The organism is Hydrogenophaga sp., assembly GCF_031426985.1.
Classification (GTDB): domain Bacteria; phylum Pseudomonadota; class Gammaproteobacteria; order Burkholderiales; family Burkholderiaceae_C; genus Hydrogenophaga.
Genome location: NZ_JASJOY010000055.1, coordinates 1 through 46,541, shown reverse-complemented (window position 1 = coordinate 46,541; position 46,541 = coordinate 1). Strand labels below are relative to the sequence as shown.

Here is a 46,541-nt window from a genome sequence, read left to right as displayed (position 1 = left end):
CCCCCACGCCACCCAAGGAGTCTTCCGATGAACTTCATCGAACGGGCCGTCGTCGGCCTGTGCCGTGTGCTGCTGTGGATCAGCACGGCCGTCATCTTCGTGATCCTGGTGGCCAACACCGTGCTGCGCTACGCCACCGGCAGCAGCCTGCAGTGGGCCAACGAAGTGCCCGAACTGCTGTTCCCCTGGCTGGTCATGTCGGGCGTGGTGCTGGCGGCGGCGCACGGGGCGCACATCACCACCAGCTTCCTGATGGACGCGGTACCGGCCACGCTGCGCCGCTGGACCGCCATCGGCACCTGGCTGGTGGTCGCGGCGCTGTACGCCACGCTGGCGGGGTCCACCTACCAGATGCTGGAGATCGTGCACGACGAGAAGTCGCCCATCCTGCAGGTGCCCGGTTCGCTGACCTACGGCTGCGTCATGGGTGGGCTGCTGATGCTGGGCCTGCTGGCCTTGAAGTCGGCCTGGAACGCCTGGATCACCCCGCCGGTTGAGCACGACCCGAACGCTGAGCAAGCCGTGCCGGAAGCGCACTGGTAAGCCCACGCAAGAACCGCCAAGGAGCCCACCATGAGTGCCCTCATTCTTCTGGTTTTTCTCGGGTCGGCCGTGCTGGCCGTGCCCATCGCCCACGCCCTGCTGATGGCCGCCATGGCGGCGGCCGCCACCTCCGACCGCGTGCCGCTCGATCTGCTGGTGCAGCAGATGGTGGCGCAGGTGCAGAGCTTCCCGCTGATCGCCATCCCCTTCTTCATGCTCACCGGCTCGCTGATGATGGGCGGCCGCCTGGGCGCGGCACTGGTCGGTGTGCTGAGCACGCTGATCGGCCGCTTTCACGGCGGCCCGGCGCAGGTGGGCGTGCTCTCGTCCACGCTGTTCGGCGGCGTCTCGGGTTCGGCGGTGGCCGACGCCTCGGCCATCGGCTCGCTGCTGATCCCCTGGCACAAGCGCCTGGGGTATCCGCCGGCCTTCTCTGCCGCCACGCTGGCCGCGGCCGCGACCATCGACATCCTGATCCCGCCATCGATCCCGATGATCCTGTTCGCGCTGACGGCCAACGCCTCCATCGCGGCGCTGTTCGTCGCCGGCATCCTGCCGGGCATCCTGATGTGCGGCGGCTTCATGTTCATGTGCTGGTACGTGGGACGGCGCCGCAACTTCCCGCGCGACACCACGCCCATCGACTGGAGCGTGTTCCGCACCCACCTGCTGTACGCCTCGCCCGCGCTGCTGCTGCCGGTGCTGATCGTGGTGTTCCTGCGCTTCGGCATCGCCACGCCCACCGAGGTGGCCGTGCTGTCCACGCTGTACGCGGCGGTGGTATCCGTTGTGGTGTACCGCGACCTGTCGCTCAAGCGTCTGAACGACGCCGTGGTGTCTGCCGGCCTGGCCACCGGGGTGGTGCTGCTGGTGATCATGGCCTCGGCCGCCATCGGCTGGCTGCTGACCTACGACCAGATGCCCAGCGGCGTGGCCCAGTGGATCACCCAGAACGTGAGCCAGGACTGGATCGTGATCCTGATCATGAACCTGCTGATGCTGTTCATCGGCATGTTCATCGACCTGCCGGCCGCCGTGCTGCTGCTGACCCCCGTGTTCCTGCCGCTGGCCCAGAGCATCGGCATGGACCCGGTGCAGCTGGGCATCATGATGGTGGTGAACCTGGCCGTCGGCCTCTACACCCCGCCGGTGGGCACCACGCTGTTCATCACCTCGGCCCTGGCCAAGGTCAAGGTGGGCCAGACGGTGCGCGAACTCGGCCCGTTCTACCTCGTCGCCTTCCTCGTGCTCGCACTGGTCTCTTACGTGCCGGCCTCCATCCTGCGCTGACCCCGGCGCAACCCCTTCCGCTTTCACACAGGAGATTTCCATGACTTCCGCCGCAGACAAACTGCCGGCGCTGGCCCGGTGCGCCCATCGCATCCGCCGCTACGCGCTGCGCATGGGTGAGGTTCAGGGCCAGGGCTACATCGGCCAGGCCCTGGGCTGGGCCGACGTGCTGGCCGTGGCCTATGGCCACGCGCTGAACCTGCAACCGCAGAACCCCGAATGGGAAGGCCGCGACCGCTTCCTGCTCTCGCACGGCCACTACGCCATCGCCCACTACGCGGCGCTGATTGAGGCCGGCGTGATTCCGCAAGAAGAACTGGAAACCTACGGCAGCGACGACAGCCGCCTGCCCATGAGCGGCATGGCCAACTACACGCCGGGCATGGAGATCTCCGGTGGTTCGCTGGGACAGGGCCTGGTCATCGGTGTCGGCATGGCGCTGGCTCTGAAGCAGAAGAAAAATCCCGCCTTCGTCTACAACTCCATGAGCGACGGCGAACTCGACGAGGGCTCGACCTGGGAAGCCGCCATGTCGGCCGCGCACCACCAGCTCGACAACCTGATCTGCCTGGTCGACATCAACAACCAGCAGGCCGACGGCCCCAGCAGCAAGATCCTCGGCTTCGAGCCCCTGGCCGACAAGTGGCTGGCCTTTGGCTGGCATGTGCAGCGCATCGACGGCAACGACCTGGCCGCCGTGCTGGCCGCCTTCGACACGGCGCGCAACCTGAAAGAAGCCAAGCCGCGCGTGATCCTGTTCAACACCCTGATGGGCAAGGGCGTGCCCTTCCTCGAAACACGCGACAAAAACCACTTCATCCGCGTCGATCCGCCCGAGTGGCAGCAGGCCCTCGCCATCCTCGACCAGACCGCCCCCGAAGGAGCCTCCGCATGAACACCGTTGCCGAGAAAAAACCGCGCCTGACCACCTCCGCCATGATCGCGTCCATCGCGGGCGAAGGGCAGCGCGTGAAGGCCGCCCCGTTTGGCAAGGCCCTGGTGGAACTGGCCGCGAACCGCCCCGAAATCGTGGGCATGACCGCCGACCTGGCCAAGTACACCGACCTGCACCTGTTCGCCCAGGCCTACCCCGAGCGCTTCTACCAGATGGGCATGGCCGAGCAGCTGCTCATGGGCGCGGCCGGCGGCATGGCCAAGGAAGGCCTGATCCCGTTCGCCACCACCTACGCCGTGTTCGGCACGCGCCGCGCCTACGACTTCATCCACCAGGTGATCGCCGAAGAGAACCTGAACGTGAAGATGTGCTGCGCCCTGCCCGGCCTGACCACCGGCTACGGCCCCAGCCACCAGGCCACCGAAGACGTGGCCATGATGCGCGGCATCCCCGGCCTGACCATCATCGACCCCTGCGACGCGCTCGACATCGAACAGGCCGTGCCGCAGATGGCCGCGCACAACGGCCCGGTCTACATGCGTCTGCTGCGCGGCAACGTGCCGCTGGTGCTGGACGAATACGACTACCAGTTCGAACTCGGCAAGGCCAAGCGCCTGGTGGACGGCGACGAGGTGCTGATCATCTCCAGCGGTTTCATGACCATGCGCGCGCTGGAAGTGGCCAAGGCGCTGCAGGCCGACAACATCGGCGTGGCCGTGCTGCACTGCCCGACCATCAAGCCGCTGGACGAAGCCACCATCCTGGCCGAGGTGCTGCGCAAACCGCGCCTGGTGGTGGTGGCCGAGAACCACTCTGTCGTTGGCGGCCTGGGCGAAGCCGTGGCCAGTTGCCTGCTGCAGAACGGCGTGACGCCCGCGCGCTTCCGCCTGGCGGGACTGCCCGACGCCTACCTCGACGCCGGCGCCCTGCCCACGCTGCACGACCGCTACGGCATCAGCACCGAAGCCTTGTCGGGCCGCGTCAAGGCCTGGCTCGGCTGAAGCCGTTCACATGGGCCACAGCGCGCGGCGCGCGCTGTGGTCACGGTTGGCCCCCGTCAGCCGAACACGAGGCACACCGGACTGCCACTGCCCCATGAGCGACCGGTGTCCGTGAGGCGGCCGTCAGCGCCGACGGCGAAACGCACGATGCGGTCGCTGTCCTCGTTCAGCACGTAGCACCAGCGACCGCAGGGGGAGGTGGTGAAGAAGCGCGGGGTCTTGCCTTCACTGGGCGCGCTCTGGCGCAACGCGAGACGCCCGTTGTCTGCATCGATGTGAAACACCGCGATGCTGTCTTCGCCGCGGTTGGATGCGTAGAGCGTGCGCCCCGACCGGTCCACCTCGACTTCGGACGCGCGGCTGTTGCCGGTGAAGGTGTCGGCCAGCGCGCTCAGCACCTGGAAGGCTTGCAGCGCGCCCGTGGTCGCATCGAAGGTGTACGCGGTGACGGTGGAGTCCAGCTCGTTGATCACATAGGCCCAGGGCCGGCTCGGATGGAAGGCCAGGTGGCGCGGACCGGCGCCCTCGCGGGCCTGCGCGAACGGCTGGGCGGCCGAGGTCAGGCGCCCATCTGCGAAGCGGAACACAAAGACCCGGTCCACGCCCTTGTCGGGCACCAGCACCCATTGGCCGCTGGGGTCGAAGGGGTTGAAGTGCGGCTTGGCAAAAGGCTGCTCTGTGCGGTGCGGGCCGGGTGGTCCTTCCAGTTGGATCAACTGAGACAAGGGTTCCAGCGCCCCATCGGCCGCCACCGGCAGCACGGCCAGCGAACTGCTGACATGGTTGCTGATGACCAGGTGCCGCGCATCCGGCGACAAGGCCAGGTGCACCGGGTTGCGCCCGCCGCAGTCCTGCCGGTTCAAGAAGCTCAGGTGGCCGGTGGCCGGATCGATGCGCAAGGCGCTGACCTGCTGCTGGTCGCCGTGCACGGTGTAGAGCACCGGCAGCGTCGGGTGCTTGAGCAGGAACGACGGGTTGACCAGATCACCGACCGTCTGCACCAGGCTCAGGTCGCCGGTGGCGTCGTCGACTTTCCAGACGGTGATGCCGTCGCCGCGTGCGTTGCGCTCGCGCGTGGTGCGCGATCCGACGTAAGCGAACATGGCTCAGGCCTCCTGGGCCGGGGCCACCGAAGCGCCTTCGATGCCGTGGCGCTGCAGCGCCTGGGCCACGAAACCGCTGGCTTTCATCTCTTCGACAAACGACCTCAGGTACGCCACCGCCTCGGCGCTGCGGCCCTTGGGCAGGCCCATGGCCTGCTGGATCACCATGAAGCGGCCGGGCAGCAGGCGGTGGCCGGGGAAACGCTTCTGGTCGGCTTCGAGCTGCTGCTTGACGCCGGCCGCCACATCGGCCGTCGTCTCAACGAAAACGTCCACCACGGTGGGCGAGGTCGGCGCGCGTTCGATGGTCGCGGCCTTGAGTTCGCGCGTGAGGTGCAGGTCGTAGGCGCTGCCCTTGCCGACCACCACGCGGGTGCCGGCGCGGTCCACCTCTTCGTTGGCCTGCAGCGGTGAGGCGTCGCGCACCAGGTAGCTGCCTTCGATCAGCACATAGGGCGCGGTGAAGGCGATGCCCTGGCCGCGCACCGGGTCCACGGCGAAGAAGCCGAAGTCGGCCTGCTCGGCGGTCACGGCCTCGACCGACTTGCCCGCCGCATCGAACACGACCAGATCCAGCGGCAGGCCCAGGCGCTGCGCCAGCTCGTGCGCCAGGTCCACCGACACACCGAACGGCTCGCCGGTGTCGGGGCGGCGGTTCGCGAGGATGGGGTTGCCCAGGTTGATGGAGGCGCGCAGGCGACCGGTGGGGGCAAAGGCGGCGCGCAGGGTGTCGGAGGTGTTCATGTACTTCAGGGAAGGTGTCAGGCCCGTCCCAGCAGGTCGCTGATCTTGGCCAGGTTGGCGAGGGTGGCGCCCAGGTGCTCGCGCATGGTCGCCGCCGCGTCGGCGTGGCGGCCTTGTTCGAGCAGGTCGAGCAGGTGCAGGTGCTGGCGGCAGTGCTCGGGGTAGCGCTGGCGGTCCTGCATGGAGCGGTAAGACAGCAGGCGCCGCACGCGGTTGACGCGGCGGATGGTGTCGATGAAAAACGCGTTGCCCGAGGCGGCCACCAGCGATTCATGGAAGTGCACGCCCCGGTCGTGCAACTGGTCGGCGGTGTCGGTCTCGATGCCGCCTTCGAGCAGGTGCACCTCGGCGGCGCGACAGCGCGCCAGCACCTGCGGGTCCAGCTGGTAACCCGGTTCCAGCAGGGCCGCCGGTTCCAGCGCCAGGCGCAACCGGTAGGACTGCAGCAGGCTGTCGGGCGTGGTGAGCATGGTCGAAAACGCCCAGCCGTAGCCGGGCTTCTTCTCGATCCAGCCCTCCTTGGCGATGCGGCCCAGCAGCGCCTGCAGCTGGGCAGGCGTCAGGCCGTAGCGGGTCTTGAGCAGGACTTCGGTCACCTCCTCGGGCAGCTCGCCTTTGAGGCGGTCTTCGGCCACCTGGAAATACAGGCGCGTGGCAGCGTCCTGACCCTCCAGCCCGAGGCGGCGGTTGACCTCCTCAGCCGGTGCCTGCAGGCCCTCGCCCACGAAGAAGCCCCGGTTGCGCTCGCGCTGCAGCAGGCCTTGTTCGTGCAGGTGGATCAGCACCTCGTTGATGGGAGAACGCGATACGCGCAGCCGGTCGGCGAGCATCTGCGCGGGCAGGTGGGCACCGGGCGGCAGCTTGTCCTGGCGGATCAGCGCCAGCACCTGGGCAACGATGGTTTTGTCAGCACTCATGGTGCCGTGATCGTAAGGCGCGCGCAGGCTGGTCATGGGTGTCAGACGGTGGCCACCGCCGCGTGCGCGGCCAGCTGGTCGCGCAGGATGGTGGGGATCACGCCGCCCTGGCTCAGCAGGCGCACCTCCAGCTGGGTTTCCACCGCGGCGGTGAGCGTGAGCGACTGGGCCGAACCGTCGGCGCGGTGGATGACCACCGCCACCGGGGCACGCGGCCGCAGCGCCGCTGGGTCGGCCAGCACCTCAATGCGGTCGCCCGCCTGCAGATTCAGCGTGGATGGGTGCTGGCCCGCCGCGAACTGCAGCGGCAGGATGCCCATGCCGATGAGGTTGGAGCGGTGGATGCGCTCGAAGCTCGCGGCCAGCACGGCGCGGATGCCCAGCAGGCGCTGGCCCTTGGCGGCCCAGTCGCGCGAGGAGCCGGTGCCGTAGCGCTCACCGGCCACCAGCACGACGGACTCGCCCGCGTCGCGGTAGCGCTGCGCCACGTCCCAGATGGGGGCGACGCTGCCGCTGGGCACGTGCAGGGTGTGGGCCACTGGGGCGCCGGGCGCCAGCTGGTTGACCAGGGTCTTGCTGTGGAAGGCGGCGCGCACCATGACCTCCCAGTTGCCGCGGCGCGAGGCGAACACGTTGAGGTCGTTGCGGTCGTCGCCGCGCGCCACCAGGAAGTCCGCCACCAGACTCTGCTTCGGGATGGCGCTGGCCGGCGAGATGTGGTCGGTGGTGATGTCGTCGCCCACCACCAGCAGCGGGTAAGCGGTGTAGCGGCCCAGTTGCGAGCCTTCGCTGAGCGAGGCAAACGGCGGGCGGCGCAGCGCGTTGGACGCGGCGCTCCAGGGGAACAGCGGCGTGTCGGGCGCCTCCAGCGCGTGCCACAACGGGTTGGCGCTGGCGATGTCAAACGCACGGCGGAAGTCCAGCGGGTCCAGCGCCAGCTTGAGCGCGGCGTCGATGGCTTCGCGGGTGGGCATCAGCTCGCGCAGGAACACCGGCTGGCCGTCGGCGCCCGTGCCCAGCGCTTCATCGCGCAGGTTGCGCGCGGCGTCACCGGCCAGCGCGAAGGCCACCACCAGCAGAGGCGACATGATGAAGGCGGCCTCGATGTCCGGGTGCACACGGCCGGGGAAGTTGCGGTTGCCCGAGAGGATGGCCACGGCCTTCACCGCGCCCAGGTGCTGCGCCTGCGCCACCGCGTCGGGCAGCGGGCCAGAATTGCCGATGCAGGTGGTGCAGCCGAAGCCCACGATGTCGAAGCCCACGGCCGCCAGCGCGGCGTCCAGCCCGCAACGGCGCAGGTAGTCGGCGGCGGCGGGCGATCCGGGGGCGAGCGAGGTCTTGACCCAGGCGGGCACCTTGAGACCCCGTGCGTGCGCGGCCTGGGCCAGCAGGCCGGCCGCGATCAGCAGGCCGGGGTCGGAGGTGTTGGTGCAGCTGGTGATGGCGGCCAGCGCCACAGGAAAGGTGGGCAACTCGCTCGGTTCGGTGGGTTGGAATCCCAGCTTGGCCAGCGCTTCGCCGGTCAACGTGTGGTCGAGCAGGTCCTGCGGGCGGCGCGGGCCGGCCACCATCACACCGATCTGGTCCAGCGCGATGCTGATCGTCTTCGTGTAACGCGGCTCGGCCTCGGGCGCGAACCACAGGCCGTTGTGGCGGCAGTAGGCCTCGACCAGCTCGATCTGGGCCTGGCTGCGGCCGGTGGCACGCAGGTAGTCCAGCGTCTTGTCATCGACCGGGAAGAAGCCGGTGGTGGCGCCGTATTCGGGCGCCATGTTGGCGACCACGCAGCGCTCGCCGGCCGTCAGTGTCGAGACACCCGGGCCATAGAACTCGACGAACTCGCCCGCCACGCCGAGCGCGCGCAGGCGCTGCGTCACGGTCAGCGCCAGGTCGGTGGCCTGGGCCGCGCCCATCAGCCGGCCGGTCAGCTTCACGCCGATCACGTCGGGCACGCGCAGCATGGTCGGCATGCCGAACATCACCGTCTGCGCTTCGAGCCCGCCCACGCCCCAGCCCAGCACGCCGATGCCGTTGACCATGGGCGTGTGGCTGTCGGTGCCCAGCATCATGTCGGGCACGGCCCAGGTCTCGCCATCGCGCTGCACCGTGGTCACCACCGTGGCCAGTTGCTCCAGGTTGATGGTGTGCATGATCCCGGTCCCCGGCGGGTGGATGCGCACCCGGTCCAGCGACTTCGAGGCCCAGCGCAGGAAGCGGTAGCGCTCGGCGTTGCGGCGGATTTCGTGCTGCAGGTTTTCAACGCTGGCCTGTGGGCGGCCAAAGGCCTCCACCGCCAGCGAGTGGTCCACCGACACGTCCACCGGCAGCACCGGGTTGAGCACGCGCGGGTCCACGCCGGCCTCGGCCAGCGCGTCGCGCATGGCCGCAATGTCCACCAGCGCGGGCGTGCTGGTGGTGTCGTGCATCAGCACCCGGCCCGGCTGGTAGGGCACTTCGGCCTCGCTGCGGCCGGTGTCCAGCCAGGCCAGCACCGCGGCCTCGGCCGCTTCACGTTCGGCGCCTTCGGTCTCGCGGGCGATGTTCTCCAGCAGCAGGCGCAGCACCAGCGGCAGGCGGTGCAGTTGCGCGCCGAAGCGCTCGACCAGATCCACGCAGCGGTAGGTCTCGGAACCGACCTTCATTTGGCCGGCGTCGGGGGAGTAGGTGTTTTCCATGATGGTTATTTTGCATTTATCGTCTTTAAAATGCAATCCAGCGTTAACCCTAACCCGCCCCTCAACCGGGACGAACAGCCCATCGGAGCCCCCATGAACCTCTCGCGCCGCCTCACCGTCCTGGCCCTTGCGCTGGGCAGCCTTGCCCCCTTCGCCGCCCAGGCGCAGGACTACCCGTCCCGCAACGTGTCCATCGTCGTGCCCTTCGGTGCCGGGGGTGGCGTGGACATCACCGCCCGCCTGCTGGCCGAGAAGCTGCGCACCACGCTGGGTGCAACGGTCATCGTGGAAAACAAGGCCGGCGGCAGCGGCATGATCGGTGCGCAGGCCGTGGTCAAGGCCGCGCCGGACGGCCACACGCTGCTGCTGGGTTCTGCCGGCGAAACGGCCATCAATGCCTTCGTCTACAAGGGCCGCATGCAGTACAACCCGGCCAAGGACCTGCTGCCGGTCACGCTGGTGGTGCGCATCCCCAACGTGCTGGTGGTGGCCAACAAGCTGCCGGTCAAGAACGTCGAAGAACTGGTCACCTACGCCAAGAAGAACCCGGGCCGCCTGTCGTACTCCACCAGTGGCGTGGGCAACCCGCAGCACCTCAACGGCGAACTGCTGGAAGAGCTGGCCGGTGTGCACATGGTCCACATCCCCTACCGCGGCGCGGCGGGGCAGCTGGTGGACGTGGCGTCCGGCCTGGTGGACATGACCTTCGTGAGCTACACGGCCGCCAAGTCCTTCCTCCAGTCCGGCAAGGTCAAGCCCATCGCCGTGACATCCGCCACCCGCACCCCTTTCGCGCCCGACCTGCCGGCCATCGCCGAGTACAAGCCGCTGGCCAAGTACCAGCTGGAAAACTGGTTCGGCCTGTTCGCCCCCGCCGGCACGCCCGATGTGGTGGTGCAGAAGCTCAACGCCGCCGTGACCGCTGCGCTCAAGGACCCCGAGCTGGCCAGGAAGCTGCGCGAACAGGGCGGAGAGCCCACACCCATGAGCCCCCAGCAGTTCAAGGACTTCATCCAGAAAGAGTCCGTGCAGTTCGAACGCATCGTCACCACCGCCAAGATCGTCGCCGAGTGAGCACGGTCCCTTTTGTCCGTTTGTTTCCAACCACCCCCAGGAGATCCCCATGAAGAACCTGTCCCTCACCCGCCGCACCCTCGCCATCGCAGCCGCCGCCTGCCTCTCCGCCGCGCTGCTGCCGCAGGCCCACGCCCAGGCCACGCTGGATATCAAGATCACCGCGCCCGCCGGTGCCGGCGGCGGCTGGGACGGCGCCTCGCGCGCCCTGCAGCAGGTGATGACCGCCACCGGCGCCGCCAAGTCGGTGCAGGTGGTCAACGTGCCCGGCGCGGGCGGCACCGTGGGCCTGGCCCAGTTCGTCAACGGCGCCAAGGGCGACGGCAACCAGCTGCTGACCATGGGCATCACCATGGTCGGCGCGATCCTGACCAACAAGTCGCCGGTGAACCTGGATGCGGTCACCCCCATCGCCCGCCTGACCGGTGACGCGCTGGTGATCGTGGTGCCGGCCAACTCGCCGCACAAGACGCTCAAGGACCTGGCCGCCGCGCTCAAGGCCGACGCCTCCAAGGTGGTCTGGGCCGGTGGCTCGGCCGGTGGCGCCGACCACATCCTGGCCGGCCTGGTGGCCAAGGCCGCCGGTGGCGACGCGACCAAGCTGAACTACGTGCCCTTCTCGGGCGGCGGCGAAGCCCTGGCCGAGATGCTGGGTGGCCGCGTGACGGCCGGCGTCTCGGGCTACAACGAGTTCGAAAGCATGATCAAGGCTGGCAAGCTGCGCGCCCTGGCGCTGTCCTCGGGCGCGCGCATGGCCGGCGTCGATGTGCCGACCATCAAGGAACAGGGCCTGGACGTGGAGCTGATGAACTGGCGCGGCATCGTCGCCGGCCCCGGCATCAGCGCGGCGCAAAAGGCGGCCCTGTCCGCGGCGGTGGAAAAGGCGGTGAAGTCGCCCGAGTGGGCCGCCGTGCGCAAGCAGCGCGGCTGGGACGATGCCTACCTGAACGCCGACGCCTTCGCGGCCAACCTCAAGAAGGAACAGGTCAGCGTGAAAGACGTGCTGACCACCATCGGCCTGGTGAAGTAACTCCCCCCTGCGCCGCTTCGCGTCTTCCCCCACGGGGGACGCACCCTGTGGCCCGTCCTGAGCTTGTCGAAGGGCGGTTCCACGGGTGCTCTGGACAAGGGCACGCGCTTCGGGTGACATTTTTTCTGCGCTGCAAAGCGGTACTGGACACACGACATGAGCACCGACTCTCATACCTTTGGGCCGAGCTGGCGTGCGCTGGCCGGCATCGCCCTGGCCCTGCTGACGCTGGCGCTGCTGATCTGGCTGGACGCCAACCGCCTGCCGGAGCAGGTGACCGTGGGCGTGGGGCCGGCTGCCGCCATGCGCATGGTGGCCCTGTTCGTCGCGGCGCTGGGCCTGGCCCACGGCGTGGCGGCCTGGGGCCGCCGCGTGCGCGAGGCCGATGAAGGCTTCACGCCGCGTGAGGCCTTGCCGACCACCAACCCCGCTGGGCTGGCCTGGATCCTGGGCGGGCTCGCGGTGCTGGGCGCCTGTGTGCACTTTGGTGGCGGCTTCGTCATCGGCGCCACCGTCCTTTTCGTGGCGACCGCGCGCGCTTTTGGTCAGCCCCTGGGCGCGCGTTCGGTGGGCATCGGCCTGCTCCTGACCACCCTCGTGTTTGTTTTCTTCGCCCGGGTGTTGTCGCTGTCGCTGCCGGCCGGTCCCCTTGAACGCCTTCTGCTCGCCTGACCATGGAAACCTTGAACCTCTTGTGGGCCGGCCTGGCCGTGGCCCTGCAACCCGGCAACCTGCTGTTCGCCGGCATCGGCGTGCTGCTGGGCACGCTGGTCGGCATCCTGCCGGGCATCAGCCCTTCGCTGACGGTGGCGCTGCTGCTGCCGGTCACCTTCAAGCTGGACCCGACCGGCTCCATCATCATGTTCGCCGGCATCTACTTCGGCGCCATGTACGGCAGCTCGACCACCGCCATCCTGCTCAACACGCCGGGTGAAGCGGCGTCGATTGCCACCGCCATTGAAGGCCACAGCATGGCCAAGGCCGGGCGCGGCGGGGCGGCGCTGTCCACGGCGGCCATCGGTTCCTTCGTGGCCGGCAGCATCGCCAGCCTGGGTCTGGCGATGCTGGCACCGGTCATCGTGGAGCTGGCGGTGTCGTTCGGACCATGGGACTACTTCGCGCTCATGGTGCTGGCCTTCATCACGGTGTCGGCCACGTTTGGCGACTCGGTGCTGCGCGGCCTGACCAGCCTGGCGCTGGGCCTGGTGTTCGGGCTGGTGGGCATCGACAAACTCACCGGTCAGGGCCGGCTGGCGTTCGACATTCCCAATCTGCTGGACGGCATCTCGGTCACCACCATGGCGGTGGGCCTGTTCGCCATTGGCGAGACCCTGCACGTCGCCTCGCGTTTTTCGGGCATCGCCGACAAGGTGGAGGCCGTTCGCGGCTCGCTCTGGATGACGCGGGAGGAATGGAAACGCTCGTGGAAGCCATGGCTGCGTGGCATCGGGCTGGGCTTCCCCATCGGCGCGCTACCGGCCGGTGGCGCCGAGGTGCCGACCCTGCTGTCGTACACCATCGAACGCAAGCTGGCCGTCAAGCCCGAGGAGTTCGGCCACGGTGCCATTGAAGGCGTGGCCGGCCCCGAGGCCGCCAACAACGCCGCCGCCACCGGCACCATGGTGCCGCTGCTGGCGCTGGGCCTGCCCACATCGGCCACCGCCGCCATGATGCTGGCCGGCTTCCAGCAGTACGGGCTGGTGCCCGGGCCCTTGCTGTTCATCACCAACGCCGACCTGGTGTGGGGCCTAATTGCCAGCTTCATGGTCGGCAACCTGATGCTGCTGGTGCTCAACCTGCCGCTGGTGGGCCTGTGGGTCAAGCTGCTCTCGGTGCCGCAGCCCTGGCTGTACGCCGGCATCCTGGTGTTCGCCGCCATGGGCACGCTGGCGGCCAACCCCTCGCTGACCGAGCTGGCACTGCTGGTGGGCTTTGGCGTGACCGGCTACCTGATGCGCTGCTGGGATTACCCCGTCGCGCCCATGATCGTGGGACTGATCCTCGGGCCCATGGCCGAGAGCCAGTTCCGCCGCGCACTGCAGATCAGCCTGGGCGATTCGTGGGTGTTCTTCAAGCACCCCGGCTCGGCCACCTTGCTGGTGCTGGCGGTGCTCGCTTTGCTGGCCCCGCTGCTGTTCAAGCAGCTGCGCGCGTTCAAGGGTGAGGACGCCTGAGATGGAGCTGCCCGCGCACCAGATGAGCATGACCGTGCTCATGACGCCCGACACCGCCAATTTCTCGGGCAACGTGCACGGCGGCAACATCCTCAAGCTGCTGGACCAGGTGGCCTACGCCTGCGCCAGCCGCTACGCCGGCTCGTATGTCGTCACCCTGAGCGTCGATCAGGTGATGTTCCGGCAACCCATCCACGTGGGTGAACTGGTGACCTTCATGGCATCGGTCAACCACACCGGCACATCGTCGATGGAGGTGGGCATCAAGGTGATCGCCGAAAACATCCAGACCCAGGCCAAACGCCATGTGAACAGCTGCTTCTTCACCATGGTCGCGGTGGACGAGCAACGGCGGCCCAAGCCCGTGCCAGCGTTGCGCCCGTTTTCGCCGGAAGAGAAACGAAGGTTTCTGGCGGCCGAAGCCCGCAAGGCCATGCGCCGCGAAATGGAGCAGCGCTTCGCGCAGGTGTGAGTCCCCTCGAAACCGTCTCGCCGATGGGGCGCGGCGTCCGGAACGTCAAACCGTCTGCAACGCCGCCCGCGCCGCCGCCACGATCTGCCGCGTCAGTCCGTCGAGCAGGCCCGACGCGGCGCGCGCGGTCTGCCAGTGCAGCGGCACGTCCAGCGGCGCACCGGGCACCAGCTCGACCAGCGCACCCTCGGCCAGCTGTAACGCGACCATGGCCAACGGGAACATGCCCCAGCCCATGCCGGCCAGCGCGGCGGTGACGAAGGCGTGCGACGAGGGCAGCGTGTGGCGCGGCAGTTCCACATGGCGGTGGCACAGGCGGCGCACCCAGCTGGCCTGCAGCTCGTCCTTGGTGTTGAACAGCAGGCTGGGCGCCTGGGCCAGGCTGCCCGCGCCCACGCCGCCGGTGAAGTGCTGCGCCACGAAGGCCGGGCTGGCGGCGGCCACATAGCGCATGGCGCCCAGCGGCTGGCTGTTGCAGCCGGTGGCGGGGCGGGCCGTGCCGGTCACGGCGGCCAGCACGGCACCGGTGCGCAGCCACTCGGCCGTGTGATCCTGGTCGTCCACGCTGACAGCCATGAGCACCGGCGCCTGCGCGGCATAGGCGGCCATGGCGGGCGCGAACCAGGTCGCCAGGCTGTCGGCGTTGACGGCCACCGGCAGGTTCACGCGAGCGCCACCCTCGGGCGCCAGCGCCGGCAGGGCGTCGTTCAATTCCTGCTCCAGCAGCCGCACACGGTCGATGTGCTGGCACATGCGCCGCCCGGTGTCGGTGGGCACGCAGGGCTGGCCGCGCACCACCAGCGCGCAACCCACGCGGTCTTCGAGCAGGCGGATGCGTTGCGAGATCGCCGAGGGCGTGACGTGCAGCGCGCGGGCCGCGCGGTCGAAGCTGCCCTCGCGCACCACGGCGGCCAGGGCATGGAGGGCGGCGTAGTCCAGCATAGATGTAGTTTTGCTTAATCGGATGAAGGAAAGACAGTTTGCCTTCATTGCCTGATGCAGGCAATCTCGGCGCATGTCTTCCCTCTCTCTTGCCCAGATCCTTCCCGTGTTCGTCCAGGGGCTGCTGCTCAGCCTGGGGCTGATCGTCGCCATCGGCGCGCAGAACGCCTTTGTGCTGCGCCAGGGCCTGCGGCGCGAGCACGTGGCCCCGGTGGTGGCGTTCTGCGCGCTGGCCGACGCGGTGCTGATCACCGCCGGCGTGCTGGGCATGGCGCAGGCGCTGGGCCGCCACCCCGCGCTGGCCCAGGCCATGGCGCTGGCGGGCGCGGCCTTTCTGGCCTGGTACGGCTGGCAGGCGCTGCAGCGCGCGCGGCACGCCAGCCAGTTGCGGGCGGCCGACGGCGGCGCGGGCCTGAGCCGCGGCGCCGCGCTGGCGCAGGCGGCGGCCTTCACCCTGCTCAACCCGCACGTGTACCTCGACACGGTGCTGCTGGTCGGCAGCATCGGCGCGCAACAGCCGGCCGGCCTGCAGGGCTGGTTCATCGCCGGTTCCAGCATCGCCAGCCTGGGCTGGTTCACCGCGCTGGGCTTTGGCGCGCGCTGGCTGGCCCCCCTGTTCGCCCGGCCCCGCGCCTGGCAGGTGCTCGACGCCCTGATCGGCCTGACCATGTGGGTGCTGACGGCCATGCTGCTGCGCCTGGCAATGAACGGCGCCTGAGGTCCCACCATGTACCTGCCCCCCTACCACCGGCTGGACGACCGCGACGCGCTGCACGCTCTCATCGATGCCCATGCGCTGGGCACCTGGGTGTGCCGGAGCGCGGACGGCCTGATCGCCAACCACATCCCGTTCGTGCTGGACCGCCACGCGGGGCCGAACGGCACGCTGCTGGGCCACGTGGCGCGGGCCAACCCGGTCTGGCGGCAATGGGACGCCACCGCCGAGTCGGTGGTCAGCTTTCTCGGGCCGCAGGCCTACATCACGCCGGGCTGGTACCCGGGCAAGGCCGAACACGGGCGCGTCGTGCCGACCTGGAACTACGCGGCGGCCCATGTGCACGGCGTGGCGCAGGTGATCGAGGACGGCGACCGCCTGCTCGACCTGCTGACACGGCTGACCGATGCCCAGGAAACCGGGCACCCGAGCCCGTGGCGCGTGGCCGACGCGCCGCCGGACTTCGTGGCCCGCCTGATGCGCGGCATCGTCGGCATTCAGATCCCGATCCGCCACATCGAAGGCCGGCTCAAGGCCAGCCAGGACGAGGCGCCCGCCGACCGGCGGGGCACCGTAGACGGCCTGCACGCCCGCGGCCGCGACGCCGACCACGCGGTGGCCGATCTGGTAGAACAAGCCTTGCGCACCCACCCCTGAACCGCCATGTACCGCCCCACCCACTTTGAAGAAAACCGCCCCGAGGTGCTGCACGCGCTGATGCAGGCGCACCCGCTGGCCCAGCTAGTCACGCACGGCGCCGACGGGCTGGACGCCAACCCCCTGCCCTTTGAGCTGGACGCCAGCGCCGGCCCGCACGGCACCCTGCGCGCCCACGTGGCCCGCGCCAACCCGGTGTGGCAGCAGGCCGGCGACACCGAGGTGCTGGTGATCTTCCAGGCGGCCCAGGGCTACATCTCGCCCAACTGGTACCCCAGCAAGCCCGAACACCACCGCCACGTGCCGACCTGGAACTACGCCGTGGTGCACGCGCACGGCGTGCTGCGCGTGCGCGACGATGAACGCTTCGTGCGCGGGCTGGTGGGCCGCCTGACGCGCGAACACGAACGCCGCGCGCAGCAAGAGCGGCCCTGGCGCATGGGCGATTCGGCGCCCGAGTTCATCAACGGCCTGCTGCAGGTGATCGTCGGCCTCGAAATCGAAATCACCCGCCTGACGGGCAAGTTCAAGCTGGGTCAGAACCGCGAGGCACGCGACCTGGAAGGCGCCGCCACCGGGCTGGACGGGCTGGGGCAGCACGACCTGGCGCTGGCCATGCGCAACGCCGCCCCCAGGCAGGGGAACTGACGGTCCCGAACGCGTCTGTGCCGGCGCCCGCCCATCGGCCCCAGCCCCGACAATCACCGGGTGAAAACCCGCCACTTTGCCCAGCTCGTGGGCCTGTCCGCGCTCTGGGGCGCCTCCTTCCTGTTCCTGCGCATCGCCAGCCCGCTGCTGGGGCCGACGGTGATGGCCACCAGCCGCGTGCTGCTGGCCACGCTGACGCTGGCCGCCCTGATGGGCCTGCTGCGCGAACCCTGGCCCTGGCGCCACTGGCGCGAACTGCTCCGCCTGGGCCTCTTGGCGCTGGCCGCGCCCTTCCTGCTCCACGCCTGGGCCGCGCTGCGCCTGCCCGCCGGCTACAGCGCCCTGCTCAACACCACGGTGGTGCTGTTCGGCACGCTGGCATCGGCCTGGCACGGGCAGGACACGCTGAGCGCGCGCAAGCTGGTCGGCTGCGCCATCGGTTTCGCGGGGGTGGCGCTGATCCTGCAGCTGGGACCGGTGGAGCCGACCGCGGCCAACCTGCTGGCCGCCCTGGCCTGCATCGCGGCGGCGGCCTGCTACGGCGTGTCCACCCCGCTGATGAAGAAGGCCACCGAACACATGCAGCCGCTGGCGATTGCCACCGGCATCAGCGCCGCGGCCTTCGTGATGCTGCTGCCCGCCGGGCTGTGGGGGCTGCCGCAGGCGAACTTCACGCCCATGGCCATGGTCGCCGTGCTGATCATGGGCGTGTTCACCTCGGGCCTGGCCTACTGGCTGAACCTGCGCATCATCCGCCACATCTCGCCGGTGGCGGCCACCAGCCCGGCCTTCCTGATCCCGGTGTTCGGCGTGACCTGGGGCCACCTCTTCCTGGGCGAATCGCTCTCGCCCGGCATCTTTGCCGGCGGCGCGCTGGTGCTGCTGGCGACCGCGCTGGTGACCGGCTTCAACCCCTGGCGCCGCACCGGGGTGGAATCGCCGCCCTGAGGCCGTCGATCGCGCTACAGCGGGCGGCGCCGCGGCCGATACAGGCAGTGAACCCCGGTCATCTGGGCCGGACCCTGGAGCCGCCATGCCTGTTTCACTGCCCACCGGCGCATCGGCCACCGCCATCGGCCTGAGTGGCCTGCGCGCCGCCCAGACGCGGCTGGACACCACCGCTCACAACGTGGCCAACGCGCAGACGCCGGGTTTTCGCCGCCACGCCGTGCAGCAGACGGCCGTGCCGGTAACCGCTGGCGTTCAGACCCAGGTGGTGCGCGAAGACCAGGAACAGACCGGCGACCTGGACCACCTGGCCGAAGACCTGGTGGAGCAGCGCATGGCGCTCTACAGCTTCGCGGCCAACCTCAAGACCATCGAAACCGAAGACAGGATGCTCGGCAGCCTGCTGGACCGGCAGGCCTGATCGGGCCGCTCAGTCGCCGCCGGGAAAGTCGTAGTCGTCGTCCACCGCGCGGCCGGCCATGTAGGGCAGCATGCGCGCCAGGAAGGTCTCGCCCATCCAGCGGCGCACGGCGGCGTCCTGCAGGTGGGGACCGCCGTCCAGCGTCAGCGCGCAGAAGTGGCCGATGCCGTCGTCCAGCGTCAGGCCCGTGGGCAGCGGCGGCGGGCACAGCACGCTGCCGTCGGGCTGGGTGCTGATCTCCAGCTGCCAGGCGTTCATGAAGCGGTGGAAATAGCCCACCGTGCCCTTGCGCCAGACCTCGGCCAGGTACACGTTCCAGGAGCCGTGGCCTTCGACCACAAACCCCCAGTCGAATTCGTACACCGCCTGCGGCGGGTCACCGAACACCCCGATCTGCTGCACGTCCTCGCGCGCCGCAAATTCGGCGAACAGCGGCCCTGGCCCGCTGGGCTGGGCCGCCACGAAGCGCTGGATGTCGTCGGTGTCGAAGCCGAACAGCGGGTCCGGGTCGGCCATCGGGCGCTTGACCCGGTTGATCAGGCGCGAGGTCGCGTCCACGCTCTTTTGCGCCTGGATGCACTGGTCCATGAAGGTCTTGCGCCCCTCGGGCGTGGCCAGCTGCTCCAGCGTGGCGTCAAAGGCGCGGTCGTCTTTGAGATGGCCGTCTTCGCGGAAGCGCAGCACGATGTCCAGCATCGCGTTGCGGGTGATGTGCTCCAGGGTGTAGGCCATCTCGCCGCCCTCGAAGTCGGTCATCGAGCGCTGGATCCAGGCCATGGTTTCCTGGTGCGACAGGCCCTGGGGCGCGCGCGGCATGTCATTGAACAAGGCCCGCAGGGCCTTCACCGTGTCCAGATCGCTGGCCATGGGGCCTCCGTGTTGGGTTCCAAGAGAAGAAACATCGCAGTCATTGTGCCGCGGTGGTGGCACGGTCGCGCGACGGCGCAACGGGCCCTGTGCAGGGCTTCACGGTCTCGGGCATGGTGTCGTTCGGGCACAAAAGGGAACTTGAGTAGTACCTTTTCGTCACTTCGACCGAAATCTTGAGCGCCGGGACGCCCGGGCGGCGGAACTGGCAGAATCGCCGGCCCTGCGCACGCTGCCCGTGCGCCCTCCCCGCGCCCGCCGGGCGCTCCTGTTTCCGCATCCCATGTCCCTCTCTCCCGCCGGCACGCTCGGCATCGACTTCGGCACCTCCAATTCCGCCATGGCCTGGGCCGGCCCGCAGGGCCCGGCGCGGCTGATCCCGCTCGAAGGCACGGCGGTGGCCATGCCCACCGCCGTGTTCTTCAACGCCGAAGACCAGCGCACCCACTTCGGCCGCGACGCCATGACCCAGTACCTGGCCGGCACCGAAGGCCGGCTGATGCGCTCGCTCAAGAGCCTGCTGGGCAGTTCGCTCATTCTGGAAAGCACGGTCGTCAACCACCGGCAGATGCGCTTCCTGGACATCATCGCCACCTTTCTGGCCGAGCTGCGCAGCCGCGCCACCCTGGCCCTGGGCCACGCGCCCGAACGCGTGGTGATGGGCCGGCCGGTGCACTTCGTGGACGAAGACGCCGCGCGCGACGCGCAGGCCCAGCAGTCGCTGCTGGAAGCCGCGCAGGCCGTGGGCTTCAAGGACATCCGCTTCCAGTTCGAACCGATCGCCGCCGCGCTGGACTACGAGCAGCGGCTGGACCGGGAAGCCCTGGTGCTGGTGGTGGACCTGGGCGGCGGCACTTCCGACTTCACCGTGGTGCGGCTGGGGCCGCAGCGCATGGCGCAGGCCGACCGCAGCGCCGACGTGCTGGCCACCACCGGCGTGCACATCGGCGGCACCGACTTCGACCGCCAGCTCAGCCTGGAACGCGTGATGCCGCTGCTGGGCTTTCGCCACACCGGCCCGCAACAGCGCGAAGTGCCCAGCCGCGTGTTCTTCGACCTGTCCACCTGGCACCTGATCCACTGGCAGTACCAGCCGCGCGCCATTGCGCAGGCGCAGGCGCTGCGCACCAACTACAGCGACCCGCTGCTGCACCAGCGGCTGATGCGCGTGCTGCAGGACAAGCAGGGCCACCACATCGCGCACGAGGTGGAGCAGGCCAAGATCCGCGCCTCGGTGCAGGACGCCGACACCGCCGTGGACCTGGACGTGGTCGAGGCCGGCTTGGCCGCCGCCCTGGGCCCGGCCGCGCTGCACGAGCACCTGGACGCGCTGCTGGAGCGCACCGTGGCCTGCGCCGGCGAATGCGTGTTGCGCGCCGGCCTCACGCCCGCGGCGCTGGACGCGATCTACCTGACCGGCGGTTCGTCGGCGCTGCGCCCCTTCCAGCAGGCGCTGCGCGCGGCCTTCCCCACCGTGCCGCTGGTCGAGGGTGACCTCTTCAGTGGCGTGGCTGCGGGCCTGCCCTACAGCAGGACCTGATTCAGGGGCGGTGTTCGAGCGTGCGCAGGCGCCACGCGCAGCCAGTGGCGACCACCGCACAAGCAGCCGACAGCCAGAACACGCTGGCCAGGCCGAAAGCGGACGACAGCAGCCCGCCGCCCAGCCCGCCGATCACACCAGGCAGGCCGTAGCCGATCACGGTGTAGAGCGCCTGGCCACGCCCGCGCAGACGGCCCGGGAAGTGGTGCGAGATCAGCGCGATGCACACCGTGTGGTGCGCCGCGAAGGTGATGGCGTGCAGGCACTGCGCCGCCAGCAGCAGCGGCCAGACCTGCGGCAGCCCGGCGGTGAGCGCCATGCGCAGCGCCATGAGCGCCGCGGCCAGCACCAGCCAGCCGGTCAGGCTGAGTCTCGGCAGCCAGCGGCCCTGGGTGAAGAACCAGCCGATCTCGATCAGCACCGACACCGCCCAGAGCAGACCGATCCGCGTCTTGCTGTAGCCCAGGCTGTCCAGGTAGAGCGAGAAAAAGACGTAGATGAAGATGTGCGCGAGGATGTGGAAGAACACCGCCGCGAAGAACCAGCGCACCGGCGGCTGCCGCAGCAGCGGCCAGATGGCGGGGTGGTCGGTGTCGTGGTGCGCGGCCTCCTTGTGGTCGGGCAACCACCAGACGCTGGCCACCACCGCGATCAGCGTCACCAGGGTCCAGGCCGGGAAGTGGCCCAGGCCGAACTGTTCGAACCACCAGCCGGCCACCATCACCGTGATCAGAAAGCCCAGCGAGCCCCAGAGCCGCACGCGGCCATAACGCTTTGCGTCGAACGCGCCGCCCTGGCTGACCAGGTGCGCCAGCGCCGCCTCGCTCATGGGCATCATGGCGCTGGTGTGGGTGAACATGAGCAGCAGCACCCCGAACAGCGCCACCGGGCCGAGCGGGAACCACAGCGCCAGCGAGAAGATGAGCGCCGCCGTGGCGCCGTAGCGCAGCAGCTTGACGCGCTCGCCCGTGCGATCCGACAGCGTGCCCCAGGCGTAGGGCGCGAACAGGCGCGTGGCCGACTGCACCGAGGTCAGCACACTGATGGCGAACAGGCCGAACCCCAGGTCTTTCAGCCAGAGCGGCAGGTAGGGGTTGAAGAAACCGATGTGCGCGAAGTAGCTCGCGGACAGGGCGGCGAAGGGCAACAGCTGCTTGCGCTGGCTCACAGCCCACCCCGTTCGCCCTGAGCTTGTCGAAGGGCTCGCGAGGGCTTCGACAGGCTCAGCCCGAACGGAAAAACCATCACGCGCGCGATGCGGCAGCGATGTCCGGGGTGTCGACGCGAACGTCACCACACTGCGCACGGTGGCGCAGTGCGTGGTCCATCACCACCAGGGCCAGCAGCGCTTCCATGATGGGCGCGGCGCGGATGCCCACGCAAGGGTCGTGGCGGCCCTTGGTGATCACTTCGGTCGGCGCACCCGCCACGTCGATGGAGTCGCGCGGAATGAGGATGGAGCTGGTGGGCTTGATGGCCACCGACACGTCCAGGTCCTGCCCGGTGCTGATGCCGCCCAGCACGCCGCCGGACTTGTTGCCAACGAAGCCGCCCGGGGTGAGCGAATCGCCGTGGGTGGAACCCTTGTCGGCCACCGAGGCAAAGCCGGCGCCGATCTCCACGCCCTTGACGGCGTTCAGGCCCATCATGGCGTAGGCGATGTCGGCGTCGAGCTTGTCGTACAGCGGCTGGCCCAGGCCGACGGGCATGTTCTGCGCCACCACGCGCAGGCGCGCGCCACACGAATCGCCGCTCTTGCGCAGCGCGTTCATGTAGTCCTCCAGCGCCGACACGTCGGCCACCGGGGCGAAGAACGGGTTGTTGGGCACGTGGTCCCAGCTCTCGAAGCCGACCGGCACTTCGCCGATCTGCGTCATGCAGGCGTGGAAGGTGGTGCCGAACTTTTCCTTGAGCCACTTCTTGGCCACCGCGCCGGCCGCCACCGTGGGCGCGGTCAGGCGGGCCGAGCTGCGGCCACCGCCGCGCGGGTCGCGCACACCGTACTTCTGCCAGTAGGCGTAGTCGGCGTGGCCGGGGCGGAAGCTCTGCAGGATGTTGCCGTAGTCCTTGCTGCGCTGGTCGGTGTTGCGGATCAGCAGGGCGATGGGCGTGCCGGTGGTCTGGCCTTCGTACACGCCGCTGAGGATTTCCACCGCATCGGGTTCGTTGCGCTGGGTCACGAACTTGCTGGTGCCGGGGCGGCGGCGGTCCAGGTCGTGCTGGATGTCGGCTTCGGTCAGCGCCATGCCCGGCGGGCAGCCGTCGATCACGCAGCCGATGGCCGGGCCATGGGATTCACCGAAGTTGGTGACGCAAAACAGGGTGCCGAAGGTGTTGCCGCTCATAGGGGAAGGATTATCGCCGAGGCCCTTTTCCAGTCGGTCCGGCCCCGCTTCAAGTTCGGCGCTCGCCAGCCGATAGACCCGCAGGGATTGCTCCATCCAACCCGCGCCCCGTTCCACGTCCCGCCACCAAGATCACCGCCATGCCCCTGCGCCGCCTGACCGCCTCCGCCCTGCTCTGCCTTGCCGTTCCCGCTGCATGGGCCCAGCCGGTGGCCGGCACCCAGCCTTCCCGGTCGATTGCCGGCCAGTACATCGTCGTGTTCCGCGACAACGTCGCCAACGCGCCCACCCTGGGCCGCCAGCTGGCCACCCAGGCCGGTGGTCAGTTCCTGCACGGCTACAGCCACACCATCAAGGGTTTTGCGCTGCGCCTGCCCGCGCGGGCCGCCAGTGCGGCTGTGGCCGCCCTGCAGAAAAATCCCAACGTGGCCTATGTCGAATCCGACGCCACGGTGTCGATGAACGAGAGCCTCACCAGCCCGCCGCTGGCCCAGAACAGCGCGACCTGGGGCCTGGACCGCATCGACCAGGTCGACCGTCCGCTGAGCAGCCAGTACCTCTACCAGTACCAGGGCGCCGGCGTCTACGCCTTCGTGCTGGACACCGGCATCCTGGCCACCCACCAGGACTTCGGCGGACGGGTGCAGCCCGGCACCGGCTTCATCAGCGACGGCAAGGGCAGCACCGACTGCAACGGCCACGGCACCCATGTGGCCGGCACCATCGGCGGCAGCCAGTGGGGCGTGGCCAAGGGCGTGACCCTGGTGCCGGTGCGGGTGCTCGACTGCGCCGGCAGCGGCAGCTGGAGCGGCGTCATCGCCGGCCTCGACTGGGTCGCATCCCAGACGGCCATGCGCCCGGCCGTGGCCAACCTCTCGCTCGGCGGCGCCAAGTCCAGCTCGGTCAACGCAGCCGTCGCGGCCGCGGTCGGCAAGGGCGTGACCATGGTCGTGGCCGCGGGCAATTCGAACGCCGATGCCTGCAACACTTCGCCCGCCTCCGAACCCTCGGCCATCACGGTGGGCGCGACCACCAGCGCCGACGCCCGGGCCAGTTATTCCAACTTCGGCAGCTGCCTGGACCTCTTCGCGCCCGGCTCGTCCATCACCTCGGCCTGGTACACCGGCACCGCCGCGACGCAGACCATCAGCGGCACCTCGATGGCCTCGCCGCACGTCGCGGGTGTGGCCGCACTGGCCCTGGCCGCCAACCCGGCCAGCACGCCGGACATGGTGACCCGCTTCCTGACCGACAACGCTTCGCTGAACAAGGTCGGCACCGCCGGCACCGGATCGCCCAACCGCCTGGTGTTCTCGCTGGCCGCCGGCGCCCCCCAGGCCCCGGTGATCCGCACCGTGTCGGTGGCGTCGATCGCGGGCAGCACCGCACTCTCGGGCCGCAACAACTGGATCGCCTATGCCCAGGTTGGCATTCGCGACCTGCAGGGCAGCCCGGTGGCCGGCGCCACGGTGACGGGTTCGTTCGCGCCCGGCGGCGGCAGTGCCTGCGTCACCGGCAGCACGGGCAGCTGCAAGCTGGCGAGCAGCACCCTGTCCAAGGCCAAGGTGGCCTTCACGGATTTCACGGTGAACGGCGTTGCCGGAACGGCGCTGGTGTACGACGCCAACCAGAACAGCGCCACCCGCCTGCGCATCGCCCGGCCCTGACGGCCCCGTGCCGGTGCGTCCGGCCCGTGGAACGCTTCCTGCATCGGTGAAGGCGCAGCCATTTCGCTGCCCCAAACCCGAAAGGAGCGCACCATGCTGGACAAGACAGGCACCCTCTTCTCGCACGTCAAACCCTCGGACACCTCATTTCAGGGCGGCGGTCTGCGCGACTTCTTTCTCTACCGCGACCTGGGGGTGGCGCAGGCGACGCACGGCAAAGTGGTGGCGCACCTGGTCAAGGCCAACCGGCCGCCCGAGAGCAGCGGCGGCACCGGCTGGCATCGGCACGAGGCGGATTTCCAGATCGTCATCATGACCAAGGGCTGGGCCAAGTTCATGTACGAAGACCAGGTCACCCACGTGGAAGCCGGCGACGTGGTGCACCAGCGCCCGGGCATCCGCCACTACCTGTTCGACTACTCGCCCGACATGGAGTACCTGGAAATCGTCTCCCCGGCCGACTTCAAGACCGTGGATGTGGACCCGGTCTGCAGCATCCCGGAACCGACGCCCTGGTCCGAGCCATAAAGAAAAGCCAGTGAGCCCCCGGCGCGACGTGCCTGCATCCAGAGGCGCCGCGGAACTGGCTTTGCCAGGCCGCAGGCGCCGCCCCCTTGAGGGGGTCGCGCGCAGCGCGGCGGGGGTGGGCTAAAACTCCGCGTCGAGTTCGTCGATCTCGTCCGGCTCGGCCTCTGCCGCCGTCACCCACGCCTGCATCGCCGGCAGCGCCATGATGTGTTCGCAATAGGCCACGCAGGCGGCGTCCAGCGGCACGTCGTAGGTGATGAAGCGCGTGACCACCGGCGCAAACATCGCGTCGGCAATGCAGGGCTTGTCACCGAACAGGTACGGGCCGCCGTAGGTCGCCAGGCATTCGTTCCAGATGGTCTCGATGCGCTCAATGTCCGTCTGCGCGCGCGACCAGACCTTGAAGCCCGGGAAGTGCGCCTTGATGTTCATGGGCAGCGAGCCGCGCAGTGCCGAGAAGCCCGAGTGCATCTCGCCACAGATGGCGCGGCAATGGGCCCGCGCCTTGCGGTCGGCCGGCAGCAGCCCGGCCTTGGGCTTGATCTCGTGGAGGTATTCGCCAATCGCCAGCGTGTCCCAGACGTGCACGCCGTCGTGGTCCAGCGAGGGCACGCGCATGGAGGCCGACAGCAGCAGCATCTCGGCCTTCATGGCCGGATCGTCGGGCGAGATCACGTGTTCCGTGAAGTCCAGTTTGGCCAGCTTGCACATGAGCCAGCCGCGCAAAGCCCAGGCGCCGTAGTTCTTGCTGCTGATCGTGAGTACCGCTTTGGCCATGTGTCGCTCCTCGTGGTGGCACAGGCGCAGCAATCCCTGTGCCACAGCCGTGGGGCCCGGATGCACCGCAAGGGTGCGGTACCGCCTGGCCCGGGAATTGCCTCGACTGCGGTACCTCACGAGGAAACGACACCATGCTGTATCAGGCCTACCAGTTCCAGTCCGACCTGATCTCCCCGCTGCGCCTGGGCGCCCAGTCCCTGAGCGCCTCGCTCTGGTTCCAGAAGACCGAGCGCACCGTCGTGCGCAAAGTGGCGGCCGCCTGCGATGTGCTCTCGCGCCTGCGGCTCACGCACACGCGTCCGCCCTACAACATCCATTCGGTGGTGGTGGACGGGCGCGAGGTGCCGGTGGTTGAAGAAACCGTGCTCACCCTGCCGTTTGGCACCTTGCTGCGCTTTCGCAAGGCCGACACCACCCTGCCGGCACAACCCAGGGTGCTGCTGGCCGCGCCGCTCTCGGGCCATTTCGCCACGCTGCTGCGCGAGACCGCCAAGACGCTGCTGCAGGACCACGAGGTCTACATCACCGACTGGCACAACGCGCGCGACGTGTCGCTGGTGCACGGCGGCTTCGGCCTGGACGACTACATCGGCTACCTGATCCGCTTCACCGAAGCAGTGGGCGAAGGCAGCCACATGGTGGCGGTGTGCCAGCCCTGTGTGGCCGCGCTGGCGGCCACGGCGATCATGGCCGAAGACGACCACCCGGCCCAGCCGCGCAGCCTCACGCTCATGGCCGGTCCGGTGGACTGCCGCGTCAACCCCACCGAGGTCAACAAGCTCGCCACCAGCCAACCCATCGACTGGTTCGAGAACCACCTGATCAGCCCGGTGCCGCTGCCGCACGCCGGTTTCATGCGCCGCGTCTACCCCGGCTTCGTGCAGCTCAGCGCCTTCGTGAGCATGAACCCGGAACGCCACCAGCAGTCGTTCGTGCACCTGTACGAGCACCTGGAACACGGCCGGCTGGAGGAAGCCGCCACCATCCAGAACTTCTACGAGGAGTACCTCGCGGTCAACGACCTGCCGGCCGAGTTCTACCTGGAGACGGTGGAAAAGGTGTTCCAGACCTACGACCTGCCGCGCGGCGTGCTGACCTACCGGGGCCGCACGGTGAACCCGGCGGCCATCCGCCGCACCGCGCTGATGACGGTCGAAGGCGAGCGCGACGACATCTGCTCGGTCGGCCAGACGGTGGCCGCGCAGGACCTGTGCACCAACGTGCGCCCCTACCTCAAGACCCACCACATCCAGACCGGCGTGGGCCACTACGGCGTGTTCAGCGGCCGCAAGTGGAACCAGCAGATCTACCCGCGGGTGCGCGACCATGTGCACGGCAGCGTGTGATCCCCCGCGCCGCCCTGCGCGCGGCATCCCCGTACCCTGCATCTGCACCAACAAAAACGCCCCGACTGGCGGGGCGTTTTTGTTGGGAGCAACCGGCGTTCAGGGGAAGTTCGGCTCGGCCTTGCCGGTCTCTTCTTCGGGCCAGTCGCGGATGTAGGCCTTGAGCATCTTGTTCTCGAAGTTCTGGCTGTCCACCACCGCCTTGGCCACGTCGTAGAAGCTGATCACGCCCATCAGCATCTTGGCGTCCATCACCGGCATGTAGCGGGTGTGGCGTTCCAGCATGAGGGGGCGCACCTGTTCGAGTTCGGTTTCCGGTGTGCAGCTCATGGGGTGGTCGTCCATCACGCTGCGCACGGTGTTGCGGCCGACGCTGCCGCCGTTGCGGGCCACGGTGTGCAGCACCTCGCGGAAGGTGAGCATGCCCACCAGTTCGCCGTGTTCCATCACCGCCAGCGAGCCGATGTCGAACTGGGCCATGACGTCCACGGCCTTGGTCAGGGGTTCGTCGGGGGAGACGGTGTAGAGCGTGCCGCCCTTGACACGCAGGATGTCGCTGACTCGCATGGCTGTTCTCCTCGGATTCGTCGAGTGGTCTGTGGGATGTCGCCAGTGCTCTGGCGTTCGGTCACTATAGCCCACAATAATCGCCAAAACCACTGGAGACCCACGCATGCCCGGCTACTCGGACCCCGGCTTCGACACCCTGGCGCTGCACGCCGGCGCCACCCCCGACGCGACCGGCGCCCGCGCCGTGCCCATCCACCTGACGACCTCGTTCGTCTTCGAATCCAGCGACCACGCCGCCGCCCTGTTCAACCTCGAACGCGCCGGCCACGTCTACAGCCGCATCAGCAACCCGACCAACGCGGTGTTCGAGCAGCGCATGGCGGCGCTCGAAGGCGGCATCGGCGCGATTTCGGTCGCCAGCGGCCAGGCCGCGCTGCACCTCTCGATCGCCACGCTCATGGGCGCGGGCTCGCACATCGTCGCCAGCACCGCGCTGTACGGCGGCAGCCAGAACCTGCTGCACTACACGCTGCGCCGTTTCGGCATCGAGACCACCTTCGTGAAGCCGGGCGACATCGACGGCTGGAAGGCCGCCGTGCGGCCCAACACCAAGCTGTTCTTCGGCGAGACCGTGGGCAACCCGGGCCTGGACGTGCTGGACATGCCGACCGTCGCGCAGATCGCACACGAGGCGAAAGTGCCGCTGCTGGTGGACAGCACGCTGACCACGCCCTACCTGGTCAAACCCTTCGAGCTGGGTGCCGATCTGGTCTACCACTCGGCCACCAAGTTCCTGAGCGGCCACGGCACCGTGATCGGCGGCGTGGTGGTCGATGCCGGCAGCTTCGACTGGGACGCTTCGGGCAAATTCCCCGAACTGACCGAACCCTACGACGGTTTCCACGGCATGACCTTCAGCGAAGAAAGCACCGTCGGCGCCTTCCTGCTGCGCGCGCGCCGCGAGGGCCTGCGCGACTTCGGCGCCTGCCTGAGCCCGCACAGCGCCTGGCTGATCCTGCAGGGGCTGGAGACCCTGTCGCTGCGCATGGACCGCCACATGGGCAACACCGAGAAGGTGGTGCAGTTCCTGGCCAGCCAGCCGCTGGTGGGCCGCGTCGGCCACCCGCTGCTCGACTCGCACCCCAGCCACGCGCTGGCGAACAAGCTGCTCAAACACGGCGCCAGAGGCGCCGGCTCGGTGTTCAGCTTCGACATCAAAGGCTCGCGCGCACAGGGCAAGGCCTTCATCGAAGCGCTCAAGCTTTTCAGCCACCTGGCCAACGTGGGCGACTGCCGCTCGCTGGTGATCCACCCGGCCAGCACCACCCACTTCCGCATGAGCGACGAGGCGCTGGCCGGCGCCGGCATCGGCCCCGGCACGATCCGTCTGTCCATCGGACTGGAAGACCCGGACGACCTGATCGACGATCTGAAGCGCGCGCTGAAAGCCGCAGAAAAGGCAGGTGCCTGATGTACCTCGACGTTCAAGGCGCCAAGACCTACTGCTACACCGGCGGCAAGGCCTTTGACCCGGCCAAGCCCACCGTCGTCTTCATCCACGGCGTGCTCCACGACCACAGCGTCTGGATCCTGCAGAGCCGCTACCTGGCGAACCACGGCTTCAACGTGCTGGCGGTGGACCTGCCCGGCCACTGCCGGAGCGAGGGCGAAGCGCCGTCGACCGTTGAAGAGGCGGCCGACTTCGTCGCCGCCCTGCTCGACGCCGCCGGCGTGCAGAAGGCCGCCCTGGTCGGCCACAGCTGGGGCTCGCTGATCACCATGGAAGCGGCGGCACGCCTGAAGGACCGCGTGACCCACGCGGTGCTGGTCGGCACCGCCTTCCCGATGAAGGTCTCACCCGCGCTGATCGAGGCCGCGCTGAACGCGCCCGAAGTCGGCATGAAGATGATCAACGTGTTCAGCCGCAGCACGCTCGCCGCACCGCCCTCGGCGCTCGGGCCCGGCACCTGGGTCTACGGATCCAGCCTGGCGTTGAACCGGCGGGTGCTGCGCAGCAACCCCAAGGTCAACGTGTTCCACCGCGGCTTCGTGGCCTGCGACCGCTACACCGGCGGCGAAGCGGCCATGGCCGCGCTCACCTGCCCGGTGCTGTTCCTGCTGGGCGGCCAGGACCAGATGACCCAGCCCAAAGCGGCGCAGGGCCTGGTCCAGGCGGCAAAGGCGGCGGGCAAGACCGTGCAGGTGGTCACGCTGCCTGTAGGCCATCACCAGATGACCGAGACCCCCGACGCCACCCTGTTCGCGATCCGCGACTTCCTCAGTCGCTGAAACCAGCTGGGCGCCGGCTCGACCAGGGGGGTGAGCTGGTACTCGCTGTAATGCTCCTGCGGCGTGTTCGCGGGCTCGGCGTCGGCGCCGACCACCACCCAGTCCTGCAACAGGTCGACCACCGCGCCCGGGCCGAGGAACAGGTCCTGCGCCACGTGGGGCTGCGTCAGCCAGAGCCGGCCGCGGACCACGCGCAGCCGCATGCCGGCGCTGGCGTTGATCACGCGGGTCTGCCGGGGCCACAGGCGGGTGGGAAGGGGCGGGGTGGTGTGCATGGCGAACCTTTCGTGCGGACCAATGAAATCAGTGGCTCCACTGTCGGGATTTCCCCGCCCGCGCGACAGACACACAGGCGCCCCAGTTCGGACGTGCAAGGCCCCACAGGCGCCCATCTGTGTGCCCGGTTTGGCGGCCATCTGTACCGGTCCTGGCGTGTCGGTCCGGCCGGGCGCCGGGCAGGCGCTCGGTTAGCATGGAAGCGCCATGTCCGAGCCGCCCCAGCCCTCCGTGCTGCGCCCGGTCCCACCGGTGCCGCCGCCCCCCGAACCCGCCCCGCCGCTGTACCAGCGGATCGCGCAGGCACTGGCGCAGCTGATCCACGGCGGCAGCCTCAAGGCCGGGCAGCGCCTGCCCTCGGTGCGCGAGACGGCACTGACCCACGGGGTCTCGATTTCCACCGCCATGCAGGCCTACCGCCAGCTCGAAGAACAGGGCCTGGCGCAGGCACGGCCCAAGGCGGGTTACTTCGTGCGGCGGCCGCAGCGCATCGCCCAGCCGGGTCTGAGCGCGCCGCCGCAGCGCAGCTTCCTGGTCGAACGCCAGACGCGATCCGAAGGCTTTGCCATGCTGCACCAGCCCGGCGACCGCGCCAGCTTCGGCGGCTTCTCGCCCGAGCGCAGCACGCTGTTTGACGAAGAGCGGCTGCGCGTGGCCATCGGCCGCGCCTCGCGGGTGCACCGCCACAGCCTGACCGAATACAACAAGGCCGACCCCGGCCGCCCCGCGCTGCGCCAGGCCGTGGCCCGGCGCGCGCTGCACCTGGGCTGCGCGCTGGACGCGGCCGACATCGTGATCACCGCCAGCTGCACCCAGGCGGTGCATCTGTGCCTGCGCGCGGTGACGCAGCCGGGCGACGTGGTGGCGCTGGAATCGCCCACCTTCTTCGGCTACCTCGACCTGATCGAGTCGCTGGGTCTGCGCGTGCTGGAGATACCGACGCATCCGGCCACCGGCCTCTCGCTGCCGGCGCTCGAACTGGCGCTGGACACGCAGCCGGTCAAGGCCGTGCTGGCCGCGCCCACGCTGTCCAACCCGCTGGGTTCGGTGATGCCGCTGGCGGCCAAACAGAAGCTGGTCAGGCTGCTGGCGCAGCGCGGCGTGCCGCTGATCGAGGACGTGGTGTTCAACGACCTGCTGGCCGGCGACGAGCGCCGCAAGGCCGCCAAGGCCTTCGACACCGACGGCCACGTGATGGTCTGCGGTTCGTTCGCCAAGACGCTCACGCCGGGCATCCGCCTGGGCTGGGTCGAGGCCGGGCGCTGGCGCGACAGCGTGGCCTCCAGCAAACGGCTGCAGGGCGCGGCCACCCCCGTGGTGCTGGAAGAAGCGCTGGCCGACCTGCTGACCCAGGGCAGTTACGAGGCCCACCTGCGCCGGCTCACCACTTACATGAACCAGCGCCGCAACGAGGCGCGGCGACTGATCGCGCACCACTTTCCCGCCGGCACGCGCGTCAGCAACCCGCCGTCGGGCGACACGCTGTGGCTGGAGCTGGAACCCGGCTTTTCCAGCATGGAACTGTTCCGCCGCTGCGCCGCCGAAGGCATCACCTTCGGTCCGGGTGAGTTCTTCACCGCCACCGACCGCTACCGCCACTGCCTGCGGCTGAACTTCTCCGGCGCCTGGAACACGCTGCACATGCAGGCGCTGGCCCGCATCGGCGAGATCGCGCGCGAGATGACGCAGGAAAACCCCGAGAAGAAGCGCGCCTGAGACCGGTCAGCGCACGCACTGCATCAGCGGTGTGCTCTGGGTGGTTTCGAGTTTTCCACTGCTGATCACGCAGGCCATACCGCCGCACACGCAGTGCACCACGTCCATCGACAGACCGGGCACCCGCGTCGGCGCCGAACACTGGCAGGCCGGTGGCGCGGCCAAGATGCCCTGCGCTTCGGCCGGGCGGACCTGCATGAACACGGCACCCGCCAGCGCGGCCGCGACCAGACACAACACGACGGCGGCGCGCCCGGCGCCGCGGGAGAAGTTGGGAACCATGGGAACTCCTTCATCCAGGCGCCGACTGCGCCCCGGGTCATGCTACGCCGACCATGCCGCCTGAGCGACCCCATGCCCCCCATGCCGGCGCCACAATGCGCCCATGACCGAGCTGCCGATCACCCCGCCCATGAGCGCCGCGCGGGCGCGCGACATCGTGGCCAGTTTCGACCTGCGCGCCCTGCCCGCCGACTTCCTGGCCAACCCCTTCCCGGTCTACGCCGCGCTGCGCGAGCACGATCCGGTGCGGCGCATGCCCGACGGCTCGCGCTTTCTCACGCGCCACGCCGACCTGATGGCGGTGTACCGCGACGCGGCGCTGTTCAGCTCCGACAAACACGTCGAGTTCGCGCCCAAGTACGGGGTGGACTCGCCGCTGTACGCGCACCACACCACCAGCCTGGTGTTCAACGACCCGCCGCTGCACACGCGGGTGCGCAAACTCATCATGGGCGCGCTCACCCGCCGCGCCATCGCGGACATGGAACCCGGCCTGATCGCCCTGGTGGACCACCTGCTCGATCGCATCGAGGCGCGCGGCGGCGGCGACCTGATCGAGGACTTCGCCGCAGCGATCCCGGTCGAGATCATCGGCAACCTGCTGGGCGTGCCACACGCCGACCGCGGCCCGCTGCGCGACTGGTCGCTGGCCATTCTGGGCGCGCTCGAACCCGTGCCCACGCCCGCGCAGCACGCGGCCGGCAACCGCAGCGTGACCGAGATGCTGGCCTACCTGCGCACGCTGGTGGCCGAACGGCGCCAGGCCCCCGGCGACCCGGAGCACGACGTGCTCACGCGGCTGATCCAGGGCGAGGCCAGCGGCGACCAGCTGAGCGAAGTGGAGTTGCTGCAGAACTGCATCTTCCTGCTCAACGCCGGCCACGAGACCACCACCAACCTGATCGGCAACGGCCTGATCCTGATGCAGGAGTTCCCCGCCCAGCGCGCGCAACTGCTGGCCGACCTGCGTTCCGCTGCCGACGAGGCCGCACGGGAACAGGTGCTGGCACTGGCGGTGGACGAATGCCTGCGCTTCGAATCGTCCAACCAGCTGGGCAACCGGCGCGCGCTCGCACCGGCGCAGATCGGTGGGGTCGCGGTGGCGGCCGGCGACCTCGTGACGCTGTGCATCGGCGCCGCCAACCGGGACCCGGCCGTCTTTGCCGATCCGGAAACCCTGGACCTGCGCCGCGAAGGCAACAAGCACCTCGCGTTCGGCTTCGGCATCCACCAGTGCGCGGGGCTGAGCCTGGCGCGGCTGGAGGGCCGCATCGCCATCGGCCGCTTCCTGCGGCGCTTTCCCGCCTTTGAACTGAGTGCGTCGCCGGTGCGCGGCGGCCGGGCGCGTTTCCGCGGTTTCCTGTCGGCGCCGTTTCGCGCCGGCTGATCAGGGCACCGACGGCGCGGCCAGCGCCTGCGCGACGGTGAGGCTGCGCAGGCCGCTGCCGGCCCAGAACGCCTCGGTGCTGGGGGCGGCCGGCAGCAGCAGCCGCTCGGCCAGCGGGGCCAACGGCAGGTGGGCCGGGTCCTGCAGCAGCACGTAACGCTCGTCCTCTTCGTCCAGCCGGCCCAGCCAGTCCATCGCCACCAGGGCACCCACCGGGTCTTCCAGGTGCAGTGGGTCCACGCGCAGCGTTTGCGCCAGGGCCTCCAGGCTCAGGCCGCGTTGCTGCGCCTCGCGCACCGTCTGCAACTGGGCCAGGGCTTCGAGCGCGAGCTGGAAACGCCAGCCCGGCGAATTGCCACGCCGCTCAATGCCCGCCAGCAGGCTGGGCAGGTAGGCCGCGACCACCGCGCCCAGCAGCACGATGACCCAGGCCAGGTAGAACCACACCAGCAGGATGGGCACGGTGGCGAAGGTGCCATAGACCACCGAATAGGTGGGCACCTTGGCCAGGTACCAGGCCAGTGCGCTCTTGGCCAGCTCCAGCGCGGTGGCGACGAACAGACCGCCCACCAGCGCGTGGCTCCAGCGCACGCGGGTGTTGGGCACGTAGCGGTACAGCGCCGCCAGCCCCACCATCACCAGCGCGAACTGCAGCGCATCGAGCAGGAAGCGCACACCGCCCGGCAGGGCCGCCACCATGCCCTTGGACGCCGACAGCGCGTAGGACGTGACGCTCAGGCTGGCCCCCAGCAACAGCGGCCCCAGCGTCAGCACCGCCCAGTACACCAGGATGCGCTGCGTCAGCGGCCGCGGCGTGCGCACGCGCCAGATGTCGTTGAGCTTGCGGTCGATGGTCAGGATCAGCGCCAGCGCGGTCACCAGCAGGAACAGCGCCCCCACCCAGCCGATCTGCCCGGCCTTGGCGGCGAACTGGTTGAGGTAGCTCAACACCTGCTTGGCGATGTTGTCGGGCACCAGGCTTTCCACCAGCCAGCGCTGCAGCGTGGTCTGCAGCCGCGCGAACATGGGAAAGGCGCTGAAGATGGCCAGCGCCACGGTGAACAGCGGCACCAGCGAGATGGTGGTGGTGAAGGTGAGGCTGGACGCGGTGACGCCCAGGCGGTCTTCGCGGAAGCGCTCGCGCAGCGTCAGCGCCGTGGTGCGCCAAGGGAAGCGGCGCAGGTTCTGCCAGCCGTCGGCCAACACGGTGCGCAGCAGGGTCTGTGCGCCTTGCAGGCGCTCGGAAAAGGTCATCCCGGTATCATGCCACCCGCCATGCCCACCCCCCTCTCCCCCACCCCTCTCCCTTCTTCTGCCCAGGCCGTGCGCTGGACGCGCGCGCTCGCCGTGGGCAGCCTGCTGGGCCTCATCGTTCTCGGCCTGGCCTGGGAGCTGTGGCTCGCGCCGCTGCGCCCGGGCGGCTCCTGGCTGGTGCTCAAGGTGCTGCCGCTGACCGTTCCGCTGGTGGGCCTGCTCAAGAACCGCATGTACACCTACCGCTGGGTCAGCCTGATGGTGTGGCTGTACTTCACCGAAGGCGTGGTGCGCGCCTGGAGCGACCCCGGCCTGTCGGCCGGTCTGGCCGCCATCGAGGTGCTGCTGTGCGTGCTGCTGTTCGTGGCCTGCGCGGTGCATGTGCGCATGCGCCTGAAGGCCGCCGGCAAAGAGGCCGTGGCCGCCGACGCGGCGCGCCGCGCGATCGAAATCGGCGCCGCGGCCGACCCGGTGGCCGCCCCGAAACCCTGAAGCCCTGGACCATGAACCCCTTGATCGCCCAGTTGCGCCAGACCGTGGGTGCCGCCCACGTGCTCACCCACGACGACCCGGGCGCCGACCTCTCGGCCTGGGAACAGGACTGGCGCCAGCGCGCCCGCGGCCGCGCCCTGGCCGTGGTGCGCCCCGGCAGCACCACCGAGGTGGCCGCCGTGGTGCGTGCCTGTGCCGCGGCCGGTGTCAGCCTCGTGCCCCAGGGCGGCAACACCGGCCTGGTGGTCGGTTCGGTGCCCGACGACACCGGCACCCAGGTGGTGCTCTCGCTCACCCGCATGAACCAGGTGCGCGCCATCGACGGTGCCAACCTCACCATCACCCTGGACGCGGGCTGCGTGCTGCAGGCGGTGCAGGAAACGGCGGAAAAGGCCGGCTTCCTGTTCCCGCTGTCGCTTGCGGCCGAGGGCAGTTGCACCATCGGCGGCAACCTGGCCACCAACGCCGGCGGCACCCAGGTGCTGCGCTACGGCAATGCGCGTGAACTCTGCCTGGGCCTGGAAGTGGTCACCGCGCAGGGCGAGGTCTGGCACGGCCTGAGCGGCCTGCGCAAGGACAACACCGGCTACGACCTGCGCGACCTGTTCGTCGGCAGCGAAGGCACGCTGGGCGTGATCACCGCCGCGACCATGAAGCTCTACCCGCTGCCCGCCGCACAGCTGACCGCCTGGGCCGCCGTGCCCAGCCTGGACGCGGCCGTGACCCTGCTGGGCCTGGCGCACCAGCACCTGGGCGCGGGCCTGACCGGCTTCGAGGTCATGGGCCAGTTCGCGCTCTCGCTGGTGGCCAAACACTTCCCGCAACAGCGCGTGCCCTTTCTGGAGCACCCGGCCGCATCGGCGCCGGGCCGCCCCAAGCCCGATGCAGCCCCCTCGGGGGGCAGCGAACCACGCGCAGCGGGGAGCGTGGGGGCCACGTACTGCGTGCTGCTGGAGAACAGCGACAGCGAATCCGAAGACCACGCCCGCAGCCAGTTCGAGCGCCTGCTCGAAACCGCGTTCGAGAACGGCGTGGTGAGCGACGCCGTGGTGGCCGAGAACCTGGGCCAGGCGCACGCGCTCTGGCACATCCGCGAAAGCATCCCGCTGGCGCAGGCCCAGGAGGGCCTGAACATCAAGCACGACATCAGCATCCCGGTGTCGAAGATCCCGGCCTTCTGTGCCGAGACCGACGCGCTGCTGCAGCACGAGGTGCCGGGCGTGCGCCTGGTCAACTTCGGCCACCTGGGCGACGGCAACCTGCACTACAACGTGCAGGCCCCCGAGAGCGGCGACGCCAAGGCCTTCCTCCAGACCATGGAAGAACGCGTCAACACGCTGGTGTTTGACGCGGTGGCGCGCTACGATGGCTCCATCAGCGCCGAACACGGCGTGGGCAGCCTCAAGGTGGACAAGCTGCCCGGCTACAAGGACCCGGTCGCCCTGGGCCTGATGCGCGCCGTCAAACAGGCGCTGGACCCCCACAACACCCTCAACCCCGGTCGCGTCCTCTCGACATGAACCCCCGCCACCTGCGCCGCCTTCTGCGCCCTCTGCCTGCAGCCGCCCTGCTGCTGGGTTTGGTCGCGCCGGTGCAGGCGGCCACGCCCGAGCAGGCCGCGCGCTGGCGCGAGCAGGCGCGCAGCCACGAACACGGCGAAGGCGTGCCGCGCGACATGGCCCTCGCGCTGGACCTGTACTGCAAGGCCGCGTTGGCGGGCGACACCGAAGCGCAGCACAACCTGGGCTGGATCTACGCCAACGGCCGTGGCCTGGAGCGCCACGACGGCTACGCCGCCTGGTACTTCCGGCAGGCCGCCGCGCAGGGCGATGCGCCCTCGCAGCGCATGCTCCGCACGATCAGCGCCGACGCGGTCAAGCCGCCCTGCATCGCGGATGCCGAGACCCAGCGCCACGCCGACGCCTGGGCGGTCACCGGCGTGGCCCTGGCCGCCGAACAGGCCCTGGCCGCCGCACAGGCCGCGGCCGAAGCCGCTGCGGCCACCCACTACCGCCGGCTCATCGCGACCGCCGACCAGAGGCGCATCATGGCCATCGTGATGCGCCTGGCGCCGCAGTACGGCGTGCACCCGGGTCTGGCCTACGCGGTCATCCGGGCCGAGTCCAACTTCAATCCCCTGGCCGTGTCCGAGAAGAACGCCCAGGGCCTGATGCAGCTCATCCCCGAGACCGCGGCGCGCTTCAACGTCACCCAGCCGCTGGACCCGGAGCAGAACATCCGCGGCGGCCTGGCCTACCTGCGCTGGCTGCTGGCCTACTTCAAGGGCGATGTGCCGCTGGCGGTGGCCGCCTACAACGCCGGCGAAGGCGCGGTGGACCGTTACCTGGGCGTGCCCCCCTTCCCGGAAACACAGGGCTATGTGCGCCGCATTCAGGAGGTGTTCAACCTCCAGCGCCACCCGTTCGACGCCCGCATCACCGCCCCGTCGCCCGAATGGCCGCGCATCGCCGCGCGGCCGCGCTCCTGAGCGCGCCCACGGCGCACGCCCCTGCCCTGCGAGTCCCGCACTTGGCCCACTGGTTCCTGCTCGGCATCGTCTACCTGTCGTTCATCAGCCTGGGCCTGCCCGACGGCATCCTGGGCGTGGCCTGGCCCGCCATCCGGGCCGACATGGGCCAGCCGCTGGCGGCCGTCGGCCTGCTGACCATCACCGCCACCGTGGCCGCCGCCACCAGCGCCTGGCTGACCGGCCGGGTGGTGGCCCGCGTGGGCACCGGCGCCGTGGTGGCCGGCAGTGCCCTGATGACGGCCCTGGCCCTGCTGGGCTTTTCCGTCGCCCCCTCGTTCGCCTGGCTGGTGCTGCTGGCGGTGCCGCTGGGCCTGGGCGGCGGCGCGGTGGACACCAGCCTGAACCATTTCGTCGCGGCGCACTACTCGTCGCGCCACATGAGCTGGCTGCACGCCAGCTGGGGCATCGGCGCCACCGCCGGGCCGGCCATCATGGCGCTGGCCCTGGCGGGCCCGGCCGGCTGGACGCGGGGCGTGCAACACCTCGGCCTGCTGCAGCTGGCGCTGGCGGCGCTGCTCTGGAGCAGCCTGGGGCTGTGGCGGCGTGAGCATGCCCGGCCGCCTGCGGATGACGCCGGCCACGGGCCCGCCGCAGCGCCACGCATGCCGCGCCGGCTGGCGCTCTGGCTGGCGCCACTGAGTTTTCTGCTCTACGTCTCGGCCGAGATGGGCACGGGCCTGTGGGCCGCCAGCATCCTGGTGGGCACACGCGGCGTGGGCGCGGCCGAGGCGGGTTTCTGGGTGTCGGTGTATTTCGGTTCCATCACCGCCGGCCGCGTGGCCGTGGGCCTGGTGGCCAACCGAGTCGGCAACCGCCGCCTGGTGCGCGCGGGTGTCTGTCTGGCCCTGCTGGGCGCCGCGCTGTTCGCCGTGCCCGGGGCGCCCGCCGCGCTGTCGCTGGCGGGTCTGGTGCTCATGGGCCTGGGCTGCGCGCCAGTGTTCCCCTCGCTGATGCACGAAACCGCACGGCGTTTCCCGGCCGACCTGGCGCGCACCGTGATCGGGCGGCAGATGATGGGTTCGTACGCCGGCGGCTCGCTGGTGCCCGCCGCCTTCGGCCTGCTGGCCACCTGGGCCGGCCTGGGCGCGGTGATGCCGGTGGTGCTGGTGCTGCTGCTGGCCCTGCTGGCCGTCACCACCGCGCTGGACCGCCTGACCTGAGCCGTGCGGGCCCATGCGCCCGGCGGGCACGGGGCGGCACCGCAAAAGGCACAATGACGCCCTTCCCCGGATGACTGCCCCGACCATGACCGCCCCCACCGCTGCCCGCCCCGTTCGCTCCCAGTACGAAGACTTCATGCGCCACGTCTATGAAAACGGCGTGCAGAAAGGCGACCGCACCGGCACCGGCACCCGCAGCGTGTTCGGCCACCAGATGCGCTTCGACCTGAACGAAGGCTTTCCGCTGGTCACCACCAAGAAGGTCTTCCTCAAGGCCATCATCGTCGAGCTGCTGTGGTTCCTGCGCGGCGACAGCAATGTGAAGTGGCTGCAGGAACGCGGCTGCACCATCTGGGACGAATGGGCGCGCGAAGACGGCGAACTCGGCCCCGTCTACGGCGTGCAGTGGCGCAACTGGCCCAAGCCGGGTGGGGGGCACATCGACCAGATCAGCGAAGTGGTCAAGCAACTCAAGAGCAACCCCGACAGCCGCCGCATCATCGTCAGCGCCTGGAACGTGGCCGACCTGGACCAGATGGCGCTGATGCCCTGCCACGCCTTCTTCCAGTTCTACGTCGCGCCCGCCACCGAGCCCGGTGGCCGGGGCAAGCTCAGCTGCCAGCTCTACCAGCGCAGCGCCGACATCTTCCTGGGCGTGCCGTTCAACATCGCGAGCTACGCGCTGCTGACCCACATGCTGGCCCAGCAATGCGACCTGGACGTGGGCGACTTCATCTGGACCGGCGGCGACTGCCACATCTACAGCAACCACCATCAACAGGTGGAGCTGCAGCTGAGCCGCCAGCCCATGGCCTACCCGACGCTGAGCATCAGGCGCAAACCCGATTCGATCTTCGACTACGCCTACGAGGACTTCGAGGTGGTCGGCTACGAATGCCACCCGGCGATCAAGGCACCCGTTGCGATTTAGTTTCCTGGTGCGCTGCACCCACGCCCAACGCGTGCCATTTCGCCATCCAGAGGCACCGCCGGGCTGGCTTTGCCAGACGGCCAGTGCCGCCCCCTGGGGGGTGACGCGAAGCGGCGCGGGGGGGACACTTCTGTGATCACCCGTCGCCAGCTCTGGGCGCTGCTGGCCCTCACGCTCATGTGGGGGGTCAACTGGCCCATGATGAAACTCTCGCTGCAGCAGCTCTCGCCGCTGTACTTCCGCGCCAGCACCATGCTGCTGGGCGCAAGCTGGCTGTTCGTCTATGTGGCGGCCCGGGGCGAGCGCATGAAGCCCGTCGGCCGTGAATGGCTGGCCATCGCCACGCTCGGGCTGCCCAACGTGCTGGGCTGGCACACGCTGTCGATCTTCGGCGTGCAGGAGTTGGCCTCGGGCCGCGCCGCCATCCTGGGCTTCACCATGCCCATCTTCACGGTGCTGATCGGTGCGGCCTTCTTCGGCGAACGCGTCACGCCGCGCGTGCGGCTGGCGGTGGTGTGCGTGAGCATCGCCATCGCCCTGCTGCTGTGGAACGAACTGCAGCGCCTCTCGGGCCGCCCGGCGGGCGTGGCCTGGATGCTGGGCGCCGCCGCCTCCTGGGCCCTGGGCACGCTGATGTTCCGCCGCGCCCACCTCACGCTCTCGCCACTGGTGGTGACGGTGTGGATGCTGCTGCTCGGCAGCGCCGTGGTCTGGGTGCTGGCCCTGTCGCTGGAGCCGCTGCCGCAACCGGCCACGTTCACGCCGCTGATGTGGATCAGCCTGGCCTACGGCGTGCTGATCAACTACGGCTTCGCGCAGCTGATCTGGTTTGGCCTGGCGCGCAACCTGCCGCCCGCCACCAGCGCCATGAGCGTGATGGCGATCCCGCTGGTCGGCACGCTCAGTGCCACCGTCATCACCGGCGAGGTGCCGCACTGGCAAGACTGGCTGGCCATGGGTTTCGTGATGGTGGCCATCGCCAGCGTGCTGCTGCCCGCGGGCGCACTGCGGCGGCGCCCGGCCGCGGCACAATCGCCCGATGCCTGATACCGCCGCACCCCCTGCCCGCCTGAACCTCATCTATGCCCGCGCCGCCAACGGCGTGATCGGCAAGGACAACCAGTTGCCCTGGCACCTGCCTGAGGACCTGGCGCATTTCAAACGCACCACCCTGGGTTGCCCGGTCATCATGGGCCGCAAGACCTGGGACTCGCTGCCGCCGAAGTTCCGCCCCCTGCCCGGCCGGCTCAACATCGTGGTCTCGCGCGACGAAGGCTTTGTGGCCGAGGGCGCCGCGGTGGCGCATTCTCTCGAAGCCGCACACGCGCTTTGCCCGCCCGACTGCGACGCCTGGGTGATCGGTGGTGCGCAGGTCTATGCGCAGGCCTTGCCGCTGGCCAGCACGGTGGTGGTGACCGAAATCGCACGCGACTTCGACGGCGACGCCTTCGCTCCCACCCTCGGCCCCGAATGGCGCGAGACCGCGCGCGAGGAGCACGTGGCCGCCAACGGTCTGCCCTTTGCCTTCGTCACCTACACCCGCACCGCCTGAGAACCGACATGCAATTCGCCACCTGGAACGTCAACTCCCTCAACGTGCGCCTGCCGCAGGTGCTGGCCTGGCTGGCCGCCAACCCGGTGGACGTGCTGGCCCTGCAGGAACTGAAACTCACCGACGACAAGTTCCCGCTGCAGGCCTTCACCGACATCGGCTACCAGGCCCAGTGGTTCGGGCAGAAGACCTATAACGGCGTGGCGCTGCTGAGCAAGGCGCCCGCGACCGACGTGATCAAGAACATCCCGGGTTTTGAAGACGAGCAGTCGCGCGTGCTGTGCGCCACCATCGCCGGCGTGCGCGTGATCGGTGCCTATTTCCCCAACGGGCAGGAGCCCGGCAGCGACAAGTTCGCCTACAAGATGCGCTGGCTGACCGCGCTGCGCGAGTGGGTGCACGCCGAGATGGCCCAGCACCCGCAGCTGGTGCTGATGGGCGACTACAACATCACCTTCGATGACCTCGACGTGTGGGATCCCGTGGGCCTGCGCGAGACCATCCACTGCACGACCGAAGAACGCACCCACCTGCAGGGCCTGATCGGCCTGGGCCTGCACGATGCGCACCGGCTGTTCGAGCAGCCGCCCAAGAGCTTCAGCTGGTGGGACTACCGCATGCTGGGTTTCCAGAAAGGCCGCGGTCTGCGCATCGACCACATCCTCATCACCGACGCCCTCAAAGCGCGCGCAACCGCCTGCACCGTGGACCGCGTACCGCGCAAGAACCCGCAGCCCAGCGACCACGCGCCGGTGGTGCTCACGCTGGCGGACTGACCTGGCTGCACCCCATGAAAAAAGGAGCCTCACGGCTCCTTTTTTCATTCCATCCCCAGTTCCTGGATCTTGCGGGTGATGGTGTTGCGGCCGATGCCCAGCTTGTGCGCCGCCTCGATGCGCCGCCCCCGCGTGTTGGCCAGCGCCGTCTCGATCAACCGGGTCTCGAACCGGCGGGTGAGCACGTCCCACACGTCGGTGCGCCCAGCCTCGAGCAGAGCCTGGGCTTCGGCCTGCAAGCCGGCTTCCCAGGAGGCGCCCCCCGCCACAACGGGCGCGGTGGGCACCACGGCAACAGCGGCTGCGGCGGGCATCAGCGGATCGGCGGGCACTGTCGTCGGCGTCGCAACGGTCGACGCGGCGGTCCAGTCCACAGGAGCCGGCTCCACCACCGATGGCATCGGCTCCGGGACCGGCGCTGCCATCGGCGGCTCAGCGGGCACACCGCTGGTGACCGCCAGCACCTCGGGCGGCAGGTCTTTGACCTCGATCACCTGCGCCGGCGCCATCACGGTCAGCCAGTGGCAGACGTTTTCCAGCTGGCGCACGTTGCCCGGGAAGTCGAAGCCACTGAGCAGGCGCAGCGCACCGTCTGAAATGCGCTTGGGCTCCACGCCCAGCTGCTTGGCGCTTTGCTGCAAAAAGAAGCGCGTGAGCATGGGCACGTCTTCGCGGCGCTCGCGCAGCGCCGGCAGGCGCAGGCGGATCACGTTGAGGCGGTGGAACAGGTCTTCGCGGAAGCCACCGTCCTTGACGCGCTGTTCCAGGTTCTGGTGGGTGGCAGCGATCACCCGCACATTGGCCTTGACCGCGCTGTGACCGCCGACGCGGTAGAAATGCCCGTCGGACAGCACGCGCAGCAGGCGCGTCTGCAGGTCGAACGGCATGTCGCCGATTTCGTCGAGGAACAGCGTGCCGCCCTCGGCCTGCTCGAATCGACCGCGGCGCATGGTCTGCGCGCCGGTGAAGGCGCCGCGCTCGTGGCCGAACAGTTCGGACTCCAGCAGGTCCTTCGGAATGGCTGCGGTGTTGATGGCCACAAACGGCCCGTTGGCGCGCGGCGAGTGCTTGTGCAGCGCGCGCGCCACCAGTTCCTTGCCCGAGCCCGATTCGCCGGTGATGAGCACCGTGACGTTGCTCTGAGACAGGCGACCGATGGCGCGGAACACGTCCTGCATGGCGGGCGCCTGGCCCAGCATCTCGGGCGCGCCAGCCACCGATTCCTGCGCCACCTCTTCGCGCTGGCTCTCTTCCACCGCGCGGTGGATCAGCTCCACCGCCTTGGGCAGGTCAAAGGGCTTGGGCAGGTATTCGAAGGCGCCGCCCTGGAAGGCCGAGACGGCGCTGTCCAGATCGGAGAAGGCGGTCATGATGATGACCGGCAGGCCGGGCAGCTTCTCCTTGACCTTCTCCAGCAGGTCCAGCCCCGAACCACCGGGCATGCGAATGTCGCTCACCAGGATCTGCGGGCCTTCGCTCTCGGGTGTGTCGGCCAGGGCCTTGAGGACTTCCTGCGGGTTGGTGAAGCTGCGGGTGGGCAGGTTTTCGCGCAGCAGCGCTTTCTCCAGCACGAAGCGGATGGATTGGTCATCGTCAACGATCCAGATCGGCTTCATGTGTGGCGGTTCCCTTCAGCGGCGTGTGTGTGTGTTGTGGTCAAGGCAACGGAATCAGGATCTTGAAATCCGTCCGGCCCGGCTCGCTCTCACACTCGATCAGGCCATGGTGTTGCTGCACGAAGGTTTGCGCCAGCGTCAGCCCCAGGCCGGAACCGCCATCGCGCCCCGACACGAGCGGGAAAAAGATGCGGTCCTTGATCGAGTCCGGTACGCCGGGCCCGTTGTCGATCACATGCAATTCCAGTGCCAGGCGGTAGCGCTGCTTGCCGAAGGTGACCTGCCGGCCCACGCGCGTGCGGAAGGTGATCTGCGCGTCGCCGGCCGCGATGCGATCGGCCAGCGCCTGCGCCGCGTTGTGCGCGATGTTGAGCACCGCCTGGATGAGCTGCTCGCGGTCGCCACGGAACTCGGGAATGGAGGTGTCGTAGTCGCGCACGACCTTCAATCCCTTGGGGAACTCGGCCACGATCAGCGAGCGCACACGCTCACACACCTCGTGGATGTTCACGTCGCCCACCACGTGCGGGCGGCGGTGCGGCGCCAGCAGCCGGTCGACCAGCGACTGCAGGCGGTCGGCCTCGTGGATGATGACCTGCGTGTACTCGGTCAGCTGCTTGTTGTCGAGTTCGAGTTCAAGCAGCTGCGCCGCGCCCCGGATGCCGCCCAGCGGGTTCTTGATCTCGTGCGCCAGGTTGCGGATGAGTTCCTTGTTGGCCTGCGCCTGGTCGATCAGGCGCTCCTCGCGCTCCTGGCGCGTCTGCTGCTCCAGCGGCAGCAGCTCCACGATCACCTCACCCGCCACATCGGTCTGCGCCACCACCACGTGCACCGGCAACGGTTCGTGGGTCAGGCGTCGCAGCCAGGCGTCGTAGCGCAGGGCGGCGAACTCGTTGCCGCGGGCGCCGCTGAGCGCGTTCTGCAGCAAGGATGGCTCGGTGAAGCAGTCCTGCAGCTGCGCGCCAGTGATGCTGCGCCGGGACATGCCCAGTGCGTCTTCCAGCGCCGCGTTGGCGTAGAGCACGGCGCCGTCAGACGCGACCACCGCCACCAGGGTGGCCAGCAGGTCCAGCGACTGGAAACGCTGCGCGGCAGAGGGGACGGGATGCCCGGGAGCGTCGGCGCAAGCCGATGGCGCCAGAGGCGTGGGCGGGGGGATGGGGGTGGGCTTTTTCAAGCCGCCTATTTTGCGGCACTTCCTGCGGCGGCCGGCGCACCACCGAGGCGCGTGAGCTCGCGCTGAATGCCGGCCACATCGCTCTCGGCACGGGCCACGCTGGCCTTGAGTTCGGCCACGCGGTCGAGGTAGCGCTGGTGGTTGCGGCCTTCGATGCCCTCTTTCTCCGGTGCCCCGTTGGCATAGGCCTTCTGGGCCTGGGCCAGGCGCTCTTGCGCCTTGCGCAGCTCGGCCGTCAGGATGGCGCGCGCATCGCTGTCGCGGGCGCGCTGTTCGCTGCTGTCCACCCGTTCACCGCTGCTGCGCGCCGTGGGCTGCGACGTGGCCGGGCGCGGCGAACTGGCGGCCACCGGCCTGGAGGCCTGCGGTACCGTGCCCTGGATGATGGTGATGTTGCCGCCGTCCATGGGCTTGCAGCCACGGCTCTTGGCCAGTTCCGCGTCGTTGGTGTACTCGTTGCCGCAGCGGTAAATGCGCTCCTGGGCCAGGGCCGGGACAAAACAGGCGGCAGCGGACATCGCGGCCAGCCATCGGATCACAAAGTGGTGCGTCATGTTCAAGGGCACAAGGGAATCGGTCGGGTACAGCACGCACCCAGGCAGTGCTTTTCAGTATGAACCAAAAGCCCGGTGAAAGTGCCTGAGGCAGCCGACGGGAGGCGAATATGCCGCGCCCAAATGCAAAAGGGACGACTTCCGTCGTCCCTTTTGGGCATCGGCCCCACAGCATGGCGGGCCGGGCGAAAGGCCTGCCTAGGCAGGCCTGGCCTTCATCACAGGCTGTAGTACATGTCGTACTCGACCGGCGACACCTCGACGCGCGAACGGGTCACTTCGGTCATCTTCAGCTCGATGTAGGCATCGATCCAGGTGTCGGTGAACACACCGCCCTTGGTCAGGAAGGCGCGGTCCTTGTCCAGGTGGCCCAGGGCTTCGTCCAGGCTGGCGCAGACGGTGGGGACCAGCTTGTCCTCTTCCGGCGGCAGGTGGTAGAGGTCCTTGGTGGCGGCTTCGCCCGGGTGGATCTTGTTTTCCACGCCGTCCAGACCGGCCATCAGCAGGGCCGCGAAGCCCAGGTAGGGGTTCATCAGCGGATCGGGGAAGCGGGCTTCCACGCGACGGGCCTTGTCCGACGCCACGTTGGGGATGCGGATCGAAGCGGAACGGTTCTTGGCGGAGTAGGCCAGCTTGACCGGGGCTTCGAAGTGCGGCACCAGGCGCTTGTAGCTGTTGGTGCCGGGGTTGGTGATGGCGTTCAGGGCACGGGCGTGC

The 46,541-nt window shown here is 69.3% G+C and carries 46 protein-coding genes and 1 pseudogene; 30 read left to right on the top strand and 17 right to left on the bottom strand.

From position 1 onward, the window contains the following. The first annotated feature begins 27 nt into the window (after window positions 1-27). From RMP09_RS07760 to RMP09_RS07745, 4 genes are read left to right on the top strand one after another with little or no spacing between them, the layout of a single operon-like run. Complete coding sequence (locus RMP09_RS07760; protein WP_310565399.1) at window positions 28-543, top strand: TRAP transporter small permease subunit; 516 nt, start codon at window positions 28-30, stop codon at window positions 541-543. Window positions 544-573: 30 nt separating this feature from the next. After that, window positions 574-1,833, top strand: a complete 1,260-nt coding sequence (locus RMP09_RS07755; protein ID WP_310565398.1) for a TRAP transporter large permease subunit — start codon at window positions 574-576, stop codon at window positions 1,831-1,833. A gap of 40 nt (window positions 1,834-1,873) precedes the next feature. Next, a complete protein-coding gene (locus tag RMP09_RS07750) occupies window positions 1,874-2,728 on the top strand; it encodes a transketolase (RefSeq protein ID WP_310565397.1) in 855 nt (284 codons plus the stop codon). Next, window positions 2,725-3,729: a transketolase family protein gene (locus RMP09_RS07745; RefSeq protein WP_310565396.1), complete on the top strand. Its 1,005-nt coding sequence runs from the start codon at window positions 2,725-2,727 to the stop codon at window positions 3,727-3,729. The genes RMP09_RS07750 and RMP09_RS07745 overlap by 4 nt, the downstream gene beginning before the upstream one ends. Window positions 3,730-3,785: 56 nt before the next feature. Here RMP09_RS07745 and RMP09_RS07740 read toward each other — a convergent pair whose 3' ends face one another. From RMP09_RS07740 to acnA, 4 genes are read right to left on the bottom strand one after another with little or no spacing between them, the layout of a single operon-like run. Beyond that, entirely contained in the window at window positions 3,786-4,832 is a 1,047-nt protein-coding gene (locus RMP09_RS07740) for a lactonase family protein (RefSeq protein ID WP_310565395.1), read from the bottom strand. A 3-nt stretch (window positions 4,833-4,835) separates the two neighbouring features. Next, window positions 4,836-5,576, bottom strand: a complete 741-nt coding sequence (locus RMP09_RS07735; RefSeq protein WP_310565394.1) for an ABC transporter substrate-binding protein — start codon at window positions 5,574-5,576, stop codon at window positions 4,836-4,838. A gap of 17 nt (window positions 5,577-5,593) precedes the next feature. Next, entirely contained in the window at window positions 5,594-6,493 is a 900-nt protein-coding gene (locus RMP09_RS07730) for a GntR family transcriptional regulator (RefSeq protein WP_310565393.1), read from the bottom strand. A gap of 41 nt (window positions 6,494-6,534) precedes the next feature. After that, window positions 6,535-9,168 (bottom strand): aconitate hydratase AcnA, encoded by a 2,634-nt coding sequence (acnA, locus tag RMP09_RS07725; RefSeq protein ID WP_310565392.1) that lies wholly within the window; start codon window positions 9,166-9,168, stop codon window positions 6,535-6,537. Window positions 9,169-9,261: 93 nt separating this feature from the next. On the opposite strand from acnA, the gene RMP09_RS07720 reads away from it, so the two are divergent. The 5 genes from RMP09_RS07720 (at window position 9,262) to RMP09_RS07700 (ending at window position 13,918) form a co-directional block, all read left to right on the top strand. Further along, complete coding sequence (locus RMP09_RS07720; RefSeq protein WP_310565391.1) at window positions 9,262-10,242, top strand: tripartite tricarboxylate transporter substrate binding protein; 981 nt, start codon at window positions 9,262-9,264, stop codon at window positions 10,240-10,242. Between the two features lie 49 nt (window positions 10,243-10,291). After that, window positions 10,292-11,272, top strand: a complete 981-nt coding sequence (locus RMP09_RS07715) for a tripartite tricarboxylate transporter substrate-binding protein (RefSeq protein WP_310565390.1) — start codon at window positions 10,292-10,294, stop codon at window positions 11,270-11,272. Window positions 11,273-11,428: 156 nt separating this feature from the next. Then, window positions 11,429-11,944: a tripartite tricarboxylate transporter TctB family protein gene (locus RMP09_RS07710; RefSeq protein WP_310565389.1), complete on the top strand. Its 516-nt coding sequence runs from the start codon at window positions 11,429-11,431 to the stop codon at window positions 11,942-11,944. 2 nt (window positions 11,945-11,946) lie between these two features. After that, complete coding sequence (locus tag RMP09_RS07705) at window positions 11,947-13,446, top strand: tripartite tricarboxylate transporter permease (RefSeq protein WP_310565388.1); 1,500 nt, start codon at window positions 11,947-11,949, stop codon at window positions 13,444-13,446. Between the two features lies 1 nt (window position 13,447). Beyond that, window positions 13,448-13,918, top strand: coding sequence for an acyl-CoA thioesterase (locus RMP09_RS07700; RefSeq protein WP_310565387.1), 471 nt, complete (start codon window positions 13,448-13,450; stop codon window positions 13,916-13,918). Between the two features lie 45 nt (window positions 13,919-13,963). Here the strand turns inward: RMP09_RS07700 and RMP09_RS07695 are convergent, their stop codons facing one another. Beyond that, on the bottom strand, window positions 13,964-14,860 hold the full coding sequence (locus RMP09_RS07695; RefSeq protein WP_310565386.1) for a LysR family transcriptional regulator ArgP: 897 nt from the start codon (window positions 14,858-14,860) through the stop codon (window positions 13,964-13,966). 73 nt (window positions 14,861-14,933) lie between these two features. Here RMP09_RS07695 and RMP09_RS07690 point away from each other — a divergent pair, with 73 nt between their 5' ends. The 5 genes from RMP09_RS07690 (at window position 14,934) to RMP09_RS07670 (ending at window position 18,249) form a co-directional block, all read left to right on the top strand. Next, window positions 14,934-15,578 carry a LysE/ArgO family amino acid transporter gene (locus RMP09_RS07690; RefSeq protein WP_310565385.1) on the top strand — a complete coding sequence of 215 codons (645 nt, stop codon included), beginning with the start codon at window positions 14,934-14,936 and terminating at the stop codon, window positions 15,576-15,578. A gap of 9 nt (window positions 15,579-15,587) precedes the next feature. Continuing rightward, complete coding sequence (locus RMP09_RS07685) at window positions 15,588-16,232, top strand: FMN-binding negative transcriptional regulator (RefSeq protein WP_310565384.1); 645 nt, start codon at window positions 15,588-15,590, stop codon at window positions 16,230-16,232. A gap of 6 nt (window positions 16,233-16,238) precedes the next feature. Next, window positions 16,239-16,880, top strand: a complete 642-nt coding sequence (locus tag RMP09_RS07680) for an FMN-binding negative transcriptional regulator (protein ID WP_310565383.1) — start codon at window positions 16,239-16,241, stop codon at window positions 16,878-16,880. 60 nt (window positions 16,881-16,940) lie between these two features. Next, a complete protein-coding gene (locus RMP09_RS07675; RefSeq protein WP_310565382.1) occupies window positions 16,941-17,828 on the top strand; it encodes a DMT family transporter in 888 nt (295 codons plus the stop codon). Window positions 17,829-17,913: 85 nt separating this feature from the next. Further along, window positions 17,914-18,249 carry a flagellar basal body protein gene (locus RMP09_RS07670; RefSeq protein ID WP_310565381.1) on the top strand — a complete coding sequence of 112 codons (336 nt, stop codon included), beginning with the start codon at window positions 17,914-17,916 and terminating at the stop codon, window positions 18,247-18,249. A gap of 9 nt (window positions 18,250-18,258) precedes the next feature. Here the strand turns inward: RMP09_RS07670 and RMP09_RS07665 are convergent, their stop codons facing one another. Continuing rightward, on the bottom strand, window positions 18,259-19,116 hold the full coding sequence (locus RMP09_RS07665; protein ID WP_310565380.1) for a hypothetical protein: 858 nt from the start codon (window positions 19,114-19,116) through the stop codon (window positions 18,259-18,261). Between the two features lie 283 nt (window positions 19,117-19,399). Between RMP09_RS07665 and RMP09_RS07660 the strand changes: the two genes are divergently transcribed. After that, on the top strand, window positions 19,400-20,656 hold the full coding sequence (locus RMP09_RS07660; protein WP_310565379.1) for an Hsp70 family protein: 1,257 nt from the start codon (window positions 19,400-19,402) through the stop codon (window positions 20,654-20,656). A 1-nt stretch (window position 20,657) separates the two neighbouring features. Here RMP09_RS07660 and RMP09_RS07655 read toward each other — a convergent pair whose 3' ends face one another. Continuing rightward, complete coding sequence (locus RMP09_RS07655; RefSeq protein WP_310565378.1) at window positions 20,658-21,824, bottom strand: MFS transporter; 1,167 nt, start codon at window positions 21,822-21,824, stop codon at window positions 20,658-20,660. A gap of 76 nt (window positions 21,825-21,900) precedes the next feature. Then, a complete protein-coding gene (gene aroC / locus RMP09_RS07650) occupies window positions 21,901-23,001 on the bottom strand; it encodes a chorismate synthase (protein ID WP_310565377.1) in 1,101 nt (366 codons plus the stop codon). Window positions 23,002-23,141: 140 nt separating this feature from the next. Between aroC and RMP09_RS07645 the strand changes: the two genes are divergently transcribed. Then, on the top strand, window positions 23,142-24,668 hold the full coding sequence (locus tag RMP09_RS07645) for a S8 family peptidase (protein WP_310565376.1): 1,527 nt from the start codon (window positions 23,142-23,144) through the stop codon (window positions 24,666-24,668). Between the two features lie 93 nt (window positions 24,669-24,761). Next, a complete protein-coding gene (locus RMP09_RS07640; RefSeq protein ID WP_310565375.1) occupies window positions 24,762-25,196 on the top strand; it encodes a cupin domain-containing protein in 435 nt (144 codons plus the stop codon). A 120-nt stretch (window positions 25,197-25,316) separates the two neighbouring features. On the opposite strand, the gene RMP09_RS07635 is transcribed toward RMP09_RS07640, so the two are convergent. Continuing rightward, complete coding sequence (locus tag RMP09_RS07635) at window positions 25,317-25,973, bottom strand: glutathione S-transferase (protein WP_310565374.1); 657 nt, start codon at window positions 25,971-25,973, stop codon at window positions 25,317-25,319. A gap of 134 nt (window positions 25,974-26,107) precedes the next feature. Between RMP09_RS07635 and RMP09_RS07630 the strand changes: the two genes are divergently transcribed. Then, complete coding sequence (locus RMP09_RS07630) at window positions 26,108-27,322, top strand: polyhydroxyalkanoate depolymerase (protein WP_310565373.1); 1,215 nt, start codon at window positions 26,108-26,110, stop codon at window positions 27,320-27,322. A 99-nt stretch (window positions 27,323-27,421) separates the two neighbouring features. Here the strand turns inward: RMP09_RS07630 and RMP09_RS07625 are convergent, their stop codons facing one another. Then, window positions 27,422-27,889, bottom strand: a complete 468-nt coding sequence (locus RMP09_RS07625; RefSeq protein WP_310565372.1) for a CBS domain-containing protein — start codon at window positions 27,887-27,889, stop codon at window positions 27,422-27,424. Between the two features lie 106 nt (window positions 27,890-27,995). Here RMP09_RS07625 and RMP09_RS07620 point away from each other — a divergent pair, with 106 nt between their 5' ends. Together RMP09_RS07620 and RMP09_RS07615 are read left to right on the top strand one after the other, a co-directional pair. Further along, complete coding sequence (locus RMP09_RS07620) at window positions 27,996-29,303, top strand: O-acetylhomoserine aminocarboxypropyltransferase (protein WP_310565371.1); 1,308 nt, start codon at window positions 27,996-27,998, stop codon at window positions 29,301-29,303. After that, window positions 29,303-30,121, top strand: coding sequence for an alpha/beta hydrolase (locus tag RMP09_RS07615; protein WP_310565370.1), 819 nt, complete (start codon window positions 29,303-29,305; stop codon window positions 30,119-30,121). Before RMP09_RS07620 ends, RMP09_RS07615 begins: the two co-directional genes overlap by 1 nt. Here RMP09_RS07615 and RMP09_RS07610 read toward each other — a convergent pair. After that, window positions 30,058-30,396, bottom strand: coding sequence for a DUF2917 domain-containing protein (locus RMP09_RS07610; RefSeq protein WP_310565369.1), 339 nt, complete (start codon window positions 30,394-30,396; stop codon window positions 30,058-30,060). The genes RMP09_RS07615 and RMP09_RS07610 overlap by 64 nt on opposite strands. 208 nt (window positions 30,397-30,604) lie before the next feature. Between RMP09_RS07610 and RMP09_RS07605 the strand changes: the two genes are divergently transcribed. Then, window positions 30,605-32,113: a PLP-dependent aminotransferase family protein gene (locus RMP09_RS07605; RefSeq protein ID WP_310565368.1), complete on the top strand. Its 1,509-nt coding sequence runs from the start codon at window positions 30,605-30,607 to the stop codon at window positions 32,111-32,113. Window positions 32,114-32,119: 6 nt separating this feature from the next. Here RMP09_RS07605 and RMP09_RS07600 read toward each other — a convergent pair whose 3' ends face one another. Continuing rightward, the gene (locus RMP09_RS07600) at window positions 32,120-32,395 is read right to left on the bottom strand and encodes a hypothetical protein (protein ID WP_310565367.1); all 276 of its coding nucleotides are present in this window, start codon (window positions 32,393-32,395) and stop codon (window positions 32,120-32,122) included. Window positions 32,396-32,498: 103 nt separating this feature from the next. On the opposite strand from RMP09_RS07600, the gene RMP09_RS07595 reads away from it, so the two are divergent. Next, window positions 32,499-33,782 (top strand): cytochrome P450, encoded by a 1,284-nt coding sequence (locus RMP09_RS07595; RefSeq protein ID WP_409559696.1) that lies wholly within the window; start codon window positions 32,499-32,501, stop codon window positions 33,780-33,782. On the opposite strand, the gene RMP09_RS07590 is transcribed toward RMP09_RS07595, so the two are convergent. Further along, on the bottom strand, window positions 33,783-35,036 hold the full coding sequence (locus tag RMP09_RS07590; protein ID WP_310565366.1) for a YihY family inner membrane protein: 1,254 nt from the start codon (window positions 35,034-35,036) through the stop codon (window positions 33,783-33,785). Window positions 35,037-35,057: 21 nt separating this feature from the next. Between RMP09_RS07590 and RMP09_RS07585 the strand changes: the two genes are divergently transcribed. From RMP09_RS07585 to xth, 8 genes are all read left to right on the top strand, one after another. Further along, a complete protein-coding gene (locus RMP09_RS07585; RefSeq protein ID WP_310565365.1) occupies window positions 35,058-35,528 on the top strand; it encodes a DUF2069 domain-containing protein in 471 nt (156 codons plus the stop codon). Between the two features lie 11 nt (window positions 35,529-35,539). After that, window positions 35,540-37,048, top strand: a complete 1,509-nt coding sequence (locus RMP09_RS07580) for an FAD-binding oxidoreductase (protein WP_310565364.1) — start codon at window positions 35,540-35,542, stop codon at window positions 37,046-37,048. Beyond that, a complete protein-coding gene (locus RMP09_RS07575) occupies window positions 37,045-38,016 on the top strand; it encodes a transglycosylase SLT domain-containing protein (protein WP_310565363.1) in 972 nt (323 codons plus the stop codon). The genes RMP09_RS07580 and RMP09_RS07575 overlap by 4 nt, the downstream gene beginning before the upstream one ends. A 41-nt stretch (window positions 38,017-38,057) precedes the next feature. Then, complete coding sequence (locus RMP09_RS07570; RefSeq protein ID WP_310565362.1) at window positions 38,058-39,218, top strand: MFS transporter; 1,161 nt, start codon at window positions 38,058-38,060, stop codon at window positions 39,216-39,218. An 85-nt stretch (window positions 39,219-39,303) separates the two neighbouring features. After that, window positions 39,304-40,149 (top strand): thymidylate synthase, encoded by an 846-nt coding sequence (locus RMP09_RS07565; RefSeq protein WP_310565361.1) that lies wholly within the window; start codon window positions 39,304-39,306, stop codon window positions 40,147-40,149. 132 nt (window positions 40,150-40,281) lie between these two features. Then, window positions 40,282-41,196, top strand: coding sequence for a DMT family transporter (locus tag RMP09_RS07560; RefSeq protein ID WP_310565360.1), 915 nt, complete (start codon window positions 40,282-40,284; stop codon window positions 41,194-41,196). After that, window positions 41,189-41,701, top strand: a complete 513-nt coding sequence (locus RMP09_RS07555) for a dihydrofolate reductase (protein WP_310565359.1) — start codon at window positions 41,189-41,191, stop codon at window positions 41,699-41,701. The genes RMP09_RS07560 and RMP09_RS07555 overlap by 8 nt, the downstream gene beginning before the upstream one ends. An 8-nt stretch (window positions 41,702-41,709) precedes the next feature. Next, window positions 41,710-42,477 (top strand): exodeoxyribonuclease III, encoded by a 768-nt coding sequence (xth, locus tag RMP09_RS07550; protein ID WP_310565358.1) that lies wholly within the window; start codon window positions 41,710-41,712, stop codon window positions 42,475-42,477. Between the two features lie 44 nt (window positions 42,478-42,521). Here xth and ntrC read toward each other — a convergent pair whose 3' ends face one another. The 4 genes and pseudogenes from ntrC to glnA all read right to left on the bottom strand — a co-directional run. Continuing rightward, on the bottom strand, window positions 42,522-44,093 hold the full coding sequence (gene ntrC, locus RMP09_RS07545; RefSeq protein WP_310565357.1) for a nitrogen regulation protein NR(I): 1,572 nt from the start codon (window positions 44,091-44,093) through the stop codon (window positions 42,522-42,524). Between the two features lie 40 nt (window positions 44,094-44,133). Next, window positions 44,134-45,234 carry a nitrogen regulation protein NR(II) gene (gene glnL / locus RMP09_RS07540; protein ID WP_409559698.1) on the bottom strand — a complete coding sequence of 367 codons (1,101 nt, stop codon included), beginning with the start codon at window positions 45,232-45,234 and terminating at the stop codon, window positions 44,134-44,136. A gap of 41 nt (window positions 45,235-45,275) precedes the next feature. Then, the gene (locus tag RMP09_RS07535; protein WP_310565356.1) at window positions 45,276-45,824 is read right to left on the bottom strand and encodes a hypothetical protein; all 549 of its coding nucleotides are present in this window, start codon (window positions 45,822-45,824) and stop codon (window positions 45,276-45,278) included. A gap of 218 nt (window positions 45,825-46,042) precedes the next feature. Beyond that, window positions 46,043-46,541, bottom strand: a pseudogene (glnA, locus tag RMP09_RS07530) (glutamine synthetase); the annotation flags it as partial.

Coding starts and splice junctions, on each gene's coding strand:
- RMP09_RS07580 (WP_310565364.1), top strand. CDS start 35,540: ATGAACCCCTTGATCGCCCAGTTGCGCCAGACCGTGGGTGCCGCCCAC.
- RMP09_RS07700 (WP_310565387.1), top strand. CDS start 13,448: ATGGAGCTGCCCGCGCACCAGATGAGCATGACCGTGCTCATGACGCCC.
- RMP09_RS07710 (WP_310565389.1), top strand. CDS start 11,429: ATGAGCACCGACTCTCATACCTTTGGGCCGAGCTGGCGTGCGCTGGCC.
- RMP09_RS07660 (WP_310565379.1), top strand. CDS start 19,400: ATGTCCCTCTCTCCCGCCGGCACGCTCGGCATCGACTTCGGCACCTCC.
- aroC (WP_310565377.1), bottom strand. CDS start 23,001: ATGAGCGGCAACACCTTCGGCACCCTGTTTTGCGTCACCAACTTCGGT.
- RMP09_RS07755 (WP_310565398.1), top strand. CDS start 574: ATGAGTGCCCTCATTCTTCTGGTTTTTCTCGGGTCGGCCGTGCTGGCC.
- RMP09_RS07605 (WP_310565368.1), top strand. CDS start 30,605: ATGTCCGAGCCGCCCCAGCCCTCCGTGCTGCGCCCGGTCCCACCGGTG.
- xth (WP_310565358.1), top strand. CDS start 41,710: ATGCAATTCGCCACCTGGAACGTCAACTCCCTCAACGTGCGCCTGCCG.
- RMP09_RS07575 (WP_310565363.1), top strand. CDS start 37,045: ATGAACCCCCGCCACCTGCGCCGCCTTCTGCGCCCTCTGCCTGCAGCC.
- RMP09_RS07590 (WP_310565366.1), bottom strand. CDS start 35,036: ATGACCTTTTCCGAGCGCCTGCAAGGCGCACAGACCCTGCTGCGCACC.
- RMP09_RS07635 (WP_310565374.1), bottom strand. CDS start 25,973: ATGGCCAAAGCGGTACTCACGATCAGCAGCAAGAACTACGGCGCCTGG.
- RMP09_RS07665 (WP_310565380.1), bottom strand. CDS start 19,116: ATGGCCAGCGATCTGGACACGGTGAAGGCCCTGCGGGCCTTGTTCAAT.
- RMP09_RS07715 (WP_310565390.1), top strand. CDS start 10,292: ATGAAGAACCTGTCCCTCACCCGCCGCACCCTCGCCATCGCAGCCGCC.
- RMP09_RS07740 (WP_310565395.1), bottom strand. CDS start 4,832: ATGTTCGCTTACGTCGGATCGCGCACCACGCGCGAGCGCAACGCACGC.
- RMP09_RS07685 (WP_310565384.1), top strand. CDS start 15,588: ATGTACCTGCCCCCCTACCACCGGCTGGACGACCGCGACGCGCTGCAC.
- RMP09_RS07735 (WP_310565394.1), bottom strand. CDS start 5,576: ATGAACACCTCCGACACCCTGCGCGCCGCCTTTGCCCCCACCGGTCGC.
- RMP09_RS07680 (WP_310565383.1), top strand. CDS start 16,239: ATGTACCGCCCCACCCACTTTGAAGAAAACCGCCCCGAGGTGCTGCAC.
- RMP09_RS07615 (WP_310565370.1), top strand. CDS start 29,303: ATGTACCTCGACGTTCAAGGCGCCAAGACCTACTGCTACACCGGCGGC.
- RMP09_RS07730 (WP_310565393.1), bottom strand. CDS start 6,493: ATGAGTGCTGACAAAACCATCGTTGCCCAGGTGCTGGCGCTGATCCGC.
- RMP09_RS07720 (WP_310565391.1), top strand. CDS start 9,262: ATGAACCTCTCGCGCCGCCTCACCGTCCTGGCCCTTGCGCTGGGCAGC.
- RMP09_RS07745 (WP_310565396.1), top strand. CDS start 2,725: ATGAACACCGTTGCCGAGAAAAAACCGCGCCTGACCACCTCCGCCATG.
- RMP09_RS07750 (WP_310565397.1), top strand. CDS start 1,874: ATGACTTCCGCCGCAGACAAACTGCCGGCGCTGGCCCGGTGCGCCCAT.
- RMP09_RS07610 (WP_310565369.1), bottom strand. CDS start 30,396: ATGCACACCACCCCGCCCCTTCCCACCCGCCTGTGGCCCCGGCAGACC.
- RMP09_RS07695 (WP_310565386.1), bottom strand. CDS start 14,860: ATGCTGGACTACGCCGCCCTCCATGCCCTGGCCGCCGTGGTGCGCGAG.
- acnA (WP_310565392.1), bottom strand. CDS start 9,168: ATGGAAAACACCTACTCCCCCGACGCCGGCCAAATGAAGGTCGGTTCC.
- RMP09_RS07565 (WP_310565361.1), top strand. CDS start 39,304: ATGACCGCCCCCACCGCTGCCCGCCCCGTTCGCTCCCAGTACGAAGAC.
- RMP09_RS07595 (WP_409559696.1), top strand. CDS start 32,499: ATGACCGAGCTGCCGATCACCCCGCCCATGAGCGCCGCGCGGGCGCGC.
- RMP09_RS07600 (WP_310565367.1), bottom strand. CDS start 32,395: ATGGTTCCCAACTTCTCCCGCGGCGCCGGGCGCGCCGCCGTCGTGTTG.
- RMP09_RS07640 (WP_310565375.1), top strand. CDS start 24,762: ATGCTGGACAAGACAGGCACCCTCTTCTCGCACGTCAAACCCTCGGAC.
- RMP09_RS07535 (WP_310565356.1), bottom strand. CDS start 45,824: ATGACGCACCACTTTGTGATCCGATGGCTGGCCGCGATGTCCGCTGCC.
- RMP09_RS07555 (WP_310565359.1), top strand. CDS start 41,189: ATGCCTGATACCGCCGCACCCCCTGCCCGCCTGAACCTCATCTATGCC.
- RMP09_RS07625 (WP_310565372.1), bottom strand. CDS start 27,889: ATGCGAGTCAGCGACATCCTGCGTGTCAAGGGCGGCACGCTCTACACC.
- RMP09_RS07630 (WP_310565373.1), top strand. CDS start 26,108: ATGCTGTATCAGGCCTACCAGTTCCAGTCCGACCTGATCTCCCCGCTG.
- RMP09_RS07670 (WP_310565381.1), top strand. CDS start 17,914: ATGCCTGTTTCACTGCCCACCGGCGCATCGGCCACCGCCATCGGCCTG.
- RMP09_RS07705 (WP_310565388.1), top strand. CDS start 11,947: ATGGAAACCTTGAACCTCTTGTGGGCCGGCCTGGCCGTGGCCCTGCAA.
- ntrC (WP_310565357.1), bottom strand. CDS start 44,093: ATGAAGCCGATCTGGATCGTTGACGATGACCAATCCATCCGCTTCGTG.
- RMP09_RS07645 (WP_310565376.1), top strand. CDS start 23,142: ATGCCCCTGCGCCGCCTGACCGCCTCCGCCCTGCTCTGCCTTGCCGTT.
- RMP09_RS07760 (WP_310565399.1), top strand. CDS start 28: ATGAACTTCATCGAACGGGCCGTCGTCGGCCTGTGCCGTGTGCTGCTG.
- RMP09_RS07585 (WP_310565365.1), top strand. CDS start 35,058: ATGCCCACCCCCCTCTCCCCCACCCCTCTCCCTTCTTCTGCCCAGGCC.
- RMP09_RS07690 (WP_310565385.1), top strand. CDS start 14,934: ATGTCTTCCCTCTCTCTTGCCCAGATCCTTCCCGTGTTCGTCCAGGGG.
- RMP09_RS07620 (WP_310565371.1), top strand. CDS start 27,996: ATGCCCGGCTACTCGGACCCCGGCTTCGACACCCTGGCGCTGCACGCC.